Origin of the sequence: uncultured Parasphingorhabdus sp. (assembly GCF_963975555.1) — a bacterium.
GTDB lineage: Bacteria > Pseudomonadota > Alphaproteobacteria > Sphingomonadales > Sphingomonadaceae > Parasphingorhabdus.
Window position 1 is genome coordinate 1 of sequence record NZ_CAXBHH010000009.1, and the last position, 56,803, is coordinate 56,803.

General features: G+C 51.7%; 58 protein-coding genes and 1 pseudogene (1 of these 59 cut by a window edge). 39 read left to right on the forward strand and 20 right to left on the reverse strand.

Annotated elements, in window-relative coordinates:
• Positions 1-93 precede the first annotated feature (93 nt).
• Entirely contained in the window at positions 94-1,398 is a 1,305-nt protein-coding gene (locus AAC060_RS14415) for a sugar MFS transporter (protein WP_339827433.1), read from the reverse strand.
• Positions 1,399-1,898: 500 nt separating this feature from the next.
• On the opposite strand from AAC060_RS14415, the gene AAC060_RS14420 reads away from it, so the two are divergent.
• From AAC060_RS14420 to eda, 6 genes are all read left to right on the forward strand, one after another.
• Positions 1,899-2,927: a LacI family DNA-binding transcriptional regulator gene (locus AAC060_RS14420; RefSeq protein WP_339827435.1), complete on the forward strand. Its 1,029-nt coding sequence runs from the start codon at positions 1,899-1,901 to the stop codon at positions 2,925-2,927.
• 235 nt (positions 2,928-3,162) lie between these two features.
• Positions 3,163-4,605, forward strand: coding sequence for a glucose-6-phosphate dehydrogenase (zwf, locus tag AAC060_RS14425; RefSeq protein WP_339827437.1), 1,443 nt, complete (start codon positions 3,163-3,165; stop codon positions 4,603-4,605).
• Positions 4,598-5,242 carry a 6-phosphogluconolactonase gene (locus AAC060_RS14430; protein ID WP_339827439.1) on the forward strand — a complete coding sequence of 215 codons (645 nt, stop codon included), beginning with the start codon at positions 4,598-4,600 and terminating at the stop codon, positions 5,240-5,242. The genes zwf and AAC060_RS14430 overlap by 8 nt, the downstream gene beginning before the upstream one ends.
• On the forward strand, positions 5,239-7,074 hold the full coding sequence (gene edd, locus AAC060_RS14435; protein ID WP_339827442.1) for a phosphogluconate dehydratase: 1,836 nt from the start codon (positions 5,239-5,241) through the stop codon (positions 7,072-7,074). The genes AAC060_RS14430 and edd overlap by 4 nt, the downstream gene beginning before the upstream one ends.
• Positions 7,074-8,045, forward strand: a complete 972-nt coding sequence (gene glk / locus AAC060_RS14440) for a glucokinase (RefSeq protein ID WP_339827444.1) — start codon at positions 7,074-7,076, stop codon at positions 8,043-8,045. Before edd ends, glk begins: the two co-directional genes overlap by 1 nt.
• Positions 8,042-8,653 carry a bifunctional 4-hydroxy-2-oxoglutarate aldolase/2-dehydro-3-deoxy-phosphogluconate aldolase gene (eda, locus tag AAC060_RS14445; RefSeq protein ID WP_339827446.1) on the forward strand — a complete coding sequence of 204 codons (612 nt, stop codon included), beginning with the start codon at positions 8,042-8,044 and terminating at the stop codon, positions 8,651-8,653. The genes glk and eda overlap by 4 nt, the downstream gene beginning before the upstream one ends.
• Positions 8,654-8,689: 36 nt before the next feature.
• On the opposite strand, the gene AAC060_RS14450 is transcribed toward eda, so the two are convergent.
• The gene (locus AAC060_RS14450) at positions 8,690-9,790 is read right to left on the reverse strand and encodes a hypothetical protein (RefSeq protein ID WP_339827449.1); all 1,101 of its coding nucleotides are present in this window, start codon (positions 9,788-9,790) and stop codon (positions 8,690-8,692) included.
• A gap of 82 nt (positions 9,791-9,872) precedes the next feature.
• Here AAC060_RS14450 and cysD point away from each other — a divergent pair, with 82 nt between their 5' ends.
• The 6 genes from cysD (at position 9,873) to AAC060_RS14480 (ending at position 17,535) form a co-directional block, all read left to right on the forward strand.
• Positions 9,873-10,787, forward strand: coding sequence for a sulfate adenylyltransferase subunit CysD (cysD, locus tag AAC060_RS14455; protein WP_339827451.1), 915 nt, complete (start codon positions 9,873-9,875; stop codon positions 10,785-10,787).
• The gene (cysN, locus tag AAC060_RS14460) at positions 10,787-12,712 is read left to right on the forward strand and encodes a sulfate adenylyltransferase subunit CysN (protein ID WP_339827453.1); all 1,926 of its coding nucleotides are present in this window, start codon (positions 10,787-10,789) and stop codon (positions 12,710-12,712) included. Before cysD ends, cysN begins: the two co-directional genes overlap by 1 nt.
• Positions 12,709-13,452, forward strand: coding sequence for a 3'(2'),5'-bisphosphate nucleotidase CysQ (locus AAC060_RS14465; protein WP_339827456.1), 744 nt, complete (start codon positions 12,709-12,711; stop codon positions 13,450-13,452). The genes cysN and AAC060_RS14465 overlap by 4 nt, the downstream gene beginning before the upstream one ends.
• Before the next feature lie 334 nt (positions 13,453-13,786).
• Positions 13,787-14,386, forward strand: coding sequence for a hypothetical protein (locus tag AAC060_RS14470; protein WP_339827458.1), 600 nt, complete (start codon positions 13,787-13,789; stop codon positions 14,384-14,386).
• A 631-nt stretch (positions 14,387-15,017) separates the two neighbouring features.
• Entirely contained in the window at positions 15,018-16,439 is a 1,422-nt protein-coding gene (sthA, locus tag AAC060_RS14475; protein ID WP_339827461.1) for a Si-specific NAD(P)(+) transhydrogenase, read from the forward strand.
• 1 nt (position 16,440) lies between these two features.
• Positions 16,441-17,535, forward strand: coding sequence for a GGDEF domain-containing protein (locus AAC060_RS14480; protein WP_339827463.1), 1,095 nt, complete (start codon positions 16,441-16,443; stop codon positions 17,533-17,535).
• Positions 17,536-18,077: 542 nt separating this feature from the next.
• Here the strand turns inward: AAC060_RS14480 and AAC060_RS14485 are convergent.
• From AAC060_RS14485 to flgB, 13 genes and pseudogenes are all read right to left on the reverse strand, one after another.
• A pseudogene (locus AAC060_RS14485) lies at positions 18,078-18,923 on the reverse strand (flagellar motor protein MotB); the annotation flags it as partial.
• 3 nt (positions 18,924-18,926) lie between these two features.
• Positions 18,927-19,790 (reverse strand): flagellar motor stator protein MotA, encoded by an 864-nt coding sequence (gene motA / locus AAC060_RS14490; RefSeq protein WP_339827465.1) that lies wholly within the window; start codon positions 19,788-19,790, stop codon positions 18,927-18,929.
• Positions 19,791-19,924: 134 nt separating this feature from the next.
• Complete coding sequence (locus AAC060_RS14495) at positions 19,925-20,770, reverse strand: flagellin (protein WP_339827467.1); 846 nt, start codon at positions 20,768-20,770, stop codon at positions 19,925-19,927.
• Positions 20,771-20,795: 25 nt separating this feature from the next.
• The gene (locus tag AAC060_RS14500) at positions 20,796-22,127 is read right to left on the reverse strand and encodes a flagellar basal body rod C-terminal domain-containing protein (RefSeq protein ID WP_339827469.1); all 1,332 of its coding nucleotides are present in this window, start codon (positions 22,125-22,127) and stop codon (positions 20,796-20,798) included.
• Positions 22,120-22,419, reverse strand: coding sequence for a rod-binding protein (locus tag AAC060_RS14505; protein WP_339827471.1), 300 nt, complete (start codon positions 22,417-22,419; stop codon positions 22,120-22,122). Before AAC060_RS14505 ends, AAC060_RS14500 begins: the two co-directional genes overlap by 8 nt.
• Complete coding sequence (locus AAC060_RS14510; protein ID WP_339827473.1) at positions 22,416-23,549, reverse strand: flagellar basal body P-ring protein FlgI; 1,134 nt, start codon at positions 23,547-23,549, stop codon at positions 22,416-22,418. Before AAC060_RS14510 ends, AAC060_RS14505 begins: the two co-directional genes overlap by 4 nt.
• Before the next feature lie 20 nt (positions 23,550-23,569).
• Positions 23,570-24,250 carry a flagellar basal body L-ring protein FlgH gene (locus AAC060_RS14515; RefSeq protein ID WP_339827475.1) on the reverse strand — a complete coding sequence of 227 codons (681 nt, stop codon included), beginning with the start codon at positions 24,248-24,250 and terminating at the stop codon, positions 23,570-23,572.
• Positions 24,251-24,279: 29 nt separating this feature from the next.
• On the reverse strand, positions 24,280-25,068 hold the full coding sequence (flgG, locus tag AAC060_RS14520; RefSeq protein WP_339827477.1) for a flagellar basal-body rod protein FlgG: 789 nt from the start codon (positions 25,066-25,068) through the stop codon (positions 24,280-24,282).
• A 21-nt stretch (positions 25,069-25,089) separates the two neighbouring features.
• Positions 25,090-25,836 (reverse strand): flagellar basal body rod protein FlgF, encoded by a 747-nt coding sequence (flgF, locus tag AAC060_RS14525; protein ID WP_339827479.1) that lies wholly within the window; start codon positions 25,834-25,836, stop codon positions 25,090-25,092.
• A 26-nt stretch (positions 25,837-25,862) separates the two neighbouring features.
• A complete protein-coding gene (locus tag AAC060_RS14530; protein WP_339827481.1) occupies positions 25,863-26,693 on the reverse strand; it encodes a flagellar hook-basal body complex protein in 831 nt (276 codons plus the stop codon).
• A gap of 42 nt (positions 26,694-26,735) precedes the next feature.
• Positions 26,736-27,404, reverse strand: coding sequence for a flagellar hook capping FlgD N-terminal domain-containing protein (locus tag AAC060_RS14535; protein ID WP_339827482.1), 669 nt, complete (start codon positions 27,402-27,404; stop codon positions 26,736-26,738).
• The gene (gene flgC, locus AAC060_RS14540) at positions 27,404-27,790 is read right to left on the reverse strand and encodes a flagellar basal body rod protein FlgC (protein ID WP_339827712.1); all 387 of its coding nucleotides are present in this window, start codon (positions 27,788-27,790) and stop codon (positions 27,404-27,406) included. Before flgC ends, AAC060_RS14535 begins: the two co-directional genes overlap by 1 nt.
• Positions 27,791-27,801: 11 nt before the next feature.
• A complete protein-coding gene (gene flgB, locus AAC060_RS14545) occupies positions 27,802-28,155 on the reverse strand; it encodes a flagellar basal body rod protein FlgB (protein ID WP_339827484.1) in 354 nt (117 codons plus the stop codon).
• Positions 28,156-28,412: 257 nt separating this feature from the next.
• On the opposite strand from flgB, the gene AAC060_RS14550 reads away from it, so the two are divergent.
• The 7 genes from AAC060_RS14550 to AAC060_RS14580 all read left to right on the forward strand — a co-directional run bounded on the left by AAC060_RS14550 (position 28,413) and on the right by AAC060_RS14580 (position 34,664).
• Entirely contained in the window at positions 28,413-29,096 is a 684-nt protein-coding gene (locus tag AAC060_RS14550) for a MotA/TolQ/ExbB proton channel family protein (RefSeq protein ID WP_339827485.1), read from the forward strand.
• A gap of 3 nt (positions 29,097-29,099) precedes the next feature.
• On the forward strand, positions 29,100-29,576 hold the full coding sequence (locus AAC060_RS14555; protein ID WP_339827487.1) for a hypothetical protein: 477 nt from the start codon (positions 29,100-29,102) through the stop codon (positions 29,574-29,576).
• An 80-nt stretch (positions 29,577-29,656) separates the two neighbouring features.
• On the forward strand, positions 29,657-30,154 hold the full coding sequence (locus AAC060_RS14560; protein ID WP_339827490.1) for a flagella basal body P-ring formation protein FlgA: 498 nt from the start codon (positions 29,657-29,659) through the stop codon (positions 30,152-30,154).
• A 131-nt stretch (positions 30,155-30,285) separates the two neighbouring features.
• Entirely contained in the window at positions 30,286-30,576 is a 291-nt protein-coding gene (gene flgM / locus AAC060_RS14565) for a flagellar biosynthesis anti-sigma factor FlgM (RefSeq protein WP_339827492.1), read from the forward strand.
• A 405-nt stretch (positions 30,577-30,981) separates the two neighbouring features.
• Positions 30,982-31,809 carry a transglycosylase SLT domain-containing protein gene (locus AAC060_RS14570; protein ID WP_339827495.1) on the forward strand — a complete coding sequence of 276 codons (828 nt, stop codon included), beginning with the start codon at positions 30,982-30,984 and terminating at the stop codon, positions 31,807-31,809.
• A gap of 6 nt (positions 31,810-31,815) precedes the next feature.
• Positions 31,816-33,924: a flagellar biosynthesis protein FlhA gene (gene flhA / locus AAC060_RS14575; protein WP_339827715.1), complete on the forward strand. Its 2,109-nt coding sequence runs from the start codon at positions 31,816-31,818 to the stop codon at positions 33,922-33,924.
• Between the two features lie 20 nt (positions 33,925-33,944).
• The gene (locus AAC060_RS14580) at positions 33,945-34,664 is read left to right on the forward strand and encodes a sigma-70 family RNA polymerase sigma factor (protein ID WP_339827497.1); all 720 of its coding nucleotides are present in this window, start codon (positions 33,945-33,947) and stop codon (positions 34,662-34,664) included.
• 101 nt (positions 34,665-34,765) lie between these two features.
• Here the strand turns inward: AAC060_RS14580 and AAC060_RS14585 are convergent, their stop codons facing one another.
• Positions 34,766-35,581: a flagellin gene (locus AAC060_RS14585; protein WP_339827500.1), complete on the reverse strand. Its 816-nt coding sequence runs from the start codon at positions 35,579-35,581 to the stop codon at positions 34,766-34,768.
• A 477-nt stretch (positions 35,582-36,058) separates the two neighbouring features.
• Between AAC060_RS14585 and AAC060_RS14590 the strand changes: the two genes are divergently transcribed.
• The 18 genes from AAC060_RS14590 to AAC060_RS14675 all read left to right on the forward strand — a co-directional run bounded on the left by AAC060_RS14590 (position 36,059) and on the right by AAC060_RS14675 (position 51,098).
• Positions 36,059-37,162, forward strand: coding sequence for a sigma-54 dependent transcriptional regulator (locus tag AAC060_RS14590; protein ID WP_339827502.1), 1,104 nt, complete (start codon positions 36,059-36,061; stop codon positions 37,160-37,162).
• 18 nt (positions 37,163-37,180) lie between these two features.
• Positions 37,181-37,525: a flagellar hook-basal body complex protein FliE gene (gene fliE / locus AAC060_RS14595; RefSeq protein WP_339827505.1), complete on the forward strand. Its 345-nt coding sequence runs from the start codon at positions 37,181-37,183 to the stop codon at positions 37,523-37,525.
• Between the two features lie 3 nt (positions 37,526-37,528).
• Positions 37,529-39,277, forward strand: a complete 1,749-nt coding sequence (gene fliF / locus AAC060_RS14600) for a flagellar basal-body MS-ring/collar protein FliF (RefSeq protein ID WP_339827507.1) — start codon at positions 37,529-37,531, stop codon at positions 39,275-39,277.
• The gene (locus tag AAC060_RS14605; RefSeq protein ID WP_339827510.1) at positions 39,270-40,322 is read left to right on the forward strand and encodes a FliG C-terminal domain-containing protein; all 1,053 of its coding nucleotides are present in this window, start codon (positions 39,270-39,272) and stop codon (positions 40,320-40,322) included. Before fliF ends, AAC060_RS14605 begins: the two co-directional genes overlap by 8 nt.
• Complete coding sequence (locus tag AAC060_RS14610; protein WP_339827512.1) at positions 40,315-40,998, forward strand: hypothetical protein; 684 nt, start codon at positions 40,315-40,317, stop codon at positions 40,996-40,998. The genes AAC060_RS14605 and AAC060_RS14610 overlap by 8 nt, the downstream gene beginning before the upstream one ends.
• Positions 40,991-42,349, forward strand: a complete 1,359-nt coding sequence (locus AAC060_RS14615; RefSeq protein WP_339827514.1) for a FliI/YscN family ATPase — start codon at positions 40,991-40,993, stop codon at positions 42,347-42,349. The genes AAC060_RS14610 and AAC060_RS14615 overlap by 8 nt, the downstream gene beginning before the upstream one ends.
• Positions 42,346-42,792 (forward strand): hypothetical protein, encoded by a 447-nt coding sequence (locus AAC060_RS14620; protein ID WP_339827516.1) that lies wholly within the window; start codon positions 42,346-42,348, stop codon positions 42,790-42,792. Before AAC060_RS14615 ends, AAC060_RS14620 begins: the two co-directional genes overlap by 4 nt.
• The gene (locus AAC060_RS14625) at positions 42,782-44,122 is read left to right on the forward strand and encodes a flagellar hook-length control protein FliK (protein WP_339827518.1); all 1,341 of its coding nucleotides are present in this window, start codon (positions 42,782-42,784) and stop codon (positions 44,120-44,122) included. Before AAC060_RS14620 ends, AAC060_RS14625 begins: the two co-directional genes overlap by 11 nt.
• 116 nt (positions 44,123-44,238) lie before the next feature.
• Positions 44,239-44,742 (forward strand): flagellar basal body-associated FliL family protein, encoded by a 504-nt coding sequence (locus AAC060_RS14630; RefSeq protein ID WP_339827717.1) that lies wholly within the window; start codon positions 44,239-44,241, stop codon positions 44,740-44,742.
• A 23-nt stretch (positions 44,743-44,765) separates the two neighbouring features.
• Complete coding sequence (locus AAC060_RS14635) at positions 44,766-45,689, forward strand: FliM/FliN family flagellar motor switch protein (protein ID WP_339827520.1); 924 nt, start codon at positions 44,766-44,768, stop codon at positions 45,687-45,689.
• Between the two features lie 18 nt (positions 45,690-45,707).
• Entirely contained in the window at positions 45,708-46,040 is a 333-nt protein-coding gene (fliN, locus tag AAC060_RS14640) for a flagellar motor switch protein FliN (protein WP_339827720.1), read from the forward strand.
• On the forward strand, positions 46,040-46,294 hold the full coding sequence (locus AAC060_RS14645) for a flagellar biosynthetic protein FliO (protein WP_339827522.1): 255 nt from the start codon (positions 46,040-46,042) through the stop codon (positions 46,292-46,294). Before fliN ends, AAC060_RS14645 begins: the two co-directional genes overlap by 1 nt.
• A complete protein-coding gene (gene fliP / locus AAC060_RS14650) occupies positions 46,284-47,060 on the forward strand; it encodes a flagellar type III secretion system pore protein FliP (RefSeq protein WP_339827524.1) in 777 nt (258 codons plus the stop codon). Before AAC060_RS14645 ends, fliP begins: the two co-directional genes overlap by 11 nt.
• Before the next feature lie 3 nt (positions 47,061-47,063).
• Positions 47,064-47,339, forward strand: coding sequence for a flagellar biosynthetic protein FliQ (locus AAC060_RS14655; RefSeq protein ID WP_339827526.1), 276 nt, complete (start codon positions 47,064-47,066; stop codon positions 47,337-47,339).
• Entirely contained in the window at positions 47,336-48,118 is a 783-nt protein-coding gene (gene fliR / locus AAC060_RS14660; protein WP_339827528.1) for a flagellar biosynthetic protein FliR, read from the forward strand. The genes AAC060_RS14655 and fliR overlap by 4 nt, the downstream gene beginning before the upstream one ends.
• Entirely contained in the window at positions 48,118-49,260 is a 1,143-nt protein-coding gene (locus AAC060_RS14665) for a flagellar type III secretion system protein FlhB (RefSeq protein ID WP_339827529.1), read from the forward strand. Before fliR ends, AAC060_RS14665 begins: the two co-directional genes overlap by 1 nt.
• Positions 49,261-49,327: 67 nt before the next feature.
• Positions 49,328-50,680, forward strand: coding sequence for a flagellar filament capping protein FliD (fliD, locus tag AAC060_RS14670; RefSeq protein ID WP_339827531.1), 1,353 nt, complete (start codon positions 49,328-49,330; stop codon positions 50,678-50,680).
• 4 nt (positions 50,681-50,684) lie between these two features.
• A complete protein-coding gene (locus tag AAC060_RS14675) occupies positions 50,685-51,098 on the forward strand; it encodes a flagellar export chaperone FliS (protein WP_339827533.1) in 414 nt (137 codons plus the stop codon).
• 16 nt (positions 51,099-51,114) lie between these two features.
• On the opposite strand, the gene AAC060_RS14680 is transcribed toward AAC060_RS14675, so the two are convergent.
• The 3 genes from AAC060_RS14680 to AAC060_RS14690 all read right to left on the reverse strand — a co-directional run bounded on the left by AAC060_RS14680 (position 51,115) and on the right by AAC060_RS14690 (position 53,892).
• Positions 51,115-52,215, reverse strand: coding sequence for a sigma-54 dependent transcriptional regulator (locus tag AAC060_RS14680; RefSeq protein WP_339827535.1), 1,101 nt, complete (start codon positions 52,213-52,215; stop codon positions 51,115-51,117).
• A gap of 329 nt (positions 52,216-52,544) precedes the next feature.
• Positions 52,545-53,027 (reverse strand): MarR family transcriptional regulator, encoded by a 483-nt coding sequence (locus AAC060_RS14685; RefSeq protein ID WP_339827537.1) that lies wholly within the window; start codon positions 53,025-53,027, stop codon positions 52,545-52,547.
• A 523-nt stretch (positions 53,028-53,550) separates the two neighbouring features.
• Positions 53,551-53,892 carry a PilZ domain-containing protein gene (locus tag AAC060_RS14690; RefSeq protein WP_339827540.1) on the reverse strand — a complete coding sequence of 114 codons (342 nt, stop codon included), beginning with the start codon at positions 53,890-53,892 and terminating at the stop codon, positions 53,551-53,553.
• 302 nt (positions 53,893-54,194) lie between these two features.
• Here AAC060_RS14690 and AAC060_RS14695 point away from each other — a divergent pair, with 302 nt between their 5' ends.
• Positions 54,195-55,184: a diguanylate cyclase gene (locus AAC060_RS14695; protein ID WP_339827542.1), complete on the forward strand. Its 990-nt coding sequence runs from the start codon at positions 54,195-54,197 to the stop codon at positions 55,182-55,184.
• A gap of 247 nt (positions 55,185-55,431) precedes the next feature.
• The gene (locus AAC060_RS14700) at positions 55,432-56,274 is read left to right on the forward strand and encodes a class II aldolase/adducin family protein (RefSeq protein ID WP_339827544.1); all 843 of its coding nucleotides are present in this window, start codon (positions 55,432-55,434) and stop codon (positions 56,272-56,274) included.
• Here the strand turns inward: AAC060_RS14700 and AAC060_RS14705 are convergent.
• Positions 56,271-56,803, reverse strand: the 3' portion of a protein-coding gene (locus tag AAC060_RS14705) for a hypothetical protein (RefSeq protein ID WP_339827547.1). Its footprint extends 19 nt past the window's final position; only the last 533 of its 552 coding nucleotides appear in the window; its start codon lies off the right edge, out of view — the gene reads right to left on this strand; the stop codon is at positions 56,271-56,273. The genes AAC060_RS14700 and AAC060_RS14705 overlap by 4 nt on opposite strands.

Here is a 56,803-nt window from a genome sequence, read left to right on the forward strand (position 1 = left end):
GAGCATCAGATTCCTAATCTGGGGGCCACAGGTTCGAATCCTGTCGGGCGCACCAATCCTCTGATCTGATCTCGCGGGGTGCCGCGAACCAAATCAAGCGATTTTTAGCCGCTGACGCTCGGTATAGAGGCCGTAGGATGCGATGACTACATAACAGGTCACTGGGACCAGAAGCGCAGCAGTCAAGCTCGTGATGTCGGCAACAAAGCCGTAGCAGGCAGGAAGTATGGCGCCACCGACAATTGCGGTCGCCAATATTCCCGAGGCTTGTGCGGCTTTGTCGGATTTCATGCCTTCGGTTGCGAGGCTGAATATGGTGGGAAACATGATCGAGTTGAACAGGCCGACGAGTGTCAGTGTCCAGCCCGACAGCGTGCCGCTGCTGAACGAGGATATTGCAATAAGCGTGATAGCGACGCCTGCGAAGGTCATCAGCACCTTGCCGGGTTTGAAGATGCGCAGAAGAAATGCCCCAACGAACCGGCCAACCAGTGCGCCGCCCCAATAATAGCCGAGCAGGGCAGCTGCCGATTCATCGGGAAGGTTCATCACCCGTTCCTGTCCCAGATAGGCGACCAGATTGCTGCCGATAGTGACTTCTGCGCCGACATAGAGAAAGATACACAGTGCGCCAAATTGCAGCCGTTTGTCGCTGATGAAGAGGCTCCAGGTGCCCTCTACTTTGACCGCTTCGGTTTCGGTTTTGTCCATGACTTTGCGGAACATGAAGAAAAATGCGGCAATTGCGATCATCGCGACCGCGACGGCGATATAGACGTGGGTAATGACGGTAGCTTCCGAAATGCGGAAGGCCTCGAGTGCGGATCCCGACAGGGATGTCGGGTCAACGTCAGATTTCTCTCCCAATATGTAGCGTGCACCAAAGCTAACGATGAGGAATGCGCCGAGTGAGTTGAACATTTGTGCGAAGGTGAGGCGGCTATGCGAGGTTTCCGGCGGGCCGAGTGTTGTCACCAACGGGTTCATTGCCACTTGCAGCAGCGTAATCCCGCCACCGATCAGGAACAGTGCTCCCAGAAAGTTGAGATACACGCCGCTATTGGCCGCAGGAATGAACAGCAGAGAGGCCAAGGCGATAATCAGAAATCCGAGAATGAATCCCCGGATAAATCCTATCTTTCGCAACAGCATGCCCGAGGGAATTGAGAAGAGGGCGTAGCTCATGAAGAACGCGAATTGCACCAGATTGGCTTCAAAATTGGAGAGCTGGAACATCGCCTTGAATTTGGCAACCAGCGCGTCGTTGATGTTGGTAACGCCGGCCAAGAGAAAGAAGACCGCGAAAACCAATAATAATACCAGAGTCGTCTTGCCGCCGGCGCTGCTATAATTTGTGGACGCTTCCGCATTTGATACGTTTGGAATGGGTGCTGCCAATGTCTCTCTCCCGATTTATTTTTTTTGAAACATATCCTGACAAGGTTGTCATTGCAATCAGATTCACGTCGGCAGGTGTGTAAGGGTTTTAGACAATGCCTAAAAACGAAGGCCGATCAGGCAGGATATATGGGCGGCGGCAGAAAGGAGGGGGGCGGCATCTGTAGTATCGTCGGCCATGCAATTTTCCGTCCCGGATTTCGTTCATTGGCGCAGATATGAGACCATGAATATAATATGCGAGTTGTATATCTACCGGTGAGGCAGTGCAGAGCTGCGATTCGTTCAAATTTCTCTCGAGACTCATGCCTATAGGCCATATCCGCAGCGGCGAACTTGCCTTTCTCCCAATATCACATTGGTTAAATCAGCGGATAAACATTGCGCAAATCGACAGTCTCACTAATAAGTTATGACAAGGTTGTCGGTTAGTGGTCAGCGGCTTGACAAGCTGGAGAGAAGCGGGGCTATGGGCCACGTAACCAACCGGAGGAAACTGAATGACACAAAAATCACGACGATCCACGATGGTTGATGTCGCCCGCGAAGCTGGCGTGTCATTGAAGACCGTGTCCCGCGTTCTGAACGAAGAAAATTATGTGCGGGAGGAAACGCGACTGGCGGTACTCGAAGTTGCCGAAAAGCTTGACTATAAGCTTAATCAGGCAGCCCGGACCTTGCGCGGCGGTTCGGCCCAGATTGTTGCTCTTCTGGTCGATAACCCGAGTCCCAGTTACCTTGAAAATGTTCACCTCGGTGCCCTTAAACAATGTCATGATCTTTCCATGCAATTGGTTCTCGATGAATGCTCGGATGGCGTGGAGGGTGTTAAGCGGATATTGCAGACTCTTTCACCCGTTGGGCTAATAGTCACGCCACCACTCTGTGATAATCCGGAAGTAATCGATTTGCTGGAATCGCAACATATCAGCTATGTTCTCGTCGCTCCGAGCGACCCGGATGCTGTTCGTTTGTCGGTAAATATTGACGACGTCGCTGCTGCGCGGGAAATTACGGAATATCTTTTGAATCTTGGCCATCGAAGGATCGGTTATATTCGCGGACATCCCGATCACAGTGCTTCCGGCAAGCGTTACCAGGGCTATTGTGAGGCGCTCGCGAAATACGGTCTGGAGCCGGATGAAGATTTGATCCGTCAGGGATTTTTTGATTATTCGAGCGGTTTGCAGGCCGCTGAATCGTTGCTGGATATGGAAATACCTCCGACCGCGATTTTTGCTAGCAACGATGATATGGCAGCCGCGACAATTGCGGCAGCCTATCGCAGGCATATCGATGTACCTCAGCAACTGTCGATCGTCGGCTTTGATGATGCATCCATTGCAGCAATCATCAGTCCCCAGCTTACCACGGTACGCCAGCCCATATCGGAACTTGCCGCGCGCGCCGTGAGTCTCTTGTCCGACAATATTTCGCGCCGGTTGGCAGGAGAAAAAGACGAAAACACCATTTTTCTCGATCATTCGGTGATCGAACGGGATTCTGCCGCGCCGCCACTGGCCCAATAGTTCTATTTTTTTTGCAGCATTCCGGCTGCGGCTTGCGGCCCTTATGGTCCGATGCTGATGTAGCTGGGTGAGAGTTGCTTCGGTGCCCGCGCCGTTGCGGTCATAGCTGAGACCCAAGTTCAATTGTTTGACAAAACACATTTGTGCGATTGCCTTTTAATGACAACGCTGTCATAGAGTTCGAACGACGGAAAATATCTGTCTTGAAACCGTAACGGGGGCTGATTGGTAGAAAATGAATAGTTCGGCTACATTGTTGTTATTCGGGGCAACCGGAGATTTGTCCAAGCGTATGCTTTTGCCTTCGCTCTATGCACTGCATGAAGATGGGTTGATCGCTGACGAGGTGAAGGTCGTCGGCACCGCGCGCAGTGAATTGGATGATCAGGAATTTCGAGACATGGCTGCATCGGCGCTGGAACAATATCTGCCGGATGATCGCAAAAACAAGGATATGATATCCAGTTTTTTGAAACGTTTGTCCTATCAGCAACTGGATGCTTCATCGACTGAGGGTTTTGGTGATCTGGCCGAGAAAATTGGTGATATTTCAGGTGGTCTGGCGATTTTTCTTTCAACCGCACCGTCGCTATTCGAGGCGACGATCGCGGGATTGAAAGCAGCCGGATTGACTGGTGAAAATGTCCGGATCGGTCTTGAAAAGCCGCTGGGCAATGATCTGCAATCGTCCAATGCGATCAACGACGCGGTAGCAGAGGCTTTTCCGGAGGATCGCATCTTCAGGATCGATCATTATCTCGGCAAGGAAACCGTCCAGAATCTGATGGCATTGCGTTTTGCCAATATGATGTTCGAACCATTGTGGAACTCCAATGGTATCGACCATATCGAGATTACGGTTGCCGAAACTGTTGGTCTGGAAGGACGGCACGGCTTTTATGAAAAAACCGGCGCACTACGTGACATGGTGCAAAACCATATTCTGCAGCTTGTCGGTCTGATTGCAATGGAGCCGCCGGCGAATCTCGACGCCACCTCGGTTCGCGACGAGAAGGTCAAGGTGTTGCGTTCCTTGCGGCCGGTGGTCGCCGAAAATGTTGTTCGCGGGCAATATGGCGATGGTGCGGTGAAAGGCGAGGCGGTCTCGTCTTATCAGAACAATCTTGGTGAAAGCTCGGAAACGGAAACCTTTGTCGCGCTGAAAGTCTTTGTCGATAACTGGCGCTGGCAGGGTGTGCCATTCTATGTCCGGACCGGCAAGCGGCTCGCAGAACGACGCAGCGAGATTGTGGTGCAGTTCAAAAGTGTGCCCCATAATATTTTTGCAGGTGGCGGGACCAAGTTGAACGCCAACCGGCTAGTTATCCGATTGCAACCGGAGGAATATGTCCGGCTTCAGGTGATGGCGAAGGAACCGGGACTAGACCGTGATGGCATGGTGTTGCGTGAAGTGCCGCTTGATCTGTCGCTGACCCAGGCATTTTCAAAAGCCCGTAAGCGTATCGCCTATGAAAGGCTTTTGATTGATCTGATTGAGGGCGACCCGACTTTGTTCGTTCGCAGGGACGAGGTCGAGGCGCAATGGCATTGGATCGACGCGATCCGGCATGTTTGGGAAGAGAATGACATCGGCGCGAAACCATATGGTTCCGGCAGCTGGGGACCGTCTGCTGCAATTGCGCTGACCGAAAGGGATGGAGTGAGCTGGAATGACTGACATGCAGACGGCAATATCTTCCCCGGGTCCGATCAGTTGGGCCGTCAACAGCGATGCGAAGCGCGTTGCGGATCATGTCGCTAAAGTTGTCGAACAACCGGGGAAGCATCGCATCGCCGTTCCTGGCGGCAACACGCCTATTGCAATTTTTGATATTCTCTCTCGCCAAAGCTTGCCGTGGGGAACGGTGACGATCACCTTGACTGACGACCGGATCGTTCCGGTCAGGCATCCTGCTAGCAACCAAGCCAAGCTGGCAAGAGCCTTCGACGCAACCGCAGCCGATGTCGAACCACTGGTCCGCGGAGAGCAAGTCGCGGCCTTTGATCTAGTCTGGCTAGGCATGGGCGCCGACGGCCATATCGCGTCGTTATTTCCCAATATGACCTGCGACGAACAGGAGGCGCCGGCGGTCATCCACACCGTTCCTGATCCGTTGCCGGTTGAAGCGCCTTTTGCACGGCTCAGCCTGAATATGGCCGCGCTGACCGCGACCAAGGAAATCATTCTGGTAGTTCGCGGCTGCGACAAGAAAAATATTCTTGAAGCAGCAATTGCTGGCGACACGGATGTACCGGTGGCAAGGCTTCTCCGGCGAGCGAACTGCCCAATTACGATATTCTGGAGCCGCTCATGACGTTGAACCCGACAGTCGAAAAAGTTACCAACAGGATCATCGAGCGGTCGCGATCGTCCCGCAGCGCCTATCTCGATCTGATCGACAAGCAGCGCGAAGCTGGGGTGCACCGGCCCACTTTGTCCTGCGGAAATCTTGCCCATGGCTTCGCCGCCAGTGGCGACGACAAGGCCGCCATTCGCGGCGGCAAGGCGATGAATATCGGCGTGGTCACCGCCTATAATGACATGCTGTCTGCCCACCAGCCTTACGGACGTTATCCGGAGCAGATCAAGATATTCGCCCGCGAAAAAGGGGCGACGGCTCAGATCGCCGGCGGTGTGCCTGCCATGTGCGACGGCGTGACCCAGGGCCAGGACAGTATGGAGCTTTCGCTGTTCAGCCGTGACGTGATCGCGATGAGCACCGCGATTGCGCTCAGTCACGGCATGTTCGAAGGCGCGTTGCTGCTCGGTATTTGTGACAAGATCGTACCCGGTCTACTGATCGGCGCGCTGCGTTTTGGTCATCTTCCGACTATCTTGGTTCCGGCCGGACCAATGCCTTCCGGTCTTGCCAATAAAGAAAAAATTCGCGTCCGACAGCTGTTTGCCGAAGGCAAGATTGGCGAGAAGGAACTGCTCGACGCCGAGAGTGCAAGCTATCATGGCGCCGGGACTTGCACCTTTTTTGGCACAGCCAACTCCAACCAGATGATGATGGAGATGATGGGACTGCATATTCCGGGCAGCAGCTTTGTGAATCCCGGCAACAAGCTTCGCCAGGAACTGACCCGTGCGGCGGTGCATCGGGTGACCGAAATCGGATGGGGTGTCGGCGAAAATTCCGCGGCGGACTATCGACCACTCGGCCATTGCATTGATGAAAAGGCGATCGTCAACGCGGTCGTAGGATTGCTCGCAACTGGCGGCTCCACCAATCATGTGCTGCATCTCCCCGCGATTGCGAGAGCGGCCGGCATCATATTGGACTGGGACGATATGGACGAGCTGTCCAAAGCGGTCCCGCTGATCGCCGCCATTTATCCCAATGGTGCTGGCGACGTGAACTATTTTGCGGCAGCGGGCGGCATGCCGCTTGTCATCCGCGAACTGGTCGATGCCGGACTGGCGCACGGCGATATCAAAACCGTTTACGGCGCATCGCTCAGGGACGGGGCGCAGGAGCCCTATATCGCCGAGGGCAAGCTCGCGTTCAAACCTGCTCCGGCGACCAGTCTGGATGAAACCATTTTGAAACCAGTCAGCGATCCTTTCAAGCCGGACGGCGGCTTGCGTCTGTTGAAGGGTAACCTCGGCAGAGCAACGATGAAAACCAGCGCGGTGGATGAATCCCGCTGGACCATCGAAGCGCCCGCCCGCGTCTTTGATGATCAGAATGATGCCATGGCCGCTTTCAAGGCAGGCGAACTGGAAAAAGACGTCGTGGTGGTTGTCCGGTTCCAGGGCCCGGCAGCAAACGGAATGCCGGAACTTCACAAGTTGAGCTCTCCCCTGGGTGTCCTGCAAGACAGGGGTTTCAAGGTTGCCTTCGTCACGGATGGAAGAATGTCGGGCGCCAGCGGTAAAATCCCATCCGCCATTCATGTCTCTCCAGAAGCCTATAAAGGCGGCCCCTTGAGTAAATTACGGGACGGCGATTTGATAAGAGTTTGTGCGCAGGAGGGACTCCTCGAGATACTGACGGATAAAGCAGAGTGGGACAGTCGCCCCACGGCAACGCCGCCTCCGCGACCGCTGGGTACAGGGCGAGAGCTTTTTGCGATGCTGCGGCATCATTGTGACGAGGCTGAAAAGGGCGGCTCTGCGATGTTGAGTGAGGCAGGGCTGTAATGGCTCAGGAAATCATGGTCGCCGATATTGGCGGTACACACGCTCGGTTTGCCATCGCCGTCGTAGAGGACAGGCATATCGCGCGCCTCGATCACCAGATCACGATGAATAGTGTAGATCACGCGAGTCTGCAAATTGCGTGGGAGGCTTATGGACAGGAAGTAGGACGCAAACTGCCACCCGATGGGGCCATAGCAGTTGCTGGACCGGTTGGCGGCGATGTGCTGCATCTGACCAATAACAGCTGGATGATCCGCCCTCATTTGATCAAGGAAAAGCTGAGGCTGGAGCGCTATAGTTTGGTCAATGATTTTGGAGCGGTCGGTCATGCCGTCGCGTTGCTGGAAGATCAGCATTTCGAGCATATTTGCGGACCGGATATAGCGCTGAATGACAAGGGATTGATAACTGTTCTCGGCCCGGGAACCGGTCTTGGCGTTGCTCATGTTATGCGGCAGGCTGGCGAGTATCAGGTGACCGAGACCGAAGGCGGACATATCGACTTTTCGCCACATGATGAGGTTGAGGACAGTCTGCTCAGGCATTTGCGGAAAGAACACAGCCGCGTCTCTGTTGAACGGGTGGTCGCGGGGCCGGGCCTGCAAACCATTTATCATGTGCTGGCCGAAATCGAGGGCCAGGCATCCAAGCGGATGGACGACAAGGCTCTGTGGCAACTTGCCCTGTCCGGCGATGATAGTCTGGCATCGGCCGCGTTTGACAGATTCTGCCTGTGTCTTGGTGCATTCGCCGGTGATATTACTCTGGCACAAGGTGCGCGGTCGGTTGTGATTGCAGGTGGGCTTGGTAGCCGGATTGCCCATCGATTGGCATCATCCGGATTCCGCGAACGGTTCAAAGCCAAAGGGCGTTTTCAATCTTTGATGGAGCAGATTCCGGTCAAGCAATTGCTGCATGAACAACCTGGTCTCTATGGTGCCGCCGGTGCATTCATCAAGGAACATCAATGAAACCAATCGAGCGGATCATGCGAATGGCGCCTGTCATTCCGGTGCTGGTCATAGATGATGTCGCCGATGCCATTCCGATTGCCCGGGCGTTGGTCGAGGGCGGTCTCAATGTTCTGGAAGTCACGTTGCGGACTGATGCTGCGTTGGAAGCCATCGCAGAAATGACGCAAGTGGACGGCGCGATTGTCGGCGCAGGCACGGTGACAAATCCGGCCCAGCTAGACGCGGCGCTTTCTGCAGGTGCCGAATTCATCGTATCGCCCGGCCTGACCGATAATCTGGGTCGGGCGGCGATCGCAGCGAAAATTCCGTTTCTGCCCGGCATCGCCAATGCCGGAGACATCATGCGGGGGATGGATCTCGGGCTTGAGCATTTCAAATTTTTCCCGGCCGTAGCGGTGGGCGGCATTCCTTCGCTGAAAGCGCTCGCCGGACCATTCGGCGGATGCAAATTCTGTCCGACTGGCGGTATTACCGAAGCATCGATGGCCGATTGGCTCGCGCTATCGCAGGTCCTGTGCGTCGGTGGAAGCTGGATCGTGCCGGCGGGGCCGATTGATAGCGATTTGATAAGAGTGAATGCAAGGGCGGCCTCGCAAACCAACTGAGATATTTGACGCGCTGCGGTTCTGCCGGTCAGCGCTCTAGGTCAGTGCCACAATACTCGCCAGAATGAGGCGCACCAGATCTGCCTGACCGCGCGTGCCGGTCTTGGCATATATTCGCTTTGAATAGAGCCGTGTGGTTTCATGGGTCAAGCCAAGCAGAATTGCGGCTTCTTTGATGGTCACGCCGTGACTGATATGCAGGGCAAGTCGTGCTTCCTGAATCGTAAGGCCGAATAGGTTGGCGAGATGGTCGCTACGCTCGGCACTGTTGGATCGCTCGCCGTGGACAAAGGCGATGGCAGCGGGCTGGAGCGCGCCGGACAGGTCTGCCGGTGGATTGGTGAGCAGCATGTCCAGCCATGGCTCGTCCGAAAGATGCACGGTCCGTACCACGCTTTCCCCCGCTTGACGCATTTTCAGAAACTGGCGCAAGACGCCCTGCGCATCAGCGCGCTCGGCTATCAGCCGTCTATCGGGCGATTTGCGTAGGGTTCGTCCCTCCTGCACCAGGGCTTCCGCCTGTTCACTCATATCAATGATCCGGCCTGAGCCGTCGAGCATGAACCAGCCGAAATTGAGGCGCATGATCGCGTCGGCGGAAATGCCCGCCTTCAGCCTTTGCCGCTCGAGTTCCGAATGGGTGCCGGCGGCAATTGCTAGATGATTGGCGAGGGCGCCCAGCAGCGCGCCGTCGCTGGCAGAGAAATTGCTGCTTTTGCGCCCGAGAGAAATCCAGATTTGCCCGCCATTGGGTTCTGCCACCCGCATGATCCGGGCGAAGCGGACATCGGGATCCCGCAAGAACAGCGCTTTGAAACGGCTCTGGCGCGGGTCATTGGGATCAAGGAATTCGTCGAGGGAATAGACCCGGTTGAGCCGCATGACATAATGCGGAAGTGCCGCGACCTTCCCGAAGTCCTTCTGGTATATTTCATTTATATCGTCGGAACCCTGTTTGGCCGCGGGAATCTGGACAGATTGTAGCCAGTCATGGTCACCCTGGAAAAACAGATTGGCGTAGTCCGCTGCGGTTCTGCGCTTTAGCTGCGCGAGAAAATTTTCCCATGGCGGCGCGCCCAGCGTACCGCGGTGCAGAGCCGCAATCAAATCATGTTCTTCGCTCAATATCACCGACATTCGTCACATATATCCCATATGGGAACTGTATACGAATCAAAAGCGCGTAATATGCTTCCAATCCTTCCAATTGGACGAACATATGACCCGTATTTTGACCCATTTAGAACGGCTTGAAGCCGAAGCCATACATATCATGCGTGAAGTCGTCGCCGAGGCGCAAAAGCCGGTGATGATGTATAGCGTCGGCAAGGATAGCGCGGTTCTGCTGCATCTCGCCAAGAAAGCTTTCTATCCATCTCCTCCGCCATTCCCGCTGCTCCATGTCGATACGACCTGGAAATTCAAGGATATGTACGCGCTACGCGAAAAAGCGGCGCAGGATGCGGGAATGGAACTGATCGTCCATCACAATGCGGAAGCGAAAGAACGCGGCATCAACCCGTTTGATCACGGCCCGCTTCATACCGACATGTGGAAAACCGAGGGGCTGAAGCAGGCACTCGACCTCTATGGCTTTGACGTTGCGTTTGGTGGCGCAAGGCGTGACGAGGAAAAAAGCCGGGCCAAAGAGCGCGTATTTTCGTTCCGCACGGCCAGCCACGGCTGGGACCCCAAGAACCAGCGGCCCGAATTGTGGAACCTCTATAACTCCAAGAAAGCCAAGGGAGAAAGCATACGTGTTTTCCCGATCAGCAACTGGACGGAGTTGGATATCTGGCAATATATCATGGCGGAAAATATCGAAATTGTGCCGCTCTATTTCGCCGCGATGCGCCCGACCTATATGCACGAAGGCAGCCTGTTCATGGCCGACGATATCGACCGTCTGGAACAGGTGATGGGGCAAAAGCCCGAAATCACCAACCGGTCGGTCCGCTTCCGCACGCTGGGATGTTTCCCGCTGACCGGAGCGGTAGAAAGCACCGCGTCGACCCTCGCTGAAGTGGTGCAGGAAATGCTGCTCACCACCACCAGCGAACGGCAGGGGCGCGTGATCGACAAGGATGAAGGTGGCGCCGGCATGGAGAAGAAAAAGCAGGAGGGCTATTTCTGATGACCGATAGCACTGGGAAAGACCCGATCTACAAGACCGACGCGCTGATCGGGGAGGATATTGACGCCTATCTCGCCCAGCATCAGAACAAGGAACTGCTTCGGTTCATCACCTGCGGCAGCGTGGATGACGGCAAGAGCACGCTGATCGGCCGACTGCTCTACGACAGCAAGATGATCTTTGAAGACCAACTGGCTGCGCTGGAAGCGGATAGCAAGAAGTCGGGTACGCAAGGCCAAGAGATAGATTTTGCGCTACTGGTGGATGGACTCGCTGCTGAACGCGAGCAGGGCATCACCATCGATGTCGCCTACCGGTTTTTTGCGACGGAAAAACGCAAGTTCATCGTCGCCGATACGCCGGGCCACGAACAATATACCCGCAATATGGTGACCGGCGCGTCGACCGCCGATGCTGCGGTCATATTGATCGATGCGCGGAAAGGCGTGCTGGTCCAGACCCGGCGCCATTCCTATCTCGCCCATTTGCTCGGCATCAAGAATCTGGTTCTGGCGGTGAACAAGATGGACCTGGTTGATTATGATCAGGAGATATTCGACAATATCGTCAAGGAATATGGCGAGTTTGCTGCAGAAATTGGCATAGAGAGCTTCACCGCGATCCCGATTTCGGGCTTCAAGGGCGATAATATCACCGACGCGCCGTCGGTGAATATGCCCTGGTATGACGGTCGTGCGCTGATCGCCCATCTCGAGAATATCGAGATCGCGACCAATGCCGCGCAGGAAAAACCGTTACGCATGCCGGTACAATGGGTTAACCGCCCCAATCTCGATTTCCGTGGCTTCTCCGGACTGATTTCCTCCGGCATCGTCAAGAAGGGCGATCCGGTCCGGATCGTGCCATCGGGCAAGAACAGCGTTGTCAAAAGCATTGTCACTCTAGATGGCGAACTCGATGAAGCGGTGGCGGGCCAGTCAGTCACCATCTTGCTTGATGACGAAGTCGACTGCTCACGCGGTGACGTGATTGCTGACGCCGGCGATCCACCCGAAATTTCAGATCAATTCGAATCCACTATCGTCTGGATGAGTGACGAAGCGCTCAAACCCGGCCGTGGCTATTGGCTCAAACTGGCAACACAGACGGTCAGCGTGTCGGTGCAGGAGCCGAAATATGAAATCAATATCAACACGATGGAACGGCTTGCTGCCAAGACGCTGGAGCTGAATGCCATTGGCGTTGCCGAAGTGCATACCGACAAGCCGATTGTGTTCGAACCCTATGCCGACAGCCGGGCACTTGGCGGGTTCATTCTGGTCGACAAGATCACCAATGCGACGGTTGCAGCCGGCATGCTGCATTTTAGCCTGCGCCGCGCCGCGAACGTCCATTGGCAGGCAACGACAATTACGCGGGAAGAGCACGGATTGCTTAAAAACCAGACTCCGCGCGTTTTGTGGTTCACCGGCCTCTCGGGTTCGGGTAAATCGACCATCGCCAATGAGGTGGAAAAGAGCCTCAATCTTATGAACCGCCATACGTTCCTGCTCGACGGGGACAATGTACGCCATGGGCTCAACAAGGATCTTGGCTTTACCGAAGCGGACCGGATCGAGAATATCCGCCGCGTCGGCGAAGTCGCAAAATTGATGACCGATGCCGGACTGATCGTGCTGACTGCCTTTATCAGTCCGTTCCGCGCCGAGCGGAAGATGGTGCGGGAAATGCTGCCCGAGGCCGAGTTTATCGAAATCTTCGTCGATACGCCGCTGGCGGTTGCCGAAGAGCGTGACGTGAAGGGGCTGTACAAGAAAGCCCGCAGCGGCCAGTTGAAAAACTTCACCGGTATCGACAGCCCTTATGAGCCGCCGGAAAACCCGGAAATCCGGGTTAATGCGGTCGAGATGACTCCTGCAGAAGCGGCCGAATATATCATCCGCCAGATCATGCCTCTGAAATGAGTAATGTTATGACCGACGCAGAGCTTGCCGCCGATCTCGCGCTATCAGCCGGCCGGATTTTGATGGAATTACGCGAAAGCGGCAAGTTCGAGGATAAAGCTCTTGGCAAAGCCGGGGACGAGGCGGCCAACGCGTTTCTGGTCCGGGCCTTGCGCGAACAAAGACCCGACGACGGTCTGCTTTCCGAAGAAAGCAAGGATACGGCGGAAAGGCTGGATAAATCGCGTGTCTGGATCGTCGATCCGGTCGATGGCACGCGGGAATATGGGGAAGGGCGGTCGGACTGGGCTGTTCATGTCGCCTTAGCCATTGATGGTGTTGCCTCGATCGGTGCCGTCGCTTTACCGGGTCTCGACGGCGGGCTTGTTCTCCGCACCGACAAAATATACGAATTTCCTGACTATGAGGGTGCGCCACGCCTGGTTGTCAGTCGTACCCGTCCGGCGGCCGAAGCGGTATCCGTAGCCGAACGCCTGGGCGGAGAACTCGTCGCGATGGGATCGGCAGGTGCAAAAGCAATGGCCGTGGTTCGGGGAGAGGCTGAAATATATCTTCATTCCGGTGGCCAGTTCGAATGGGATAGCTGCGCGCCGGCAGCGGTCGCATCAGCTTATGGTCTGCACTGTTCGCGCATCGACGGTTCACCGCTCATCTACAATCAGCAAGATACGTATATGCCCGATCTCCTGATCTGCAGGATGGAATGGGCGGACAAGGTGTTTGAGTTGTTAAATGGCTGAACGAACGATCACATATTAGCGCGCGCACGTCCTTCTTCCAGCAACGAACTAGCGGAAAAAAGTAAATATTCTGGATCAAATCGCTTTTTTGCAGGAGCATCCGTCCCTCCATAAATTGCAAGGCTGAGGCCTCTCATACTTTGCTTGCGGTTCAGCTTCTTGTAACTGGTGGTGAATGCAGTCGCTTGGCTTGAAAAAAATTTACATTTGAAGCCAAGGGCCGGTAATTATTGATAATAATCGGTAATAATTGATTGTAAAATGGTTCTCCCTACCTCTAATATGGGATATTGATGTTCATGTCTGAATATTCCGCTCAACTTCGGGAATGCCAATGGAATTTACCTATAAAGAGATTCAGGATATCCTGTCGCATAAGCATCATATCGCCAGTACCAGTCTGACCGCGTTTCGCGGTCGTATCAAGCACATGCAGCGCCTTGGATTCCCATCTGGTGTCAATACCGGCAAGGGAAGGCCAGCGTCCTATACTTGGCGGGAACTATTGCTCATAGGACTGGCTTTTGAATATCTCGAAATTGGATCAACACCCGATCGTTCCATCGCGGAAATCATCAAGATCGAGGATATGCTGTTGGTTGGACTTTCCAATGTTATCCTAGCTGCCGAGAAGACTGATGGAACCGGGGAGGTCAATCATTTTTTGTTTGCGGAACTGTCTGCATTGCTGACGTTGAGGGCTGATGACAGTTGGTATCAACAGTGTAAGCTGCTGTCATTCGGAGATATCAAGCAGATATTGTCTTCGCAAGGGAATGACGCATATCGGTCTCCTTATGCCATAATTGATTTGCGACAGTTTCTGGGTGGGATGTTCACGAGTGTCCGCGAAATTTGTGGACTGAATAACGAGATTACGGCGAAGGATATAAAATTATGGGCCTCAAGGCAATTGGCTGACGCTTTAAAATAAGAGGGTGCTCTGCTTTCGACGCCTGTTATGGGTCTGACGTTACCTAACATTTTATCAGCAGAATAGTGGAGCGAAGGGTTAAAGCCTCTCTGTATCTGCCGTAATTGACGAGAGCGTCTGGTTTTAGGTCAGCGTCAGGGGGGCATCACACAATATGTTCGATCGTAATCGGTCGTCTGGGATATCCAGATTCCCTGTGATCGCCATCTTCATGCTATCGATTTGCACAAACGGCTAAAGTGAGCGTGCATAAGCTTTTGATCGTAGAGATCGCATTTCAAAACGGATTTATCCGATCCGGCGTTTTGGCCTGATATGAGCGGCCCAATGCTATGCGGCCCATAATAGCAGCTGGTTAGTTTGCACGTCTCTTTCCCATGCCTCTGAACTATCCAGCGCTAATTTTTTCAATCCGCTGATAGATTCTCGAATTTTATATTCCTTGGATTGTAGAGTTGATGCAGAATTTTCTCAGTATAGAAAGCAAAGTCTCAATTTTCTCGGATAAGTAAAATAAAAGATGATCAGTTAAATGCACGACTTATCTGCGTCGATTAATTGCACTTATATTACTACATTGTTTTAAGGTTCTGTCCCTTCACCGTTAACCATAATGGGAAGGAAACCAGATATGGTTAAATTTGACTATGATTTCGTGGTAATTGGGGGAGGGCCAGCTGGTCGCCGAGCAGCGATCCAGGCATCCAAGCTCGGCAAATCCGTCGCCGTGGTCGATGATCAAAAATCGATCGGTGGTGTGTCAGTCCATACCGGTACCTTGCCATCAAAAACCATCCGTGAATCGGTGCTGTCCGTCACGGGTTGGCGAGATCAGCATTTCAAATCCCGACAGCACCGCAACGGGGTCCAGGAGATGCAGGATTCGATCAGTTCCCGCCTTGCGACGACATTGGGAGATGAAGTTGAGGTCATTGATAATCAGCTCGCGCGAAACAATGTTACGGTCCTGCAAGGAAAAGCGAAGTTTTCAGGTCTCCATAAGCTGGCGATCCAGCAAAATATTCGAGGTAGAAAGACCAGTTTTTCGATCTCGGCCAGCAAGTTTCTAATCGCGGTGGGTACCAAACCGTTTCGGCCCAAAAATATCCCATTCAATGGTACTACCGTGATTGATAGTGATGGTGTCGCCGCGAACTTGCCGATGCCGAAAAGTATCACTGTAGTTGGAGGAGGCGTTATCGGTTTGGAATATGCAACGATTTTTTCAACCTTGGAAATCCCGGTAACAGTCGTGGAAGCACGCGAACGGCTCCTGGAGTTTATCGATCGTGACATTGTCGCTAATTTTGTCCATCAACTTACGGAACACGGCATCAGCCTTCGATTGGGGCGAACAATTGACAAGATATCACTTGATGATGACAATCACCCCACTATTTTGCTGGATGACGGCCGACAACTCCGGTCTGGAATGCTTTTGTTCACTGCAGGCCGTATAGGCGCGGTGGATAGCCTTGGACTGGAAAAAGTAGGTATCGAATGCGACAGTCGCGGCCGGTTGGTTGTCGATAAGGAAACCCTGCAAACAAACCAGCCGCATATCTATGCCGCCGGCGATATCATCGGCTTCCCAGCGTTGGCTTCTACATCGATGGAGCAAGGGCGGCAAGCTGCCTGTCACGCATTTGGTGTACCAATTAATTGTTCGGGGAGCAGCTTTCCGTTGGGCATATATTCAATTCCTGAAATAGCCAGTATCGGTCTGTCGGAAGATGACGCAAGGGAACAGGGCTTCCAGGTAGAAATTGGTATTGCACGTTTTCAGGAAACGTCTCGCGGGCATATTCTGGGTAACTGTCAAGGTATGCTAAAATGCATTTTTGATCTCAACGATCGGGCGCTGCTCGGCGTCCATATCGTAGGTGAAGGTGCAACGGAATTGATTCATATCGGACAAGCGGTGATCAATCTTAACGGTGGAATTGATTATCTGTCTGACAATGTCTTTAACTTTCCAACTCTAGCGGAAGCCTATAAAGTTGCCGCCTTGGACGCTTACAACCGAATGCCGAAGGCCAGATTGAGGGCGTGACGTGAAAATCGATATCAAGAATATACTGAACTCGTACCGGCGCGAGAAATGCGCTGATCAAGCATGTCCAGTTTGTAGTGATAAGGATGGCGAATATGCGCCGTTGGTGGAAATTACCAATTTCCTGGCTCGGCATAATTTGTCATTGAACGCGAAAAATCTCGAACAGGCATGGGAATATGTTTGCGGTGACAATGAAGAATTGAAAACTGAATTGGAGAGAGCGTCATCCGCTTCTGAGCTCAACAATCAATCTGCATTGGAAATATATGAAAAATATTTCAATGTGGATCTCAATGAGCGGATGGAGAAAATTTTTCAGCAAGCCGTCGAGCAAATTTGCGAAACGACGCAGATTATGAGTGCTGGAAATGATGAAGCGATCAGGCACGAAAACGAATTGATCGAACAGGCTGACAATATCCGAGGAGGAAGAGTTGGCCTTGATAAGGCGATTCAAAATCTTCTCGATCTCTCCCGTTTGATGGTGGTTTCCACCCGTGAAAACCGAGATCAAATATCGCGTACAAACGAGAAGCTTGCAGAGCTGCAACATGAACTTGAAGTAGCAAGAAGCGAAGCTGATCACGACGATTTGACGCGGCTGCCCAATCGGCGAAAATTTGACCGCGAGATTGAGTCCCTTTTTCAACGACGGCAAGAGGACGGTGAGGCATTTGTCCTAGCGTTTGTCGATGTTGATCATTTTAAACGGATAAATGACACATTTGGTCATGAATGCGGCGATCGCGTACTTCGATTGATCGCAAATCAATTGTCTCAACTTTCCGACAATCGTTGCAGTATCTCCCGCTACGGTGGCGAAGAATTTGCCATTTTGATTGAAGACGATGATGTCGACTATGTATTCCAGATAATCGATGACTGTCGGAGCGGTTTGGCGAGTAAATCACTGGTCGACGTGGGGTCAGGGCGTTCTATCGGCCGGGTAACATTTTCCGTAGGCATTGCTCAATCTGAGCGTTTTGATACCAAACGGTCACTTCTTAGAAAAGCTGACGTCGCGCTTTACAACGCGAAGTCGGGCGGCCGGAATATGGTGTGTAAATTTTCCGGTGAGTTTGAGGACCTTTGAGCCTGCGATAGCTAATATCATTATAGCGCTGTTATAATGGGATGTTGACGTTGCATTAGACTCCCATGGATATCTCCTTAAATCGTGAACTTCTCCGTTGCATTAAAAATGGCGATATCTGTCGAGAGGTGAGGGCTGTGGTGGCTTTCGTTCCTGCTCGGCCTCCACAAGGTCAAAAAGTGCTTCGGGCCTCCGTCACTCCACTCCTTTCTATTTCCGGAACGAATAATATGGAGCGTTCGGAAGCGATATAAAGTGCGTTTGTCGGATATCCATATGCAATTAGGTAGGACGATAAAATCGTCCTACCTAATCCTGAAGAGCGCATACCAGGTGCACTGCATTCACCAAGGCTGGGGCCTGCGGGGGCCGGGCAACCTCGGTAGAAAGTTTTCAACCTTTCCAACTGCATTCTATCCAAATCTGTGCGGCTTAGATCAAATCATATCCAACCCGATTTGGTGGGGTGCTGAGATATTATACCCAAAATGGGGGTAAGCTTGCAGAGCGCCTAACGTTTCTGCTTCCAGTTAATTACGTTTCATCGTGATGGAAATGCGCCTGTTCCTGTCGTCCATCCGGTCATTCGGGTTATAAGGCTCAGTGTCCGCTACTCCCTCGATCCGAGCCATCCGGGTATTTGCAACACCCTGATGTACGATTTCTTTGCGCGTCGCTTCTGCTCTGGCCGAGGAGAGTAGCCAATTATTCATGGTTTGTCCGCTTGCGTAGGGGAGGCTGTCGGTATGCCCCCGGATAACGAGCAAGTTGTCGACAGTATCTATGATTTTCGCAACTTCTTCGATCAGAACCCTAGCTTGTGGGCTCAGGTCGTCGGTCGCTAGCGCAAACATACTAAAATCGGCCTCATCGATCAGATCTATTCGCAGCCCTTCCTCGGTATCGGTGAAACGGATGTTTTTGAGTAAGGCCAGTCTCTCTGGGTTGTCCTTCAATCGCTCACGAATCTTCTTTTCAAATTCTTTTGCGTCCAGGGCCTGTCGGCTAGTGCTTCTTTTTCCTTTGTCGTCCATCGTGCCTGTTGCATCGCGCGGAATGTTAATTGCCTGCCTGCCGGTTTGTGCGGCTTTGTGCGGTAAGTTATCTTTATCAGTTAGCGATTCTCCGCCGAGTATCCCGTTTGAGCCCGTATTGTTCCCTTGCATCTGGACAAGCGTGGGTGAGAAATATTCCGCGAGCGCTTTACGCTGCCTCTCGGTGGTTGCTCCAAGCAGCCATAATAGCAGAAAAAATGCCATCATCGCGGTAACGAAATCGGCGTAGGCGACTTTCCAGGCACCCCCATGATGACCGGCATGCTCCTCCACGATTATTTTTTTGACAATGATCGGCGGTTGATTGGAGCCCTGAGTAGTTCTATTTGCCATAGATCAACGCGCCCTTATCGCATCAAATACGTCAGCAAAGCTTGGTTGGTTGGCATGCTGTAGACTGGTGCGCGCCGCTTCAATGATCAGAGGTTGTGGGTGTCCATGCAGACTCGCGATGATGATCTGTTTCGCGACTTGGTAGATGGTACCATCACTTTCTATCACCGACCGCGCACGCTGGGCCATTGGCCCGGCAAAACCGTAGGCCAGCAAAACACCTAAGAATGTCCCAACCAGCGCAGAACCAATCATTCCACCTAAAATCGCAGGCGGCTGGTCGATCGAGCCCATGGTTTTTACGACGCCGAGAACCGCCGCGACAATACCAAGTGCCGGCAAAGCGTCGGCTAGGCTCTGCAGATTGTCCGCCGGTGCAATCGCTTCATGGTGATGCGTTTTGATGCTTTGGTCCATAACGTCTTCCACCGCATAGGGATCGAGTGTGCCGGATGAAACCACCACCAGGCGCAAGCTGTCTGCAATTAAATGAATAAGCGTCTCGTCTTTGAGCAGCTTTGGATATTCGCTAAATATCGGTGAAGCATTTGGGTCTTCGATATGCGGCTCCAGAGCCACTGGTCCTTCGCTCTTCAGAATCTTGGTCAGTTTGGACACCAGCAAGATACAATCCATGAAGTCTTGCTTGACGTAGGTTGGTCCCTTGAACACTTTTCCGAGCCCACCCAGAAGCGCTTTTAACTGCGCACCGGAATTACCGACGATCAACGCTCCTACCGCAGCACCGCCGATAATGCCCATTTCGATTGGTAGAGCATGCATAATTACGCCGAGGTCACCGCCCGATAGCGTAAAAATACCAAAAACCATGACGAGCAAGATAACCATACCAACTACGGCAAACATATTTAATTCCCCATCAACGGACCCGGACTGTGATGTTGGCCACCGCTCCAGCGGACGCAGGAAGCAAACATTATAAAGATGAACGGAAGAAACGACCCTTCGTTAAGGGACGCATGATAATGCATTCCGCGGACTTAGCCGATCAGCCGAATAAGTGAGTTATTGTTAGAAGTGGCATATAGTTTCTGTGCCGCTTCCAGATTAACCAACAAGGATTGGAAACGCGCGACAGCTTCTGGAATGTCAGTGCTTTCCAGTACAGACCGCCGTTCGGTCGATGTGAGTTGCGATAGATTCAGTCGGTCTTCTTGCTCATCAAGGCGATTGACTAGCAAGCCTTGGCTGGCAACCAGACTCGAAAAATGGTTGACCAATGAATCTCCCGCCTCAAGTTGTAAGGCTCGGTCGGCTGCTGTGCCCGCCCGAACGGCATCAATCATTGCGGTCATAATGGTATCGAGATCAGTGGTGACGCCACCGACATCTATCGACTGAGTCACGGTTTGGAGATTTGGCGATGGTGTCACCAATACGTTCGTATCAATCCTCATCTGGATCGGATCACCAGTGTGAAATAATTTTCCCCCATAGCTATCTTCAGCCTGAGCGAGTTGATTAAACTGATCGTAAAGACTCTCGAGTTCAATAGCAATTACTTCGCGATCTTCTGTGGACAGAGTCTCGTTGTTTGCCAAGATGAGCAATTCTTTGGCGCGAATGGCTGCTGTAGCCATCGTATCCAGCGAGGATTCTGCTTGCTGTGCCATGATGCCAGCGCGGCCGATGTTGTTGAGCCATGAATTTTCAATCGAGGACTTGCGCCCGAGACTGGATATCTCGAGCCAGCTGGAAGGCGCCTCAGATGGTCGCGTGAAGCTCTTGCCACTCGCAATGGATTCTTCTGCCTTGGCGATAAGCGCAGACAGTTCGGCTTGTCTTTGAATGCTATCGTTGGGCCTGTTTCTGTTAATCGATTCCATGTCTTGTTCCTTCTCGCGGGACCAATTAAAAAATTCCCAATATGGTTTGCATCGTTTCCTTTGCGACTTGCACGATGCGGGCCGCCGCTTCGTAAGATTGTTGTAGCCGGATAAGGTCCGCTGCTTCGCGATCGAGATCGACGGTCGCAACATTGTCACGTGCTTGGCGCGTGGCTTGGTCGAAAGCTGTTGAGGCTGCACTTTCGCTGCGGGCCGCCAACAAATTCTGTGCCTGTCCGAGCGCTATTGTCTCATAGACCTGTTCTGTACCGGTCGCGGTACGCAAGTTTACAAACGCCAGAATATTGCCATTTGCCGCGCCAGCCGGGGCAGCCAAAGCCAAACTGTCTGCCGATAGTCCGGTTGTTGATAGGGACGCGGCGGTCCCGGCATGGGAGATGATCGCGGCGCCGGCTACTCCCGCATCGGTCCAGCCGTTAGCTTGCCAGCCATTGATCTCTGTGGCAAATTGCACTGCCAAGGTGTCCAGATCATTGTTAAGGCTGATCAAGCTTGATTGTGCACGTTGTAGTCCACCCAAGGTCCCATTGCTTGGAGCTGCCTGCACCACGGCACCGATTTCAATATCGAAACTCGCTCCAGCACCAGCGACGAATGTAACTGGGCTAGCGACATTGTACGCTACCAAATTGGTTCCATTACGGGAAACATCTGCGATGCCATTTGTACCAAAGCTGATTTGAGCATCTAGCTTTTCGGTAATGACCGTTAGGGCCGCATCACGCTGGTCGAGCAATACCGCGTATTGAGGAGAGCCGATTTGTGCGGGGAGCAATTTCTGATTAATTTGCGCGAGTTCGTTTAGGGCCGTATTTAGCTCGGCCGTTTCCTGGGATGCAGCACCATTGATCAGACTGACGGTGGACGACAGATTGAGAGCTGTCTGGTTGAAGCGGTCAACGGTTGCTTCAATATCGCCTACAAACTGATTGCGCAACGCCGGTTCAAATGGAACCGCGGAAAGCTCTTCGGCAGTACCAAAAAGTTTTGTCAACTGAGCGCCAAGGTCGGCATCATTGTTGGTAAGCGCAATTTCTCCCTGGTTGAGCCATTGCACGAGAACTTCAGCACTAACTCGGTTTGCTCCGGTTTGTCGCGTTGCTGCTTCCAGAAACTGGTCGCTCGAACGGGTTATGCCATTGGATGTAACGCTGCCGGTTCCTCTGGAACTGTTGTAAATCGGATTGGTGCCGGCATGGATCGTGGTATCAGCGAGGTTCAGTACCCGCCGGACGTAATCCGGATTGTCTGCATTAGCGACGTTGGATCCGACGACGTCCAATGCGTAAGCGCTGGTTAGAAGCGCCGATCGTCCAATGCTGAGAAGGTCAGACATCCTTATTCTCCAAATGATGAGTTAGCATTTGCGCTATTCCAAAAACGCCCTTTTTGGCCATGGATTCAGCAATTTCGGCATCTTGCATGTCACGAAATTGTTCCAGTCCCTGACCGTCGAATAGTCCTTCGCCCAGCGAAGATGTTCGCATCGTTGTCAGCATTTGTCGCACGAATATTGCTTCAAAATCGGCCGCCATTGACTGGATTTCGGCTTGTCTCTTATCGGCTGCAGGCTTAGCTGGCACCGTGGAAGAGGCTATGGAACTTGGGGTGGTTATAATTGCGGTCATATGATGATCAGCTCTGCGGACAATGCGCCCGCCTGTTTCAAGCCCTCCAATATTGCTGTTAGATCAGACGGTGGAACACCGAGAAAATTAATGGTTTCGACGATTTCAGATAGAGAGGCGCGTCGTCCAATTTCGTATGCTGGGTTGCGGCGTTCATCCACGACAATGTTGCTGTCCTGTTCCGTGGCAGTCCTGCCGCGGCTGAATGGTGCGGGCTGAACGACCGTGGGGTTTTCTTCGACGCGTACGGTCAACTTTCCGTGACTGACTGCTGCAGGACCAATGCGCACGGCACCATTGATGATGACCGTTCCGGTTCGCGCATTGACGATGATCCGGGCAGGTGCATCGGCCGGTTTTACGATCAGGTTCTCTATTTTGCCCATCAACATCACCCGCTCCTGCGCGCCCAATGGTGCAGCAATTCTCACGGTTACAGCGTCAGCTGCAATCGCCAGTTGTGAATTAAAGGCTTCATTGATGGCATCGGCTACCCGCAGCGATGTGGTCAAGTCTGCGTCGGTCAGATTGAAGCTGAGAAAGGGCTGGCTTTCAAATCCGGTGGCAACGGTTCTTTCGATCGAAGCGCCACCAGAAATCCGGCCCACGGAAGGAATGTTGATTGTAATCTTTGATCCATCTGCAGCGGTCACACCCAAGCCACCAACTGCCAAATTCCCCTGCGCCATGGCATATATCTGCTGATCGGCGCCATAGAGTGGCATCAAGATCAATGTACCGCCGCGCAGCGATTTCGCCTTGCCGATCGCAGAAACGGTAATATCAAGGCGTTGGCCGGGTTTTGCGAAAGCCGGCATTTCTGCAGTGACCAACACTGCCGCTGCATTTTTTGAGGCTGGATTGACGCCAGGGGGCAGAGATAAACCAAAACGGTTAGTGACGCCTTTCAGGCCGACAGTGGCATATTCCAGACTGTCATCTCCGGTGCCGGCAAGCCCTACGACAACGCCGTAGCCCACCAGCTGGTTGGTCCGTAGACCAGCAAAGGTTCCGATGTCTTTAATCCGCTCGGCTTGAACGGGCTGAGTGACAATCACCGCTGCCGATACCAGAGCGATCAAGGTAGCGAGCCACCTGATCGACCGGAATATTTTTATTGATTGGGTCATAGGATCTCTTCCACTTGGGGCTAGAATGGTGACACGAAGGAGAAAAATTTCTGCAACCAGCCCTGTTTGCTTGCGGATGCGATTTCTCCAGTGCCGCCGTAGATGATCCGGGCATCGGCGACTTTCGTCGACGGGATGGTATTGTCTGGGGACACGTCAATGGCTCGGATAAGGCCGCTAAATTGTGTATGCTCTTCACCCCGGTTTAGCGATGTGAGCTTTTGCCCACGTACCAGCATTGTTCCGTTCGGATAGCTTTCCGCGACCGTCACACTAATCTGGCCTTGCAGACTGTTCGATTGATCCGCGCTGCCGCTGCCGGAAAAATTCTGACTGCCGCTTGTTGCCACATCGCTGGGCGAGAATAGCGAAAACAGGCCAGTCGTGGGTGGGGTCAGGGAGAATCCGCCATCACGATCCTTGGACGCGCTGTTGGACTTTGAGGCGCGTGTCTGCTCGACGAGCAATATAGTGATGATATCTCCCTTTTGGCTTGCCCGAGTTCCGCTTGTTAGAGCCGAGTAGCCAGAAGTAATTTGAAAGATCGCACCGTTCGAAATGGCAGGTTCGGGCGGTGTCACAGCCATGACCGGTGCAAACTCCTGTGTTGAGATGCCGCTGTTCGATCCCATGCAACTGGCGAGCAGAAATGGCGTTACACCGATCAGTAATTTTCGTTTTGAAAACGGATTATATGTCATGATGAATACGCTTCTTTCCTGCGTTTAAATTAAATCTGCTGGTTCACGAATTGCAGCATTTCGTCGGTCGCCGAGATCATTTTGGAATTGACCTCATATGCGCGCTGCGTCTCGATCATATTGACCAGCTCTTCGACAATATTGACGTTGGATCCTTCGAGGAAACCTTGACGAATATTGCCCAGACCGTCTTGTCCACCTTCGCCCACTTGAGGAGCGCCGCTAGCTGCAGTCTCGGCGAGAACGTTATTGCCAAGCGAAAGTAGCCCTGCTGGATTGGTGAAATGGGCAAGTTCGATTTGTCCGAGTTCGCTTGGGTCGGTTTGTCCGGCCAATGACGCGGATACGATGCCGTTACTGCCGATAGTTACTGCGGTGGCTCCCTCGGGTACCTGGATCGCGGGTATCAGTGGCAGGCCATCGCTGGTGACCATATTACCTTCCGCCGTCAGGCTAAAATTACCAGCTCTGGTGTATCCCGTTGTACCATCTGGCATTTCAACCTGGAAATAGCCGGCACCTTCAATCGCCAAATCCGTGGCGTTTTCGGTAGTCTGCATAGTGCCTTGGCTGGCAATTTTGCTGATGCCTGCTAGCCGGACTCCGGTTCCCAACTGGATGCCGCTGGCAAATCGGTTCTGTGCGTCCGAAGGTGCGCCAGGCGTAACGATATTCTGATAAGCGAGCGTTTCAAAATCGGCCCGGTCCCGTTTAAAACCGGTGGTGTTCACGTTCGCCAAGTTGTTGGCAATCACGCGCATCTTGGTGTTTTGCGCATCCAATCCGGTGCGCGCAACTTGTAGGGCAGCGTTACTCATCTTATCTTCTCCTGTATGCGATTATGCTTGTGGCAAGGACATTATGCCCGCGCCGCTTTCATCAAGTTCCTCGGTCATTTTGAGCAATCGTGCCTGCGTTTCCCACGCACGGCTGGTTTCAATCATATCTACCAGAGCGCTGGTCATATTGACGTTCGACTGTTCCAAGGCACCGGAAATGACCTTGGCATTTTCATCAACTGGTAACGTGCCATCGTCGGCGACGTGAAATAATGTGTCTTGGCCCTTGGATATTTCACTGCCGGTCGCACTAACGAGTTTCAATTTGCCAAGCTGTTGCGGCAAGGTTGGATCGCCGCCTAGGGGCACGTATGAAATTGTTCCATCGGTACCAATGTCAACGCGATCTACAGGCGGTAACGTTACCGGACCGCTTTCACCCAAAACCGGAAAACCGTCGCCGGTGAGCAGAGCTCCAGACGGGGCGATTTGTAAGTCTCCGCGTTTTGTATAGGCTTCGTTGCCGTCGACGGCCTGAACCGCGAGCATCGCATCGCCTTCGAAAGCAATGTCGAGTGGCCGATCGGTTTGAGTGATCGGCCCCCCGTTCATATCGGCTTGCATATCCCGCTCGACGGCCATCGCTCGGCTATCGTGGCCCGGGCCACTCAAATATTGAGCCTTTGCAGAGACCATATCGGCTTTGAAACCGACCGTGTCCGAGTTCGCCATATTATTGGCAATGGTTGTTTGCCGGGTCATCAGCGATTTCATCGCGTTGACCGCAGTATATGCAAGCTTATCCATAGTTCATTCCTTCAAATAATCAGAATCTAGATCTGAAGGTTCATAATCGTCTGGGTAAGCGTACTCGATGTTTCAATCGCCTGAGCGTTGGCTTGGAAATTGCGCTGGGCTGAAATTAGCGAGACCAATTCCTCTGTGATATCGACGTTTGCTAACTCCAGATAGCCGGATTTGATTTGTCCGAGTGCGCCGCTCCCAGCCTGATTAAGTCGCGCCAAACCGGATTCGCCAGTCGATTGCCAATGTGAATCGCCCATCGGACGAAGACCTTCGACAGAGGAAAAACTTGCCATTGCGATGGCACCGAGTTTCGTCTGGTTACCGTTCGAAAATGTCGCTGAGACAACCCCTTCTGTGTTGATTGAAATGTTGGTAAGTAGAGCTGCCGGATCAAGGGGATCGAACTCCGGCACGACAAAGTCAACCATGTCGGCGGCGTTGGTAGACGTAATCACGCCATTTGCATCAACCGGCAACAACTGGGCTTTTGAGCCAATTGTGTCGACCACTTCGTAATCATCATTTACGGAAAACGCGCCGTTGCGGGAATAGCTCAATGCATCACTTGGTGGTTGGCTCTTGACTGCAAAAAATCCATCGCCAGCGATCGCGAGATCTAGGGTTTTGTCGGTCGGCTGCATTGTGCCCTGTGTAAATTGTTGTGTTATGCCGCTGAGGCTGACGCCTTGGCCCGCAATCGAGCTAGTCGCTTGGGTTGGAGAGGCCGTGAAAAGATCACCAAATAAGGCGCGGCTTTTTTTGAAGCCAGTTGAGTTCGTGTTTGCAACATTGTTTGAAATTACATTCAAGTCAGTCTGGGCCGCTTTCAGGCCGCTTAGTGAAGTATAAAACGACATATTATTTTCTCCTGTGTTGGATAAGATGCTGGCGGGTCAAAATCATGCAATTTTGCGGGCCTCCGCAGGGTAAACGTTGCCAATGGGCGTAACGAGAAGTGGAGGCCCATTGTTATCAGATGTTTTTACCGAGGCTACCGGTACCCATGTCGCCAGGTTGGAAACCGATCCGCCGTTGACGCGAACCCGCAAGGGGCCTTGATCAAGTGGTTGTCCTTGTTCGTCTTTGCTGTCGAAACTGAATTCCACTGGACCGGCTGCTTGCTGGCCGAGCTCGACAAACATTACGATTTCGCCGGCTTCGTTAAGTAGATCGATCGAAAGATTGTCAGTTGCCGTGGTGAGGTCGAACTCGCCGGAATATTGACCATTTTTGTCCGCCACCGAAATAGTTCCGGGCACCAGTACTGAATGGCCAATCCATTCTTTTGCTTCCGAGAGTTGATTATTTCCCAGGATGGAAGCAATCTCCGTCAAAGACTGCTTCATTTCGGAGATGCCAGCAACGCTGGAAAACTGGGCCAGCTGCGCAACCATTGCTTGGTTGTCCATAGGATCAAATGGGTCCTGAAACTTCAGTTGGGTCGTCATCAAACGAAGGAAGGAATCCTGATCGAGTGTATTATCACCCGTGGCATTGTCCGGCTGTGCCTGTGTCAGACCAGCAAGGTTTGTCCTCGTTGTCTGAAATGAGTCTGATATACTGGTCATTATTGATTTCTCACTGTTTCTAGGATTAAGGTTTTGGCAGTTTGCAAAACTTGCACGTTATTTTGGTAATTCCTGGCGGTTTCGAGCATGTCGATTAGCTCAGCTGTTTCATCAACAGCGGCCTCCCAGACGTAGCCTTCTTCATCCGCAATTGGATTTGTTGGATCATGGCGTTTCTGTGGTGCAGCATCCGTTTTGACGACGCGGTCTACGTCGACCGTCGCGAGATTGTCTTCAACCACCGATCGGAACACCGGCCGCATGGCACGGAAGGCTTCGTCTTCGCTGGCATAATCCGTCCGGGCATTGGCCAGATTGGACGCGGTAGTGTTTAACCGGACCATCTGGGCCGACATTGCTCTGCTAGCGACATCAAATACACTCATACTACCCATGATCATTCTCCTTTCAAGGCGCGCCGGATCGCAGAGACTTGTGCCTGCATGAAGGACAGGGTCGTGCGATACTGAATGGCATTTTCGGCGAAGAGGGTTTGCTCGACTGACAGTTCCACCGTGTTGCCATCCAAAGATGGTTGCAGGGGTACCCGGTACCCAGTGTGGTCGGTCATTGCCTGATCGAGCGATCCACCATCTTGTGCTTGCTTCATGGCAAGGTCAAAATCGAGGTCCTTCGCTTTATATCCTGGGGTCGAAGCATTTGCGATATTTGACGCAAGCATATTAAGGCGTTGAGAGCGAAGCTGTAACGCGCCGCCGTTCAAAGCAAATATCTTATCCAAATTTGGCATTGGCTCTGATCCCGTATTAACTATCCGGCTCGAAGACCGTTCTTGTTCTTGAGATACGCCGCTATTGGAGCACTCGAACATGACCTTGCAAAGGGTGTGCCAGTTTATCGGGATGGTAATGCACGTGACGATTTTTCGGGGCTTGCGACCGTTGTTTATGGCTATTTCAACTATGGCTTTGCCAACGTGGCAAAATCCTGCCGCTGATCGGCAAGTTTTTGCCGCCCAAATCAGGACTGGGATCGATGGACATTCTAATGACGAACATCTGGCGGTTTTTCGATCCTATGTTATTCGGCGTGGTTCTGAGCTGTGTTTTAATTATGGCGTGGGTTCAAAGTGGCCGCCAATCTATTGTCCGGGCATTCTCGGCACTCGGTAGCAGCGGTCGAAATCCGTTTGAGAAAAGCGGCGAAAACGCCACATATATGTGTCGAAGGATTGATTTTACTCTGCGTGAACGGGGGCTATCCGGGTTGGAAACCGTGCGTAGCCAAGATGCATTTGTTATTCGCGTTCTCGGTTATCTGGCCGACGCAAAGGATTCAAAGAGTTTCGAGGAATGGGCGCGCCTCGAAGAGCATTTCGCTGAAAACAAACAAAACATGTCTGCTAGCTATTGGCTTTCAGCGGCGGAGATTGCCCCTGCAATCGGTCTCATCGGAACGATTACTGGCCTCATCCAGCTTTTCGCTACCGGGATTGATCCGCTGAAAATGGGGCCGGCCATGAGTTTCACGTTGCTTACCAGCCTATATGGCCTCTTTATTTCCCACATAATAGCCTTTCCAATCTATACACGTCTGCATTCCAGAGCTGAGGTGCTGAACGCATATAGATCAAAGGTAGTTCAGCATACGATCGATATAGCAATCCAGGAACTGGACGTTGTTAGTCCGGTTCATTTCGTGCCAGCCAATCCAACCATGAAAAATGCGTGACCGATGAACGCCGGGCGCACCACTCTGTCGTTTCTGGATCTCGCTCTTATGCTGCTCAGCGCATTTGCCTATACGCATTTTGTAAATATTGCTGATGCCGAGACCCGCAGAAGTCTGGATGAAGCAAATGTACAGTCGGCTGTGACGATGGGCTCCTATAACTATACAATGTCGGAATTTTTTGGTGACAACAACGCGATGCTTACCGACTTTGCCAAAGTTAAAATAGCCGAGATATTGACGGTTCAGCAAAAGCAATTGCTGATCATTGATGTTGCTGCGGAAGCAGAAGAGCAAAAAGGATCGCGCCTGCGGCAATGGGAGGAAGTGTCCGCGCGTACTGCTGCTATCGCAGATGCATTTGAAACGGCTGGTCAGAATGGTAAGATGATAGTGCTAAAAGTGCCCGATAAACTGGTTTCCAAACCTCGTGAAAAGCAAACGGTGAGGCTGACTTTTCTCTCGCCACAGGCAAACTGATTACTGCCGCACAAGAATTTTTGATAAAACTGGCATGATATCTGCTTGGTTCTTTCGATTAGAGAACAGGATCAAATTTCATGTCCCACTATCATTTCGTACTGCCAATAGTTTCTATCTTGTCGATGGGTGCCGGCTCGCCCTTTGAAGATACTGCATCGCTTGACCGACAGGTTGCATCATATTTGGGGGCCAATGTGGGAGATGTTGGGGGTGCTCATGCGAACATAGACTCCAAGCTTAAACTTAAACGCTGTGCAAAAGCCGTCGAGATATCCGAGACGAACAGGAATGCGTTGCAGGTAAGTTGCCAGGATCTTGGGTGGAGGATATTTGTTCCCATTCACCTTGGCAAAAATTGGGGCAGTCAGGAAGACAACGTTCCTGATGAGCCGTTGGTGCAAAGAAATCAGCCTGTCACTCTTGTAATCCGGCGTTCGAACTTTAGCATAAGCTATAGTGTTATCGCGCAACAGAGTGGGGTGATGGGAGAGTATATTCCGGTCCGCTCCGACCGGAAAGCCAAGGAATTAATGGCTAGAATATCTGGTCCAGGTGAAGTTGAAATGACTAATTGAAAAACTTTTTCGGAAGAACTTAATTTTTCCCCAACAGGCCGTAAATGGTTATGAAAGAAGTTATAAGCACCGCCCGACACGATACGGCAAAGCATAAATTTGCTAGTGTGGCGCACTAAGGATGGAATGATATGAAACCTGTTGATAGCTATTCGGCGATTAATACGCGTTTGGATCGGCCAGCGACGAATGACGGTGCTGCAAAAGCCGGCAATAGAGTCGCCGCGACTGGAAACGCCAAGGCCTCCAGCATTATTTCGACGACAGCATCTCAGCTGGCAACCGAAAAGCCACCATTTGATGCGCAGAAGGTTGCAGATATAAAGCAGCAAATTGCTTCCGGCACTTATAAGGTTGATACGGATGCGCTGGCAGAAAAAATGCTTGATTCCGGCGTATTCGGCGTAGATTCAAGAAAATGAAACAGGTGGTTGAATCTCTTCGAAATTCGCAAAATACTCTGGTCTCCGCACTGGACGGACATGACAGCGATGCGATTTTTCAAGCGAGCAAAGACCTCAGCAATGATGTCGCGAGACTGAGCACTTTGAAATCGGGTGACTTGGACTATTCTTTGCGACCGATCCTGTCAGAAGTCGACGAACTGATGCAGGCATCAATCTACCGACTTCGTTTTTTGCGAGACCATAGCTCATCCCGATTGCAACTTTTGTCCGGATGGCGTGTAAATCAAGCCGATACATATTCTAATGCCGCGCGTGACCGCTAAAAAGCGGAAAGCGTGACATAAACTCGGCAGAAGTCTTAAAGTCAAAATATTGGCATGATCATTGCTTATCTCTCTAGCAGGAGGATTCAAGCAAAACATGTCAAACCTATCCATCACTCAAAACTATGAACGGCGCAGTTTGCCGAACGTGATTGCGCAATCTGCGCAGCGCAATGGTGTTGATTTCAAATATCTGATGGCTCAGGCGCAACTCGAAAGCGGGATGCGACCGAATGCCAAGGCGAATACGTCTTCCGCAACCGGTCTTTATCAGTTTGTCGAACAAACATGGCTTGGCCTGGTTAAGGAAAAGGGCGGTGATTACGGCCTTGGCTGGGCACAAGATGCGATCTCCCAGAACCGGAATGGCAAATTTACTATTACCGACGAAGACCAGAAATCAAGCATTCTTGCGTTGAGAACCGACCCGACCCTTTCGGCTAATCTGGCTGGAGAATTTGCCCGGGACAATAGCGAATATCTGGAAAACCGCATCGGTCGCGAGCCGGAATCCGTCGATCTTTATCTGGCACATTTCCTAGGGCCAGCTGGCGCCGGAAAATTTCTGAATGCATTTGATGCCAATCCCAATGCACCCGCAGCGCCATCTTTTGCAAATGCCGCCCAATCTAATCGGTCGATATTCTATGATAAATCCGGCGGTGCACGAAGCTTCAAGGAAATCCGGAACCTGTTCGCGAGAAAGCTGGACGATGCTTCCATGCTGGCAGAAGGCGGCAATAGTTTTCCGGTTGCTGGAAAAAACTTGCCGCAATCTCAAGATACGCTGCCGATGGTTCAACCAGCGGATTATCTTCGGATCGCTAAAAACCACATCAATGATCAGAGCTCCACAAATAAGTCCAAGCCGTTCGATGAAACGGCTCAGGTTGCCTATCTGACGCTCGCCACTCTTGGAATGTAAATGAACATGATACAGAATATTTTCGCGCTCGACAAAATTGCCGGCCATCTGAAATCGGGACTGTTGCCGATGGCTACGCTTTTGCTGGTCATCTTCTTCTTACTGCCGCTCCCAACGATAATGTTGGATATCGGCTTCATCGCCAATATCATGATCTCGCTCGCCATCCTGATGGTCGCGCTCAACGCGCGCAAGCCGCTTGATTTTTCCAGCTTTCCAACCGTTCTCCTCTTCGCCACGCTCTTGCGATTGGGGTTGAATGTCGCATCAACCCGAGTGGTGTTGGTAGAGGGCCATGCGGGCGGTGATTCTGCCGGACAAATTATCGAAGCCTTTGGCGGTTTGCTTCTGGGCGGCAATTATGTGGTCGGTATATTCGTGTTCTCTATCGTGATGATTATCAATCTGATCGTCATCACCAAAGGTGCAGGAAGAGTTTCGGAAGTGTCCGCTCGGTTTACTCTCGATGCCCTTCCTGGCAAGCAGATGGCGATCGACGCAGATCTGAACGCCGGCCTTATCGCACCGGAAGAAGCAAAAACACGGAGATCTGAAGTTGCCACCGAGGCGGATTTTTACGGATCAATGGATGGTGCCTCGAAATTCGTAAAAGGCGACGCCGTCGCCGGGATATTGATCCTGGCTGTAAACATTATCGGTGGTATTGTTCTGGGTCTGACGACCCACGGCCTGTCCTTTGGTGAAGCCGCTAGCACATATTCGATGCTCGCAATCGGTGACGCATTGGTAGCGCAGGTACCGGCTTTGATCCTGTCTATTGCTGCAGCAGCAATCGTGACGAGAGTTTCATCGACCCAGAATCTAGCCGATCAGATCACGGGCCAATTCGGATCGGGAGCGGCTTGGGTCCCGGTCGCCGTTATCCTCACGATTCTCGGTGTGTTACCGGGCATGCCGCATGTTGTCGTTCTATCCGCAGCCGCTGTCGCTGGCGGAATTGCCTTTTATCTCATCCGCAAGCCGAAGCCGGTGGAAGTGATCGCCAAACCGCTCGAAGAGAAGCATCCGGAGCAGATAGATTGGGAAGATGTTTCCGAAAAGGCACGTCTTGGCATCGAAATTGGATATGGGCTTGTTCCTTTGGTTGAAGACCGCAAGGGCGCGCCGTTAATGAAACGGATCACCGGTATCCGTCGTCAAATATCCAAAGAACTGGGTTTTGTCATACCTCTTGTCCGGATCAAAGACGATTTGTCGCTGGAACCGAACGGCTATCGCATCATGATGGGGGGAATGGTTCTGGGCGAGGATACCGTCTGGCCAAACGATTTTATCGCGCTCGATGACGGTCATGTAGATTCAGTAATCGAAGGCCGGCCATGCAAGGATCCAACATTTGGAATGGATGCGCTTTGGATAGGCGCCGATAAAAAATCTGAAGCTATCGCCGAGGGGTACACTGTAGTGGATGCGCCGACAGTAATAGCAACCCATCTCAATGACGTCGTGCGGCGTAATGCCGCGCAGCTGTTCGGCATGGATGAAGCGCAGAAATTGCTCGACTTCCTCAAGGAATCCTCACCGCAACTCGTCGACAGCCTCACTCCGCAACCTTTGTCGCTATATACTATTACGGCAATTTGCCGTGACCTTCTCGGCGACAAAGTACCGGTCAAAGACTTTCAGCAAATTTGCCTGGCAATGTTGGAGGCAGCGAACCTGCATACTGAAATTCCCCAAATGGTCGATGCTATTCGGCAGAAAATTGGCAATCTGATCGTACAAACTATGGTGCCTATCAGCCTGCCTCTTCCGGTCGTCACACTGGACGCGGATCTGGAAAGTTTGCTGGTTAAGGCTTTGAAAGTCGGCGAAGAGGCGAGCTATCCGATAGAACCGCAACTGGCGCAGATGATAATTGAAGCGATGGATGAAGCTGCCCGTAGCTTGCCGTTGGAAGCCCGTAACGTGGCTCTCATCACATCGCCCGTTGTGCGACGGCCACTCGGCGCGTTGCTTAAACAGCGGTTCCCGGACCTAACCGTACTTTCCTATCAAGAATTGCCCGATGATAAGTCGATAGAAGTGCTGAGCAAGATCGGGGTCCCGCAATCCAGCCAAACAATGGCTGTCACGGATGCAAATGAAAATTAACTACCAATCGAAAGTAGGATATGTTGAAAACAAAGAACCGCGCATCCCAAACTTACGGCGCGATGAAAATAGACGAAAATCGGCTGATTGAAGAGAACCAGTCGCTGGTCACAAAGATCGCCTGGCAGGTAAAATCATTTGCACCCGACCAGATGGAAATCGAAGACCTGATTCAGGTCGGACTGGTGGCAATGGTGGAGGCTGCAAAGAAATATGTCGATCAAGGGCATAGTTTTAGTACCTATCTTTACGTGCGTGTCCGCGGTGCAATGATTGATGATTTGAGATCGACGTGCAATTTGCGCCGAACGACGGTTGATTGGCACAAGAAAGTGCGCAGGTGTCGGGACAAGCTGGTGAAGGAACTTGGTCGGGAGCCCGACGAGTCCGAACTGGCGGTGGGGCTGGATATGGACCCTTCCGAATTCCGCAAGCACACAGATCGTGCGATTGATGTTCATCTCGGTTCACTCGATGAGGTCTATTGCGATTCCAGTAGCTGGTTTACCGATCAGGAGGATGATCAGCACGAAAAATTGGAAAAGTCGCAGATGGCGGAGTTGCTTGCTGCAAATTTGAAGCAGCTAAACGAGCGTGAACAACTCATACTCAATTGCTATTTTGTGGAGGAGATGCAGCTTGATGAGATTGGGGAGATCCTAGATGTATCTTCAGTGCGCATATGCCAAATTAAAAAACGGGCATTGGAGAAACTTCAAGCTGCCATGACCATAAACTAGTTTTTCTGCAGCATTTAATAACAAGTCGTTGTCGTTTCTGACCAACAAAAAAGCCTCCTCCCGACCGGGAAGAGGCTTTTTCTAGTGTGTAGCGTTCGATATTACCGGAGCAGGCTGAGAACACCCTGCTGAGTCTGGTTAGCCTGTGCCAACATCGCAGTCGAAGCCTGACTCAAGATCTGGTTTTTGGCCAGCTCGGTTGTTTCAGCAGAGAAGTCGACGTCCTGGATACGCGAACGCGATTCCGTGAGGTTCGTAACCCGGTCAGTCAGACTAGAAACCGTGGTTTGCAGGCGGTTTTGGTCAGCACCCAACGAAGCCTGTGCAGTTGTGACACTATCCATGGCGGTGGTTAGAGCACCCAACGCAGCGCTGGCACCAGCCGCGGTGGAGATGTCTAGCGCATCAACGCCCAGCGTGGCTGCACTGACGTCGGTCAATGTAATGGCAACCGTTTGACCGGAGTCCTTACCGGTTTGAATGTTGACTGTCGCGTTCGTGCCATCAAGCAATGCCACGCCGTTGAAAGTCGTCCGAGTTGCAACATCGCCGATCTGAGAAATCAATGCGGCGACTTCGACCTGAAGGTTGGTACGGTCATCATCTGAGAGCGTGCCGTTGGCTGACTGGACAGACAGTTCACGCATACGCTGCAGCATGGAAGTAATTTCGTTCATGCCGCCTTCAGCGGTCTGAGCCAGTGAAATTCCGTCGTTGGCGTTACGGGTAGCCATATTCAATCCGCGAATTTCCGACGTCATACGTGTGGCGATTGCGTTACCAGCGGCGTCATCTGCTGCAGAGTTTATGCGGCTGCCGGTTGAAAGGCGTTCGATAGATTTTGCGAGACCCATTTCAGCTTGGTTAGAAGCATAGTTGGTGCGCATTGCGGTTACGTTAGTGCCGATTATAGTCATGGTGTTATCCTTTTCACAGTTCAAATAATAGTATCGTCTAACGGGTCACCTCGACAGATGAAGCGGCCTCGAAGAAGTTAACGGCCACCCTCAAATCGAATTAAGCAAAAAGGTGTCGGGTTTCCGACAAGCTCCTGCAAAAGTGACTATTTTCCGACAGGGATGACGGATTTCCGACAGTTATATCGATAGAGATCGGCAGATTCTTGCCGTTTAAGAAACTGGCACGGCCATTGCAAAGTAGTTCTCGAGCACACGGATATTAGATCCTGCGCTCGAGAACAACGTGAGGGAATGGCCATGATCAACGATAAACTGAAGCCTAGCCTGGTCTCTAGGTTTCCAGAACTTGTCGATTTGCTAGCGAGTGTTGAAACAGTTCACTCGGCCTCTCTACATTTATCTTCCGCTGCGCAATCAACCCACACTACTCGCGAAGTATCCAAAGATGAATGCAAGGGAGCAAAAGATCCCGTCGTGGTTTACCGCGATGGACCATTCCATTTCGTTCCGGCTACCCTCAGCCAACCACTGCGTATCGAATTCGGCAAAGCGGACAGAGAATTTGGTCTGTCTTGCATTGTTGAATCGATGCGCGGTGGCAAAGGGCCAGCTTATGCGGACCCCAATTCAATAGCCCTATATAAATATGCTGCTCGCGTGGCACGCAGCGATGCTAACGTGATGATCACCGGCGAGACCGGTACCGGTAAAGAAGGCATGGCCAATTTCATTCATGAAAACAGCGAGCGGGCAAACAAGCCGTTTGTCACCGTAAACTGCGCCGCGATCACAGAATCAATGATCGAGTCCATCTTGTTTGGACATAAAAAGGGTGCCTTCACCGGCGCCTATAACAGTGCGGTCGGCTTGTTCAAGGAAGCTGACGGGGGTACGATATTCCTCGACGAAATTACCGAGATGCCACTGGAGAGTCAGTCCAAATTGCTTCGTGTGCTCCAGGAAGGCGAGATTCTTCCCGTCGGTGCCTCCCGCCACGAAAAAGTCGATGTTCGCGTGATTTGTGCGGCGAACCGTGACTTTGCTGAAGAAGTCGGCGCAGGGCGGTTCCGGGAAGATTTATATTGGCGCTTGAACGTCATGCCTGTCGATCTTCTCCCTCTTGCTGACCGGCCCGCCGACATTGTTGCCATTGCTGCATTCATGATGATCGCTTTTCAAAAGCGGAGCGCGCGGTTCATTCCACTTTCCCGTTGCTGTGTCGAGCGACTGAAGGAACATAAATGGCCGGGCAATGTGCGCGAGCTATCCAATGTTCTGCAACGTGCGCTGGTGATGTGTGACGGTGATCGAATTAGTGCCGATGATCTGGTCTTTTCAGCCGCCCGGTTAACAACAAAACCGAAGCAGGACGACGTTTCAGCCAATCATTCCTCGCGATTCCTTCGCGGGCGTGATTTGAACTCGATTTCCAAGAATGTCGAATATGAAGCAATCAATCAAACATTGGAAAAAACCAACGGAAATCGCCGTGACGCCGCAAAAGAGCTTGGCATCTCGGAGCGTACTTTGCGTTACCGGATGGCCGATATGCGGGCTTGCAGCATGGAAAGGATCTAGAAAATGTCTTCAGTTAATATGAATATCCTGATGGCCGCACGTAACGCCATCCTCAACCAGAACAACGCGCTACAGGATATCGCCAAGAATGTCGGCCTGGCCGCACCGGGACCAACCTCTGGCGCCAAGAAGACGAACGGTTCGGACAGTTTTTCGGACCAACTCACCAGCGCGCTTCAAGAGGTCAATAAACTTCAAATAGCCGCAGATGAGGAAACGAAGGCCTATCAGATGGGCGAAAGCAATGACGTGGCAGCGGTTATGCTTGCAAAGCATAAAGCGTCCCTGGGGTTTGAATCCACTTTGCAGGTTCGCAACAAATTATTGTCTGCCTATCAAGACATAATGAACATGCAGGTATAATCGATGGCCGAGCAATCATCAACTGGTCAGGCGCTGACACCCGGAAGCCCCAATGCACTGCAGCCGCCAACTGGTAGCTATGGAAATGCGAATGGCCTGGTGGCTTCGCTGCGGGCTTTTATTAAGCAACCCGCTGTCGCGCGGGCAATGCCGCTAATCATAATGTCTGCTGTTATGTTGGCTGCTATCACTGCGTGGCTGGTTCTTCGCGAGCCACCTCAACGAGATCTATTTCGCGGCTTGCCCGATAATGACAAGTCAGCGGTAATGCAGGCATTGGAGGTCGCTAATATAGCGTATGAAGTCGATGATGACACCGGTACGCTAACGGTTAGCAACGATGATTATCATTCGGCCAAGATTGAACTGGCGGGTCAGGGCTTGCCACGATCCGCGCCAAGCGGCGACACAGTCATGTCCAGCATGCCTATGGGCGCGAGCAGAGCAGTTGAATCGGAAAAGCTACGAAATGCACGTGAGATGGATTTGGCGCGTTCGATCGAAGCGATAGATAGCGTTGTGTCTGCTCGGGTTCATTTGGCCGTCGAACAACCCAGCATATTCTTGCGCGATAGAAATGAGCCGTCCGCCTCCGTGATATTGCATCTCGCGAGTTCAACCAGACTTGACGAGAAGGAGACGCAGGCGATTTTGAATCTGGTTGCGAGCTCCGTACCCGGGCTTTCGGCATCCAATGTGTCCGTGATCGATCAGAACGGCAGGCTATTGTCGAGTAGTAGTGACGGACTTTCCTCTGGAACCGACACGCAACTGAAGGTGAAGGCGGCAATCGAAGACCGCTATCGCCAGTCGTTGGCCAGTTTGCTGACGCCACTCGTAGGCCCTGGAAATTTCGTTGCAGAAGTCACTGCTGACGTCAATTTTGACGAAAAGCAGGCGACCAGTGAAACATATCCGCTCGATGGTTCGATATTGCGCTCTGAACAGGGTAAAAAGTCGAACGAAACTGCCGGAAATGATGCAGGCGGAATTCCAGGTGCGCTCGCCAATCGTCCACCCGCTGCTGCGGAATTTGAGGAGCAACCCGGCGGTGCCGGGGAGCAAGGTGCAAATGCAACCGAACCTCGGAAAAGCAGCGAAGAATATCGCCGGAACTTTGAACTAGCGCGTGAAGTGGCTGTGACCAATCAAGCTCCGGGGCAGGTATCACGTTTGTCTGTTGCGGTAGCAATCGACGACCGTGCTCTAAAAAATAAAAAGTCTCCCAAGGAAATTCAGGAGATCGAGAAACTCATCAAAGGCACTGTCGGCTATAGTCTTGACCGTGGTGATCTGATTGCGGTGACGGCGCGTCGATTTAATGCGGTCGCTGACGAACCAGTCACAGAAACCTGGTATGAGACATCCTGGTTCAGCATGCTGATCCGTAATCTGTCTGCACTGTTGGTTGCCCTGCTGCTTATATTCGGCATCGGTCGCCCGGTTCTGAAGCGTTGGCAAGCATCTGAAAAAGCTTTGCGTTCTGATCGAGATCAAAAAGCACTGGCCGGCAATGGCACGACGACCGACCGCTTCCATCAAGATGGTACCGAGGATGGTGGATTACTCGAAAATCAAACAGCAGGCGCTCTCGGTCCGGCGGTGACCGTAGATATGATCACTTCGGCCAAAAGCTATCAAGAACGCGCAATACTGACTCAAAATTTCGTCAAGCAGAACCCCGATCAGGCGGCTCTGGTTGTGAAGGAATTACTCAAAGAATCCGATGAACTGGAAGAAGTAGATGGCTGATACTGCAGAAAATGATGACTTGGAAACTGCCGAGAAAGGCAAGCAATTGGAGCTGATCACCGGGCGCCAAACCGCAGCTATATTGATGCTGCTATTCAACGATGAAGAAGCTGCCCAGATATTGGAACGGCTCGAGCCTCATGAAGTTGAAGCATTGGGTGAAGCAATGTTCAGCGTTGCCAATGTTGATGCCACGCAAATTGATGGTTCCCTGGATCGATTCCTTTTGCTGACCATGAACCTGACCACATTGTCCTATAAGCCAGACGAAAAAGTCAGTCGCGTATTCCGCAAAGCTTTGGGTACTTCGCGTGCAGAGACGATTATGAATCGTTTCGCGCCTAAACGACCCAGTAATATTGCTGAACTGCTAAAATGGATGCCGGCAAAGGAAATTGCTCTTCTGATAACCAATGAGCCGCCCCAGATTTCTGCGGTGCTCATGTCATTTCTAACGCCAGAGATCGCCGCAGAAACATTAGAATTGTTGCCGTCAGATATTCAGGCAGATGTGATATATCGGATGGCAACGCTCGGACCTGTCAGCGGCAAAGCGCTTGCTCACGTTCAGGCTCTTCTGGAGAACACGACACCAAATGAAGCAGATGCTGCTCCATCGATGGAGGTCGGCGGTGTGCTCGACAGTGCAACGATTATCAACAATCTCCCGAAAGAACGAGGGCGTTCGTTGCTCAAGGAATTGATGAAGCGCGACAAGATAACCGCGAAACTGATCGAGGATGAGATGTTTGTCTTCGCAGATCTGATGAACTTGAGCAAAAAGGATATTGGCTCCGTTATCCGGAAAATTGATGCCACAATTCTTGTTCCTGCACTGAGAGGGGCTTCAAAAGGCCTCCAGACCAAGATTTTTGGGGCGATGTCAAAGCGGGCGGCCGAAACCATTAAGGATGATATGGCTGATGCGCCTCCGCAACCGATCGATGCCGTAAATGCCGCACAAAAAGCCATTATTGCGGTTGCCAAAGTCATGCTCGACAACGGTGAAATAAACATGGCTGGTGCTGGAGCTGATTATGTCTAATCTCAATCCAGCAGATACATCCGGCTATGGCGAAGTAGTTCCTCTGTGGCGAACGACCGCTGAGCAAAGGAAGTTTGCTTCCTGGGCCTGTGTACGGGATGCGGAGGCAGAGAACCAGGATAATGAAAGTTTTACGCGCTTCACGGGCCGCAATTTATCTGAGGAAACGAAACCTCCGGTCGATCAGAATGCCGATATATTCGGGGTAGCTTACAAAAAGGGTTGGGAAGATGGCCAGGCCGCTTTGGCGGAGGAACATGCTTCTTCGAACCGAGATAGCGATGCACTTGCTGCAGCCATCCAGCGTTTGAACGATTTGTCTTCACCGGACAGCTTTGCGTTCATTCTATCGGCAGTGGAGTCCCTGTTCAAACGTTGCTCGGAATTGGCGGTTCCTGATCCGGCTCTGTTACAAGCTTGGGCAATGCAATTGGCTGGGCTTGTGGATCAAGACCAAAAAGGGGTCACACTTGTGCTCCATCCCGATGACGTTGGTCTCATTGATACCAATGTGTGCAAACTGGCTCTGCGCGGTGACGAAACCATGTTGCGGGGCAATCTGAAACTCAGCCATTCCGGCGGTTGGATTGAAAAAGGCTCAGCAGTAGTACTGGATGAGCTGCGAACGCTGATTGACGAATTTGGTGGCGTAACATCGGCGGCTGATCATGAATGATATTGCAGGCTTGAGCCCCGACCCAATCGGATCGCCATCAGCTGCCTGCGAAGTGCTGGCGCGGCTTGATGACATTGGAAATGAACCAAGATATGTCGGCAAATTGTCGGCGCATGATAATGGTATGCTGGAGGTTACCGGCTTTGAATATCCGATCGGCTATTCAGGTCGTGTGATCGCGACTGACGGCCGCGAGATCAGCGCCGAGGTTGTCGGCTTCAAGGGTGCCAGAACATTGATGATTCCAATGGTGCAAGATGCTCCGTTGCGCAGCGGAAGTCGTGTGTTGCCCTATGCGAAATCTAATCAGGCTGCGGTCGGTGAAGCCCTCTTTGGGCGGGTAATCGGGCCGATGGGAGAGCCGATCGACGGCAAAGGTCCCATATTGACGACCGAAACAGTCCCCTTGACCGGGCAGGAAGGCAATGTCCTTCGGCGCGCCAGTGTTTCCAAACCGATCGACATCGGTATTCGTGCGCTAAACGGTCTGCTTACCATGGGGCAGGGACAGCGCATGGCTATTATTGCGGGCTCGGGCGTCGGCAAATCCATGTTGATTAACCAGATACTGGACGGTGTCGTGGCTGACGTCGTTGTCGTCGGTTTGATAGGCGAGCGCGGCCGTGAGGTAAACGATTTTGTCAGCCGCCGTCGACAAATGGAGAATTCCGTGCCCACGGTAACGATCGCCGTTCCGGCCGATCACTCACCATCTTCGCGATTGAAAGCCGCCTATCGTGCAACGGCTATCGCGGAATATTTCCGGTCGAAAGGTCTATCGGTGGTTCTGGTGATCGACAGTCTTACGCGCGTAGCTCATGCGCAGCGTGAAATTGGTCTAGCCGCCGGTGAACCTCCAACCATGAAGGGCTATCCGCCATCTGCACTCTCGCTGATCCCGCGATTGATCGAACGGGCCGGTAACGATAGCGATACCGGTGGATCAATAACTGCGATCTACACCGTGCTGGCCGACGGCGATGATCTGGATGATCCGGTGGTTGACAGCGCTCGCGCCATTGCTGACGGCCATATCATATTATCCAGATCATTGGCAGAGCAAGGGGTTTTTCCAGCGATCGACATCGGCAAGTCGATCAGTCGCGTCGCTGTAGATATTATCGAACCAGAACATCAAGAAGCGCAACTTCATTTCAGGCGTCTTTGGTCTATCTACGAAGAAAACCGGGATCTTGTCCTGATGGGCGCTTATCAAGCGGGCAATGACCCCAACATAGATGAGGCCCTGGGAAGCTGGCTAACGCTGATCGACTATATCAAGCAGAAACCGCGTGAACTTGTGGACTTCCAGACAAGCGTGACCCAGCTTTCGGGCCTGTTTGCATCATGAAACAGCGTGTCAGGGGGGTGCGACGAGTTTTAAAGGTTCGCGATACGCAGAAGCGCTTGAAGGAACTGGCCCTGCTGCAAGCGGGCAGTCATTGCGCCTCAATGGAAGATAGCGCGAAGAGAATAAAACGTCTTCACGCAGAAACCCATCGGAGCGAGACCGCGGTAACAGCTGGATCTCTTGCGGCTATGATGGAACTGTCTGACCGTTTGCTGGAGGCTTCGGATGTTGTCGAGGTGTCGGTCCAAAACGCGATGCAAAATCTTGCCGCGGCAGAGCGGCAAAATCTTGCCGCTCAGGTTATTCACGATGGCACAGAGCGATTGTTGAAATCGAAGGTTTCCATGCTCCGCAAAATGGATGCTCGACAAGCAGATTATTCCGGTAACATGCTCTATAATATAGTAAATTATCAAAATAAGGAACGCTCTGATGATTGGTAACCTCATGTCCGAAGCCGCTCACTCCATAATTGGCATGTTTTCTGCAAGGTCTGCAGGTATGGAAAGCAAAGCTTCAAATTCTGATTTCGGATCACTTCTACTGTCATCCGAGAAACAGCCTCAGTTCGGTGGAGCCGAGGTGGAAATCGACATTTCCGAAATTGAAGTCGAGACTCTCGACATCTCCGATACCGAGAGTCTCGACGTCGGAGATCAAGATGCAGTTCCTGTCCAACAGTGGGAAACGACCAGTGTTCTGCCACTTATCAATCAAAGCCTTGGTGGCACGATATTTCATCAGGAGCGCTCGTTCGCCGACAACGGACAAGATGAAACCGTTAGCGATCCCGTCGTTTCCGATTCTGCGAAAGAGAAATTGTCGCTCACATTTAACAGAGATGCATTGCAGAATATCCGATCAACTCCCTTTGCTGCTGATGGCGAGGCCCGCCAGGCTAAAGCGAGACTAGCGTTAGATGCACTAACACCGCAGGCCAAACCCCTCCCGGGCGGTAGCCTGCCGATCGATATCGCACCAAAATCAGGAGACGCAGATCTCGTCGATGGTCAACCGTTCAGCGATCCGGCAAATCAGCTGGAGCTAAACAAGCAAACGGCAGCATCAGCTCATCTCGGTGTGAAGGCCGGAGAACAAAAAGACGCGCGGGCAGAGCCGGGCAAGTTTAGTTTCCCGGCATTGGCGAACGATACTTCGCCAGTTGCTACCACCAGTTTGCAGAAAACGACTATTGCCGACACCGACTTTTTGGAACTGGCCAAGTTGGATGTGCAGCCAGCAGTGAAGAGATTCGAACAATCGATGGAGCAACTACCGCTCGCCAATTCTTCCGCTCAACTGGCGGTTCGTGAAAACATTCAGAAGTCCACTTCATTCGATATGTCCTCGCCGCAGGTTGCCGAAAGACTGGGCGCTGAAATCGCAGAAATCTCGGTTAACGGTGGAACCAAGAAGTTTGAAATAAATCCGCGTAATCTCGGCCGGATGGAAATTATTCTCACCACCCGCGGATCGACGGAGATCATTGAAATCCAAACCGAACATCAAGCGGCCAAACATATTATTGCTCAGCATAGTCAGGCGCTTCAGGATATATTGAAATCCCAGGGGCGCGACGATCTGACACTGCGCGTCGAGGTGAAGGACATTATGTTCTCGTCATCGAACCCGGAAGGTGGAAATCTCTCGCGACAGGAGAACGGTGATAGCCGTGAACAGCAAGCGAGACCCTCGCAGAATCGCCAAATTGCACAGTCGCTCGATGGCGCTCTCGAAAATGATTCCGCGTCCGACCGTAACCGATACGCGTAAAATTCATTCCCGGATTCAGAAATCTAATTAACCTAGAGGTCAAAATGTCAAAGACGAAATCAGACGACGAAAATCCAAAGAGCAAGAAAAAAGGCAAGTTCAAAACCGCACTACTCGTGACGGGTTTGATCGCTTTGCTCGGCGGAGGAGGCGCTGCTGGAGGTTTTTATGCTGCTGGAATGATCGGTGGAGATCATGAGGCCGCTGAAGATCCGAACATGCCCAAGATCATCATGAAAGACGGAACCTCCGTCAGTCAAAAAGAAGCTAGCCAGACGGCGCCGAAACAAGCGGCCAGTGCGTTCAAGATAACCTATCACCAGATTGAACAGCCGTTTACGTCGAACTTGTCGAATTCAGACAGTTTCGCTCAATTGTCGTTGGCGGTTTCGACATATTATGACGAGCGCGTTTTCGAAAATGTCGTCAATCATGAAATCGCCATTCGATCAGCGGTCCTGATGGAATTAGGGCAACAAGATGCGCTGGAACTGGAAGCACCGGAAGGCAAGCTCAGGCTGAAAAAAAGGCTCCGTGATATTATCAATGAAACGCTGAAAGAGAAAACGGGCTTTGGCGGAATTGAGGACGTCTATTTTACCAACATGGTTGTTCAATAAGCGCTTTTGAAAGTAGCAAAATCATGACGAATTCCAAATCATCCAAAACCAAGCCCAGAGCGGCGGCAAAAGAGAAGATAGCTGCTGCCGTAAGCCATAGCTTGCTTAAAAAAGGCGGTCCAGACGGTATTCTGGTGTCGGCCTACAAGAAGGTCGAAAGGAAACTGGATGGCGTTTTGAAGCTGCATCTTTCCAATGTCATCGATTGTGAAATTGAAGTCGAAGTCAGCGACAGTGCAAAGCTGTCGTTCAAAGATTGGACTTCCGTTCTGGATGACGAGTCAGTTTACCTGGAATTTCAACTGGGTGGATCGGAGAGTCCTATTTTGGTTCGCGTAGCCCGGACATTTTTGAGTGCATCGGTCGATTGCTTCTTTGGGGGTCAATTTGATGGTGCATTGCACAGTGCCGGTGACCTGAAACAATCTGAAATTGCGATGATCAACCGGTTGGCTAGCGGGATTGCGGCCGGACTGTCGGACGCTTGGTCGACGCTTTGTGAATCTCCGGTTCGCTATAACCGCTATTTCCACGACAAGGACGATATTGAACTGGATTTGGACGACGAAAATGTTCTGGTTTCGGCTACATCTATTCAACTCTCCGGCCACGAGATCGCGGCGATGGATATCCTCCAGACACTCGACGGATTGATTGCAATCGAGCCGCAATTAAACCGTCCCCATCACCGGGAGGCGAACGAGATCGACCCCGCCTGGAAGGCCAGTCTCAAAGATTCTGTCGCACAGGTTTATATGCCTGTCCGTTCGGTTCTTGCCCGTCCGACCATGCAGCTGTCCGAGCTTTCGAGGCTTGCTGTTGGAGATATTCTACCCGTTGCGGCCACCGACAATGTTCCACTTATTGTCGGAGATCTGGTTTTTGCCCACGGCAGCATCGGCGAACAAAATGGCGGTGTAGCGTTCAAAATTAAACAATTTTTATAGGACTAGAAGATGAATGATATGACTCACGATAGTAAAATTCTGGACGCCGCAGCGGGCGGTGATGTTGAGGGGGCTTCTGCCCAGGATCATTATCGTTTCTTGTCCGATATCAAAGTTCGACTTTCGGTTGAAGTTGGCAATGTGTCGATGACAATATCCGAAATAATGGATCTGCGAGAAGGGTCTGTAGTCGAACTCGACCGGCAGGTTGACCAATTGATCGACATCAATGTCAACGGAACATTGGTGGCCCGGGGTGAAGTCGTTCCGGTAAAGAATAAATTCGGTGTGCGTATCGCCGAGATCGTGTCCAACGGCATGACGCGTGCGCGTGTGGAAAGGCGCAACTGATGACCTTTTACATCGTCAAGCTGTTTATCATGGTGCCAATGATCGGCTTGCTGATCTACGGCTCGCTCTGGCTCTATCGCAAATATCAACCTCAGATGATGATGCGGCAGAATTCAAATCTTTTGAACGTCGTCGAGACGGTTCCGATGGGTGTGCAGAGCAAACTGGCAGTGGTTAATTTTGACGGTCGTCAGATTCTGTTGGCGGTGACCCGTAACGGTATTCAAAAGATAGATATTCACCATGCGGACTAGTTGGAAAATATTTCTGGGCACCGTGCTGTTTTTCGCATCTGCCTATGCAGCGGACCCGGCATTTGCTCAGGATGCTGCTCCCGGAGCTTCGGCTGCACTCGAACGTGCATTGGACGACGTCTCTGGCGATGGCCAGCCACTGAGTACAACATTGCAGATCCTCATCGTCATGGGTTTGATGACCGTGTTGCCATCGCTCATTTTGATGATGACCAGTTTCACGCGGATTATCATCGTCTTGTCGATTTTGCGCCATGCACTTGGATTGCAGCAGACACCGCCCAACCAGGTACTGCTGGGACTTGCTCTCTTCCTCTCTATGTTCGTTATGGCACCGCAAATCGAGCAAATAAACGAGCAGGCGATTGCACCGTATTCGGCCGACGAGATCGGTTTAACAGAAGCAATCGAGAAATCCGGAACGATCATGCATGGCTTCATGGCTAAGCAGACCCGGCAAAGTGATCTCAAATTGTTCATGGAACTGTCCGACAAGGACGGCTTTGCATCGGCTGAAGAAATCCCATTCTCGATAATGTTGCCGGCTTTCATCACCAGCGAATTAAAGACGGCCTTCCAGATCGGATTTCTAATTTTTCTGCCATTCCTGATCATCGATCTGGTGGTGGCGGCGGTCCTGATGGCGCTCGGTATGATGATGCTTTCACCCGTGATTATTTCAATGCCATTCAAATTGCTATTGTTCGTGATGATCGATGGCTGGGCGTTGACCATGGGGTCTCTTGCCAGCTCTTTTGCGACTTAGATCATGACCGATAACCCAGATTTCTTTATTGGCATTGCGCAACAGGCGCTTTGGATCACCGCACTGGCAGCTGCCCCGTTGCTTATCCCCGCGCTTTTGGTCGGGATATTACTGGGCATGGTGCAGGCCGCTACATCGATCAACGAACAAACCTTGAGCTTTGTCCCCAAACTCGTTGTCGTAGCTGTTGTTCTCGGTGTTTTTGGCGGTTCCATTCTGCTGTTGATCGCAGATTTCACTCGCGAAATCTACGGCCGGATCCCGGATCTCCTGTTATGATTGCTCCAGGTTTTGCAGAGGTTGAAGGCCAGATGTGGATGTGGCTGATGGCGATGATCCGGCCGAGCGCAGCTATGGTTGTAGCACCGATTTTTGGTGCCGGGAACATTCCCATACAGGTTCGCATCGTGCTTGCGTTCATGATCGGAATGGTCGCGACCAATAGTGTAGCCTTTGAACTCCCAATGGAAACTGCAATTTCCTTGAGTAATATCTTGTTCGTCTTGGGTGAAGTGATCACCGGTCTGGCGATCGGTTTCGCGCTCCAGCTTGGCTATTCCAGCGTGCTGATTGCCGGAGAAACGATAAGTAACGCGATGGGCCTTGGATTTGCCAGCATGTCAGATCCGCAAACCGGCCAATCTACTCCCGTAATAGGTCAATTCCTGACCATTTTTGCGACCCTGCTTTTGCTCGCTATTGATGGACACCTGCTGCTGGTAGCGACCATTGTCAAAAGCTATGCTGCGCTGCCTCCCGGCTTTGCGATGATGGACACTGGTATGTTCTACAGCATGGTGCAATTTGGCGGAACATTGTTTTCAATGGGATTGCTTATTGCCCTGCCAGTAGGTGGTGCCCTCATTTTGGTCCAGTTGATGATGGGGTTTCTCGCCCGGACCGCGCCCGCGCTTAACCTGTTTGCGGTCGGTATACCGGTAACGATAACCGTCGGCCTGGTGGCTTTGGCTGTTACCGCACCGATCATCGCCGACGCTGTGATTCAGGCATTGGGTATGGGACTTGATCAGGCGGCCCTCGTCGCAGGAGGCAGATAGTGGCGGAAGAAGCCCAGGGCGGTGGTGAAAAAACCGAAGCACCAACCCCGAAGAAATTAGAAGATAGTTCCAAAAAGGGTGATGTCCTCCAGTCCCGCGATTTGGGCGGTGCGATGATCATATTTGTCGGTACGATTGCGTTCCTGATGTTTGGCGGTCTGCTTTTTAAGGCGCTGACCGATATGGTCGCGCTTGCGCTCGTCATTCACCCCGAGGATATCGAGGCGTTCGATGTCGGCGGTCGGAGCGCAGCTTTGGTGTCCAGCATAGTACCGGAATTCATGAGCCTGTTTATATTGTTGCTGGTTGCTGCGGTTGCGACGCCGGCGATGCTGGGTTCGTTGGGCTTTCGGTGGTCGGCGATGAAGCCCAAGCCATCAAAACTCGATCCGATAAAGGGGCTGAAGCGCATTTTTGGTATGAACGGCGTGATGGAACTCGGCAAATCGTTGATAAAAGTTGTTTTGATCGGAGCGGTGGGCGGATCGATCCTATATTTGCATTTTGATCAGATGGCGCAGCTCGCCGCGCAAGATTTAGACAAAGCAATCGAGAGTTTTGCATCCTTATTCCTGAAGCTTCTTATCGGTATTTGCGTTAGCATGATGCTGATCGCGATGATTGATGTTCCGATCCAGCTATTCCAGCGTAGCAAGCGTCTGAAAATGACGAAGCAGGAAATCAAGGATGAATATAAGGAAAGCGAAGGGTCTCCCGACGTTCGTGCACTTCAGCGTCAGCGGCGTAGCGAGATGCTCAACGATTCCACTCGAAAGGCTGTTGCCGAAGCGACGGTCGTCTTCGTCAACCCAACTCACTTCGCCGTGGCCCTGCGATATGACCGGGACCAGGATATGGCACCTGTCGTGCTTGGTAAAGGATGCGATGCCATCGCGCTTGCCATGAGGGAAATGGCCGGTGAAATTGGCAAGCCGGTGATGGAATATCCGGATCTGACAAGATCGATATATTATACATCGGACGTCGGAGATGTGATTGATGAACGCCTTTATGCTGCTGTTGCCATGATCCTTAGTTTCCTGATCCAGCTTGATGCCAAATTGGTCAGTCCGATTCACAAGCCCAAAATCTCGCTGCCCGATGACGTCAGATATAGCGTTGATGGGGAGCGGATGGCCTAATTTTAGTTTCGATCAAACCATTAATTCTATTCAAGCCACACCGTAGAATACCCAAAGGAGTTCTATTATGGTCACAAATATCGTAAATAGCCTTGGATTAGGCTCGGGACTTGATACATCGCAACTGGTCACCGATCTCCTGGCAGCCTCACAAGGGGTGAAGCTGTCTCAGCTTGACGCGAACGCCTCACTGAATTCCTCTCGAATATCCGCTATGGCTGCTACCCAGTCTGCGTTGTCGACTTTTTCCGCCGCGGTGAAAGAGACGTTGAATGGAACGGGTTTTGTCGGTGACCTCGTCTCTGGCCGCCAGGATCTGGCACTCGCGACGGTATTGGATGGCGCCCGGCCAGAAGGATTGCCTGCTTCGGTTGAGGTGGTGCAAATCGCTGTTGCCCAGCGCGAAATATCGGATGTATTCGCCAGCGCTTCCACTGCAGTCGGCGAGCGAACGCTGACTATCAACAACAGCGGCGGTAGCTTCGAAATTGTCATCGATGGTACGAACAATAGTCTGACCGGCATGCGAGACGCGATAAATGCGAGCAACAGCGGCGTAACAGCTATGATATTGACGGACAACGCGGGCGCACGTCTGATTTTGGAGGGGCAGGAAGGTGTGGCGAATGCCTTCACCATAACGCAAGGGGGTGTTTCGCCCGCGATGAATCTGAATAATATCGCAACAACTGCCGACAGCATCGTCAAAGTCGACGGTATCGAACTGACCAATAGCAGCAACACAATCACCGGCGCTATACCCGGGGTACAAATTTCTCTCTTGGGCGCTGAAGTAGGCACCCAGTTCACGATAAACGGGGACTCCGCCCCGTTGGATGTTGCGAGTCTCGTGACAGAATTTGTGGCCGCCTATAACAGTCTGCGCACTGCGTTGAATGACGCAACCAAGGCTGGCGCGGTTGGAATCTCTGCCGGTCCTCTGTCTGGCGACCGTGGCGCCCGCGAGGTCATCCGCATGCTTGGCCAGTTGACGTCAACGCAGCTTACCGATGTAGGTGATTTCAAGACGCTCGCTGATATTGGCGTGCGCACAGAAAATGACGGTACGCTAAGTATCAATCAGGCGCGTCTTAATGCCGCCATTGCGTCGGATAGTGGCGCTATTAAATTAATGCTCGAGCCTGTTGTTACCACCGGTACTCAGATCGGGTTGTCCGGTGCGCTCGACGCTATTGTCACAACTCTCGAGGGTGATTCTGGCGCTTTGACCGTCGCTCAGGAGCGTTTGGAAGCAATCCAGGAGTCCTTCGCCACAATGCGTGAAAAGATCGAGCTCGACAGTGAGCGGATGCGCGAACAGCTGGAAAACTCATTCGCCGGGCTCGAACGGCAACTCTCGATTCTACGTTCGACACAATCTTATCTTGAACAACAATTCGCCTCTTTTTACGATGACTAAAGATATGGGAAAACCACAGAATATGACATTTCAGTCCCGAATTCAAAGAGCCTCTAGCTATCAGTCCATTGCAAAGGAAAGCCGCGTTTTAGCGGCTGACCCCTATGAACTGGTTGCAGTATTGTTCGACGAACTGCGCGAAACGCTCGACCTGATGATAGGAAGTGCGCGGCGCGGCGACGATGCCCGTATGTTTCAGCATAGAGGAAAAGCTTTGGCTATTCTCAGCGGACTGGATGAATCGCTGAATTTGGAGATGGCGGGGGATTTGGCGCACACTTTGCACCTCATTTACTCGGAAGCTGCAAAGCGTATTCAGATGGATGGTAAAGAATCGTGTGTCGAACGAATCGAGTCCGCGCGGGAAATGATCCATGAAATCGAAAAGGCGTGGACCGCTATCGCACCATTCCACTAGGTACAGTTTTGCGCGGTTAAACGGCGATCGGGTAATTCATACGATCTTCAACACGCCAGTCGATGTTATGCTTGCGCATTTTGTCGATCATGGTGGTTCGTTTGATGTTGATTGAACGCGCCGCTCGAGAGACGACACCATGCGACGTGTTTAGCGCGTTCATGATGATACGGCGTTCTTCAAATTGAAGATGTTCATTCAGATCGCGAACGTCGCTTTCCCGAGGTACAAAATCCGCGGCATATGGTGCGGATGAAAATGGCTCGGTTTGTGCGGTTCGCGGCAATTCTGTCGATATTGGTGCCGGTGCGCCGGCATCCTGCATCACTGGTGCGATGTCGGATTGCACCAGCATGGCAACATCGCTGGCTAAAATCTGTTCTCCGGAAAAGAAAACCAATGCGCGTTCGACAACGTTGCGCAATTCACGCACATTACCCGGCCAATCATAGCTCTGCATCGCGGCGAATGCCTCTGCCGTAAAAATGGGGAGGGGGTTCCGTGAATCTTGATTGTTGAGGAAATGCGCAACCAATGCCGGAATGTCCTCCGCTCTTTCCTTGAGCGCTGGTACTTCGATCGGTATAACACATAGGCGATAATAGAGATCTTCACGGAATGACTTACTTTTGATGCACTCGCCAAGATGTTTATGTGTGGCCGCGATAACCCTCACATTAACGTTGATATTGTGATTGCCGCCTACCCGGTTGACGATACGCGTTTCCAGTACCCGCAACAGCTTTACCTGCATGTTGATCGGCATATCGCCAATCTCGTCGAGAAATATGGTGCCGCCGTCGGCTTGTTCAAACAACCCTACATGCTGGTTTACGGCGCCGGTGAAACTACCTTTTTCATGACCGAAAAGTTCGGACTCAATCAATTGATCCGGCAATGCGCCGCAATTGACGGCGATATTGGCTGCATTTCCGCGATCTGAAATGGCATGTATTACCTCTGCAACAACTTCCTTACCGCTGCCGGAAGGGCCATTGATCATGATCGAACTGTTGCAACGGCCAGCGAATTTTATGATGGTACGCAATTGCTGCATTTTTGGACTGTCGCCTATCAGCTTTTCAGCAAGCAATGTCTCTAAATTTACATCAGTCATGAAACTACCCAGATAACAAATCCACACGCATCCCCGAATTGCCGGGGAAGGGTGGTTCGAAGATCCCGCAATCTCCGAACCGTCACCTGGTAAGGTCTGAAATGGACAAAGATGGTTAAATATGCGTTAATGAAGTGACGTCATTTCAGCGAAAGCAGAAATTTCCGGAACTTATGGAAGCCGAAAATCACAGGCGGTGAGGATGAGCAAGTTTTCTGTCTCGGAAAAAATGGGGTCTATTGCAGTTAGCAAGATGTAGCCAGCGGGCAGATTACGGTGTGATAATTGTTGCTATGAAATTATCTGTGAACACCGTTGGCGCACGGGTTTCAGAGTGGGGAGCTGGTGAGAAGCTTTTCGATCTTTTCCATGCAGTCAGAGGAAAGCGAAACAAAGATCATTCGATTGTCTGCAGGATTTGGCGTTTTTTCAATTAAACCCTGTTGGACCATTACGTTAATATATCTCATCGCAGTCGTCATCGGTATACCGGAACTGTGCGCGATGGCTGAAACCGTCACCCGTTCCTCTTTTAGGCCACAGATGTAGATATCGAGGCACATGTTCCAACATGAGTCCGAGAATAAGCCATTTCCGGAATCCATGGTCTGGGATTTTAGTCGCCCCCAATGCAGATAATTCGTGGCACGACCAATCAGATCAAGAGAGCCCCGCTCGTTATTGACGACAATTTTGTCTTCGTTGGATCCGTCGAGTGAATACGCCAGTCGTTTGTCCAGTATCTCGAATCTTTCGTTTGCCCGCTGAAGGGCCGATCGAAGTTCCGCTAGCTCAGATTCCACATTATCCATTGCCTTCACACTGCAATTTTAGAGCCCCCCCAGGTTCTGCTAATCTTTGCAAAAAAACGTCTAGTCACATTCTTGAGCTTCTTCAATAATGCGTTGTAATTATTACGATTGTAACTAAAATATCTTGGTCGATTTAGATAGATACGCTCTATCGGCACGGAGGACAATCGGATATCTTGGATGCCATGAGAAAGGGGGCTTATCCAAGCGCATATTGATATCAGTAGGTTGATATTGAAGCCAATAATGCGGGCGATGATGACGGATATTTTTCTTCCGTCAGACAGCGGGAAATTACGACAAGAAATTCGGAAAAACCAAAAGGCCATCCCAACAGGGTCGCATAATCAACGGTGATCTGGAACTGAGATGGCCCGTTCCAGGATGGCAGAACTTCGGGACTTTAGTTAATCTGGAATTGACGGAGCTTTGTCGTTCCTTCTACGCGTTTATGCTTATTTTTCACATGAAAATTGCCTGTCATCCGCGGCGTAGCCTCGTGATGCGGTTGGCGTTCAGTATATCAAAAATTTCGAAGAACTGAAACAATATGGTCGAGCACTGCTGGATGCAGCGGAGTGGTGAACTCGCAGCCAAAATCATGATATCGCGCCCATCTTATATGCGCTCCGAGCGTTTGCAGGCCGGGTAAAGTCACGAAAACCAGTTTGTCTGTATCAAGATTTGTGCAACTTAGCATTTTGAAACCGGTGACGGAAAGATCCGACAATGTAGCGCGAAACAGCTGTGTATTGGATTGCCGGACAAATATTTCCGCGGTTACCGCTTCGCGGTCGTTTCCACGCCTGCTATCCGTCGAAAGAATATCGTTCCGATCAGGTATCACATCAACGCGGGGTGTCATTATTCCATCCTCAGCCAAGTTGCCACGTGGATATGAACGGCAAAAACATCGACAAATTAAGCGCGTTCATCAAATGCGACGGTCTGCAATGACTGATTTTTAGCGATATGAGATCTCGCGTCGAGATCGAGAAACATCGAAACCGGTTCGCGCGCTCCTTGCAAGAACATGAAGCCGGTCTGATGGATTCAAAGTTCCCTTTGCCGTGACCTCGTCATTCTCTTCAGCAACCAATTAACCTCCTTAGCTTTTTGACGCGATGACCGTCTCTCATACTAATGTTGGTCAAATTGGATGATAGAATGAAGATAGATCGGATCTTCCAATTCGAAGCGGAAATCGCCCGGCAATTTGCTCTGGAGCGCTATGATGTTCTGGATACCGTTGAGGAATATCGCTTCGACCAAATTACGATGGCGGTGAAATCGGCTCTCGACGTTCCAATTGTCGCGATTTCATTGCTCGATGGAAAGCGGCTATGGTTTAAGTCGAAAATTGGTTTTGAAGCGTCGGAGGTGCCGCGAGATAATACGTTCTGTAATCACGCCATAGGTCAAAATTGTTCTATGATAATTGAAGATGCCACTCTCGATCCGAAGTTCAAGGATCATCCTTCGGTTACAGCTTTCCCTTTTTTGAGAAGCTATGTCGGCGTACCACTGACAACGCCGGACGGACATAATATTGGCACGCTTTCTGCGTTAGATGTCGTTCCTAGACAGTTGGGGCACTCGAAAATTGAATTGATAGAACAGCTAGCTGAACTGGTGATTCATGAGCTCGAATTGCGTCAACAAACCGCCAAAGACCGGTTGACCGGCGCACTGACGCGTAGCGGCTTCTCTGTAGCGGTGCAGAAGGCTATTTCCCTTTATAACCGGCAGAAGATTGAAAGTACGCTCGTTCTTTTTGACGCAGATCTAAATAAAATGGTCACGCACCATTCCGGATGCGGATCAGGAAACGCGCTATTGCGGAAAATTGTCCAGTCGCTGATCGCCCATCTCACGGCGCCAAACTGTGTCGGGCGTATGGGGGGGACGCAATTTGCTGTTCTGCTCACAGCTACAACTCGAGCGGAAGCAAAGGTTTTGACGGAAGATTTGCTGAATATAATGGAATTTAGAAACGCCCGACTGTTTCTCGATATCAGCTTCTCCGAAATATCACCGGCCATCGGAATTTGTGATGACTGGCTCAAACAAGCGAATATCGATCTGAATGTTGTAAAAGGATCGGGCTCCCACCAAATTTATCTGGAATCCGGCAAACGCGCTGACTGCACGGGTTGATATAGAATGAATCGCCCGGCTTCAGCTGCTTCCTTCAAAACCTTACCGTCTCTAATAAATAAGCCGCTGAAAGGGATGTTTTCGTCAAAATCGGGTTCCCGATTGCATGGCGTCTATTTGTCCTTCGGTAAGGCACACCGCTTGCGGCAATACTTGACACCAAGGCACATTAGATAGTTTAGTTGCGGTTGTGGACAATGCATGCCTAATTGCATTGACGATGAAATTTCAAGCGAAGGAAGCGATCATGGCAACTGCGATCCAAACAGACGAATCTGCAATGGGGGTCGGTCCCGGGTTCTCCATCCCCGATCCTCACGAGATACCAACTCTCCAAGGCAAGGTCTCTGAAGCGGAATGGCAGCTGCGCTGTGATCTGGCGGCCACATACCGGCTCTGTGCCATGCATGCGTGGACCGATCTTGTGTTCACCCATATTTCCGCACGGTTGCCGGACGAGAATGGTGAGGAGCGTTTCCTGATCAACCCTTATGGCGTGCTGTTTGACGAGATGACCGCATCGGCATTGGTGAAAATCGATCTCGATGGCAATATCAAGCAGGACACGCCCTATTTTATCAACCCGGCCGGTTTCACAATCCATAGTGCGCTTCACAGCGCTCGTGAGGATGCCGGATGCGTCATCCACGTCCACACGCCTTATGGTATCGCTGTATCAGTTCAGAAGGCCGGGCTCCGGCGCTACACGCAGTTCGCGATGCAGGTGCATGATGACGTCGCTTATCATGCCTATGAAGGTATCGCGCTTGATCTCGATGAGCGTGAACGGTTGATCAATGATCTTGGCGAAAAGAATCTGCTGATCCTCCGCAACCATGGTACTTTAACAGTCGGGCAGAATTGCGCGATTGCCTTCCTGCGCATGTATATCCTCGAGAATGCCTGCAAGACCCAGATAATGGCACAATCGGTTGGCGGGGACGAGCATCTCCACGAGGAGAGTGAAGACATGGGGCATCGGGTTTACCAACAGGCCGCTCCTGCCTTTCAGAAAGGCCTGGGCGACAATCTGATCTGGCCGGGCCTGATGCGGAAATTGAAGCGCACCAATCCGGGATATGATCACTAGAGATCAAATGGCTGGCGGGACAGGATCTCGACTTTTTTGTCGGTGAAGACAGCGGAACCCAGTTCCTGTTTCCTGTCCTTTAGAACTCTGTCGCGCTGGTGAAGGATTTCGACGATCGGATCGTGGAAATGCTGGACAGCGGCCGTTAGCCAGTCGTTGACCAGCGGGTCGCCCGGCGCGCCGGTCATATCGAAATTGCGCAGTTGCGAGGCAATTGCCCCGGCTGGCATCATATATTCATAGGTGACCCAATAATTGGTGGTGAACCAGCTGATCGGCATACCGTCCAAGCCGAAGCTCAGCGCGCCAAAATGGACGACGCCTTGGGTATTTTTGCCGTTGGGCAGCTTTGCGGGCGGCTGATAATAGGGTTCGACATCTTCAAACATGTCGAGGGGCAGGAACATGTGGAAATGCCCATGTTCGCCTTCTTCGCGTTCTTCCGGCTTGTGCGCATGGTAGAACCAGCGCGACTTGTTGCCTGGCGCGATGCAATCCCCTTTGGGATAATGCTGATATTGAACGAAAG

What these genes read in the sequence shown, in the direction of transcription:
- AAC060_RS14420 (WP_339827435.1), top strand. Translation starts at nt 1,899, where the DNA reads ATGACACAAAAATCACGACGATCCACGATGGTTGATGTCGCCCGCGAA.
- zwf (WP_339827437.1), top strand. Translation starts at nt 3,163, where the DNA reads ATGAATAGTTCGGCTACATTGTTGTTATTCGGGGCAACCGGAGATTTG.
- AAC060_RS14430 (WP_339827439.1), top strand. Translation starts at nt 4,598, where the DNA reads ATGACTGACATGCAGACGGCAATATCTTCCCCGGGTCCGATCAGTTGG.
- edd (WP_339827442.1), top strand. Translation starts at nt 5,239, where the DNA reads ATGACGTTGAACCCGACAGTCGAAAAAGTTACCAACAGGATCATCGAG.
- glk (WP_339827444.1), top strand. Translation starts at nt 7,074, where the DNA reads ATGGCTCAGGAAATCATGGTCGCCGATATTGGCGGTACACACGCTCGG.
- eda (WP_339827446.1), top strand. Translation starts at nt 8,042, where the DNA reads ATGAAACCAATCGAGCGGATCATGCGAATGGCGCCTGTCATTCCGGTG.
- AAC060_RS14450 (WP_339827449.1), bottom strand. Translation starts at nt 9,790, where the DNA reads ATGTCGGTGATATTGAGCGAAGAACATGATTTGATTGCGGCTCTGCAC.
- cysD (WP_339827451.1), top strand. Translation starts at nt 9,873, where the DNA reads ATGACCCGTATTTTGACCCATTTAGAACGGCTTGAAGCCGAAGCCATA.
- cysN (WP_339827453.1), top strand. Translation starts at nt 10,787, where the DNA reads ATGACCGATAGCACTGGGAAAGACCCGATCTACAAGACCGACGCGCTG.
- AAC060_RS14465 (WP_339827456.1), top strand. Translation starts at nt 12,709, where the DNA reads ATGAGTAATGTTATGACCGACGCAGAGCTTGCCGCCGATCTCGCGCTA.
- AAC060_RS14470 (WP_339827458.1), top strand. Translation starts at nt 13,787, where the DNA reads ATGGAATTTACCTATAAAGAGATTCAGGATATCCTGTCGCATAAGCAT.
- sthA (WP_339827461.1), top strand. Translation starts at nt 15,018, where the DNA reads ATGGTTAAATTTGACTATGATTTCGTGGTAATTGGGGGAGGGCCAGCT.
- motA (WP_339827465.1), bottom strand. Translation starts at nt 19,790, where the DNA reads ATGTTTGCCGTAGTTGGTATGGTTATCTTGCTCGTCATGGTTTTTGGT.
- AAC060_RS14495 (WP_339827467.1), bottom strand. Translation starts at nt 20,770, where the DNA reads ATGGAATCGATTAACAGAAACAGGCCCAACGATAGCATTCAAAGACAA.
- AAC060_RS14500 (WP_339827469.1), bottom strand. Translation starts at nt 22,127, where the DNA reads ATGTCTGACCTTCTCAGCATTGGACGATCGGCGCTTCTAACCAGCGCT.
- AAC060_RS14505 (WP_339827471.1), bottom strand. Translation starts at nt 22,419, where the DNA reads ATGACCGCAATTATAACCACCCCAAGTTCCATAGCCTCTTCCACGGTG.
- AAC060_RS14510 (WP_339827473.1), bottom strand. Translation starts at nt 23,549, where the DNA reads ATGACCCAATCAATAAAAATATTCCGGTCGATCAGGTGGCTCGCTACC.
- AAC060_RS14515 (WP_339827475.1), bottom strand. Translation starts at nt 24,250, where the DNA reads ATGACATATAATCCGTTTTCAAAACGAAAATTACTGATCGGTGTAACG.
- flgG (WP_339827477.1), bottom strand. Translation starts at nt 25,068, where the DNA reads ATGAGTAACGCTGCCCTACAAGTTGCGCGCACCGGATTGGATGCGCAA.
- flgF (WP_339827479.1), bottom strand. Translation starts at nt 25,836, where the DNA reads ATGGATAAGCTTGCATATACTGCGGTCAACGCGATGAAATCGCTGATG.
- AAC060_RS14530 (WP_339827481.1), bottom strand. Translation starts at nt 26,693, where the DNA reads ATGTCGTTTTATACTTCACTAAGCGGCCTGAAAGCGGCCCAGACTGAC.
- AAC060_RS14535 (WP_339827482.1), bottom strand. Translation starts at nt 27,404, where the DNA reads ATGACCAGTATATCAGACTCATTTCAGACAACGAGGACAAACCTTGCT.
- flgC (WP_339827712.1), bottom strand. Translation starts at nt 27,790, where the DNA reads ATGAGTGTATTTGATGTCGCTAGCAGAGCAATGTCGGCCCAGATGGTC.
- flgB (WP_339827484.1), bottom strand. Translation starts at nt 28,155, where the DNA reads ATGCCAAATTTGGATAAGATATTTGCTTTGAACGGCGGCGCGTTACAG.
- AAC060_RS14550 (WP_339827485.1), top strand. Translation starts at nt 28,413, where the DNA reads ATGACGAACATCTGGCGGTTTTTCGATCCTATGTTATTCGGCGTGGTT.
- AAC060_RS14555 (WP_339827487.1), top strand. Translation starts at nt 29,100, where the DNA reads ATGAACGCCGGGCGCACCACTCTGTCGTTTCTGGATCTCGCTCTTATG.
- AAC060_RS14560 (WP_339827490.1), top strand. Translation starts at nt 29,657, where the DNA reads ATGTCCCACTATCATTTCGTACTGCCAATAGTTTCTATCTTGTCGATG.
- flgM (WP_339827492.1), top strand. Translation starts at nt 30,286, where the DNA reads ATGAAACCTGTTGATAGCTATTCGGCGATTAATACGCGTTTGGATCGG.
- AAC060_RS14570 (WP_339827495.1), top strand. Translation starts at nt 30,982, where the DNA reads ATGTCAAACCTATCCATCACTCAAAACTATGAACGGCGCAGTTTGCCG.
- flhA (WP_339827715.1), top strand. Translation starts at nt 31,816, where the DNA reads ATGATACAGAATATTTTCGCGCTCGACAAAATTGCCGGCCATCTGAAA.
- AAC060_RS14580 (WP_339827497.1), top strand. Translation starts at nt 33,945, where the DNA reads ATGTTGAAAACAAAGAACCGCGCATCCCAAACTTACGGCGCGATGAAA.
- AAC060_RS14585 (WP_339827500.1), bottom strand. Translation starts at nt 35,581, where the DNA reads ATGACTATAATCGGCACTAACGTAACCGCAATGCGCACCAACTATGCT.
- fliE (WP_339827505.1), top strand. Translation starts at nt 37,181, where the DNA reads ATGAATATCCTGATGGCCGCACGTAACGCCATCCTCAACCAGAACAAC.
- fliF (WP_339827507.1), top strand. Translation starts at nt 37,529, where the DNA reads ATGGCCGAGCAATCATCAACTGGTCAGGCGCTGACACCCGGAAGCCCC.
- AAC060_RS14605 (WP_339827510.1), top strand. Translation starts at nt 39,270, where the DNA reads ATGGCTGATACTGCAGAAAATGATGACTTGGAAACTGCCGAGAAAGGC.
- AAC060_RS14610 (WP_339827512.1), top strand. Translation starts at nt 40,315, where the DNA reads ATGTCTAATCTCAATCCAGCAGATACATCCGGCTATGGCGAAGTAGTT.
- AAC060_RS14615 (WP_339827514.1), top strand. Translation starts at nt 40,991, where the DNA reads ATGAATGATATTGCAGGCTTGAGCCCCGACCCAATCGGATCGCCATCA.
- AAC060_RS14620 (WP_339827516.1), top strand. Translation starts at nt 42,346, where the DNA reads ATGAAACAGCGTGTCAGGGGGGTGCGACGAGTTTTAAAGGTTCGCGAT.
- AAC060_RS14625 (WP_339827518.1), top strand. Translation starts at nt 42,782, where the DNA reads ATGATTGGTAACCTCATGTCCGAAGCCGCTCACTCCATAATTGGCATG.
- AAC060_RS14635 (WP_339827520.1), top strand. Translation starts at nt 44,766, where the DNA reads ATGACGAATTCCAAATCATCCAAAACCAAGCCCAGAGCGGCGGCAAAA.
- fliN (WP_339827720.1), top strand. Translation starts at nt 45,708, where the DNA reads ATGACTCACGATAGTAAAATTCTGGACGCCGCAGCGGGCGGTGATGTT.
- AAC060_RS14645 (WP_339827522.1), top strand. Translation starts at nt 46,040, where the DNA reads ATGACCTTTTACATCGTCAAGCTGTTTATCATGGTGCCAATGATCGGC.
- fliP (WP_339827524.1), top strand. Translation starts at nt 46,284, where the DNA reads ATGCGGACTAGTTGGAAAATATTTCTGGGCACCGTGCTGTTTTTCGCA.
- AAC060_RS14655 (WP_339827526.1), top strand. Translation starts at nt 47,064, where the DNA reads ATGACCGATAACCCAGATTTCTTTATTGGCATTGCGCAACAGGCGCTT.
- fliR (WP_339827528.1), top strand. Translation starts at nt 47,336, where the DNA reads ATGATTGCTCCAGGTTTTGCAGAGGTTGAAGGCCAGATGTGGATGTGG.
- fliD (WP_339827531.1), top strand. Translation starts at nt 49,328, where the DNA reads ATGGTCACAAATATCGTAAATAGCCTTGGATTAGGCTCGGGACTTGAT.
- AAC060_RS14675 (WP_339827533.1), top strand. Translation starts at nt 50,685, where the DNA reads ATGGGAAAACCACAGAATATGACATTTCAGTCCCGAATTCAAAGAGCC.
- AAC060_RS14680 (WP_339827535.1), bottom strand. Translation starts at nt 52,215, where the DNA reads ATGACTGATGTAAATTTAGAGACATTGCTTGCTGAAAAGCTGATAGGC.
- AAC060_RS14685 (WP_339827537.1), bottom strand. Translation starts at nt 53,027, where the DNA reads ATGGATAATGTGGAATCTGAGCTAGCGGAACTTCGATCGGCCCTTCAG.
- AAC060_RS14690 (WP_339827540.1), bottom strand. Translation starts at nt 53,892, where the DNA reads ATGACACCCCGCGTTGATGTGATACCTGATCGGAACGATATTCTTTCG.
- AAC060_RS14695 (WP_339827542.1), top strand. Translation starts at nt 54,195, where the DNA reads ATGAAGATAGATCGGATCTTCCAATTCGAAGCGGAAATCGCCCGGCAA.
- AAC060_RS14700 (WP_339827544.1), top strand. Translation starts at nt 55,432, where the DNA reads ATGGCAACTGCGATCCAAACAGACGAATCTGCAATGGGGGTCGGTCCC.